This is a genomic window from Klebsiella sp. WP8-S18-ESBL-06 (assembly GCF_014169755.1).
Taxonomy (GTDB): domain Bacteria; phylum Pseudomonadota; class Gammaproteobacteria; order Enterobacterales; family Enterobacteriaceae; genus Kluyvera; species Kluyvera ascorbata_B.
This window is the reverse complement of the sequence record NZ_AP022256.1, coordinates 3,671,424-3,727,165: the sequence shown is the minus strand read 5'-3', so window position 1 is coordinate 3,727,165 and position 55,742 is coordinate 3,671,424. Positions and strand designations below refer to the sequence as shown.

Here is a 55,742-nt window from a genome sequence, read left to right as displayed (position 1 = left end):
TGCTGCACCGTGGTCAGGCGGTAGAGCAGGGGACCCATCAGCAACTACTTGAAGCCAAAGGGCGTTACTGGCAGATGTATCAACTCCAGTTGGCAGGTGAAGAGTTGGCGGCGTCGGGTCAGGATGACGCGCTGACCGCGTGATGCACCAGCGTTAAGCATTTTTCTAACAGAATGCATTTGTGACACGCATCATGCACCCGCATGGTGCGTTTTTCTTTTCAACGCCACCTTATTGCGCCCGTCTCCCCCGATTTTTCCCGCCTGCGCATCATTTTTCATTTCTGGCACGCCCCTTGCTTTATCTCTTCTGTGTTCGCAGCCACTACCGAATTCTGACTGGAGGGGATCTATGAAGCTGGTTACCGTGGTAATCAAACCATTCAAACTCGAAGACGTTCGCGAAGCGCTGTCTTCAATTGGCATTCAGGGCTTAACGGTGACGGAAGTGAAAGGCTTCGGTCGTCAGAAGGGTCATGCAGAGCTTTACCGCGGTGCGGAGTACAGCGTCAACTTCCTGCCCAAAGTAAAGATTGATGTGGCGATCGCCGACGATCAACTTGATGAAGTCGTTGATGTGATCAGCAAAGCCGCTTACACCGGAAAAATTGGCGACGGTAAGATTTTTGTCGCCGAACTGCAGCGCGTGATCCGTATTCGTACCGGCGAAGCCGACGAAGCGGCGCTGTAATTCCCAGCCAGCACAGTGATAGGGATCGAGATGATGAAAAAAACAATGGTAAAAACGGGGTTGAGCGCGCTGGCGCTGTTGCCGGGTCTGGCAATGGCGGCACCGGCGGCGGTAGATAAAGCCGATAACGCCTTTATGATGATTTGTACCGCGCTGGTGCTGTTTATGACCATTCCGGGGATTGCGCTGTTCTACGGCGGCCTGATTCGCGGTAAAAACGTGCTCTCCATGCTGACGCAGGTGGCGGTGACGTTTGCGCTGGTGTGCGTTCTGTGGGTGGTCTACGGCTATTCGCTGGCCTTTGGCACCGGCGGCAGCTTCTTTGGCAGCTTCGACTGGCTGATGCTGAAGAATATCAAAATTACCGATCTGATGGGCTCGTTCTATCAGTACATCCACGTGGCCTTCCAGGGCTCCTTTGCCTGCATTACCGTTGGCCTTATCGTCGGCGCGCTGGCCGAGCGTATCCGCTTCTCTGCGGTGCTGATTTTCGTGGTGATTTGGTTGACGCTTTCTTACATCCCGATTGCCCATATGGTCTGGGGCGGCGGCCTGCTGGCGAGCCACGGCGCGCTCGACTTTGCGGGCGGCACGGTGGTGCACATTAACGCCGCGGTGGCGGGCCTGGTTGGGGCATACCTGATTGGTAAACGCGTGGGCTTCGGCAAAGAAGCGTTTAAACCGCACAACCTGCCGATGGTGTTTATTGGTACGGCGATCCTCTATTTTGGCTGGTTTGGCTTCAACGCGGGCTCCGCGAGCGCAGCCAATGAGATCGCTGGTCTGGCCTTCGTTAACACGGTGGTTGCTACGGCGGCCGCTATCCTCGGCTGGGTCTTCGGCGAATGGGCGCTGCGCGGTAAACCGTCACTGCTGGGTGCCTGCTCCGGTGCCATTGCGGGGCTGGTGGGGATTACCCCAGCTTGCGGCTACATTGGCGTAGGCGGTGCGTTGATTCTGGGTATCATTGCCGGTCTGGCTGGTCTGTGGGGCGTGACCTCGCTGAAACGCTGGCTGCGTGTTGATGACCCGTGTGACGTCTTCGGCGTACATGGTGTGTGCGGCATCGTTGGCTGTATTCTGACCGGTATCTTTGCTTCTACCGCACTGGGCGGTGTGGGCTACGCAGAAGGCGTCACCATGGGCCATCAGGTGCTGGTACAGCTGGAAAGTATCGCCATCACTATCGTCTGGTCGGGTATTGTGGCTTATGTTGGCTATAAAGTGGCGGATCTGACGGTTGGCCTGCGCGTGCCGGAAGATCAGGAACGTGAAGGTCTGGACGTCAACAGCCACGGCGAAAACGCCTACAACGCCTGATCGTGATGACCGCCCGGCCGCGCATGGCAACGCCGGGCGTTGCCGAAACGAAGTTTGCGCCTCGTTCTGGCAGAAAGCGGGTTATCTCCAAAGCCAAAAAAGCCTCCCAATGGGAGGCTTTTTTGTGCCTTGGAACGAGGTCTAGCCGCGGTTACGCATCACGCCTTCCTGCACCGTAGAGGCGACCAGCACGCCGTCCTGGGTGTAGAATTCGCCGCGCACAAAACCACGCGCGCTGGAGGCCGATGTGCTTTCCACGCTGTACAGCAGCCATTCGTTCATATTGAACGGGCGGTGGAACCACATGGAATGATCGATGGTCGCTACCTGCATGCCCGGCTCCAGGAAGCCGACGCCGTGCGGCTGTAGCGCCACCGGCAGGAAATTAAAGTCGGAAGCATAGCCCAACAGGTACTGGTGAATATGCAGCGAGTCTGGCACGGCGCCGTTGGCGCGGATCCAGACCTGGCGGCGCGGTTCGGCGACATGGCCTTTCAGCGGGTTATGGAATTCGACCGGGCGAATTTCTAACGGTTTATCACAGAGAAACTTTTCTTTCGCCTGCGGCGGCAGCAGATGCGCCAGCGAACGGGCGATGTCGGTTTCCGACGGCAGACCTTCCGGCGACGGTGCGGCCGGCATGGTCTTCTGGTGTTCATAGCCCGGCTCAGGTGCCTGGAATGATGCGGTCATGTAGAAGATCGGTTTGCCGTTCTGAATAGCCGCTACGCGGCGCGCGCTAAAGCTGTTGCCGTCGCGCAGCACTTCAACGTCGTAAACAATCGGCTTCTGACTGTCTCCGGGACGCAGGAAGTAGCTGTGGAATGAATGCACCAGACGGTCGCTGGGGACAGTCTCTTTTGCCGCATACAGCGCCTGGCCGACAACCTGTCCGCCAAAGACCTGACGCAGGCCAAGATCTTCGCTCTGTCCGCGGAACAGCCCTTCTTCAATTTTTTCCAGATTTAATAACGTCAGCAGATTCGATAGCGCCTGGCTCATTGATACCCTCTATATTTTACTGTCACAGCGTCAGGTGAATGTTTCCATTATAACGCAGTTTCGCCAGTGGTCCGATGGGTTCAATTGTCTGAATAATGGTTCGTTTGCAGGTATTAATGTGAATTATGTGCCACACTTAAGCGGTAAAATTTGTTAAGGCGTTGTCACTCAAATGAGAAAACAGCCTTAATTTGAGTGAGCGAAAAGGAGAATGCTAATGAAACTCGTGCCGATCTTAAGTGGTTTGGCGGTTGCACTGACCCTCGCGGGCTGTGCCCAGACTCACCAGCAAAGTCAGAATCAGTCACCTGCGCCAGAAGCAGCAGCCCAGGCCGCGGCAATCACGGGGCCGAACGTCTCCGGTACCGTATGGATTCGCCAGAAAGTGGCGCTGCCGCCGGATGCGGTTCTGACGGTCACCTTGTCCGATGCTTCACTGGCTGATGCGCCGTCTCGCGTACTGTCGCAGAAAGTCACGCGTACGGAAGGTAAGCAGGCGCCGTTTAGCTTCGTTCTGCCGTACAACCCGGCCGACATTCAGCCGAACGCGCGCATTCTGTTAAGCGCCGCGGTGACGCAAAACGGCAAGCTGCTGTTTATCACCGATACCATCCAGGAAGTTATCAACCACGGCGGCACTAAAGCCGATGTGACGCTGGTTCCGGTACAGCAAACCGCGGTGCCGGTGCAGGACACCGCCCCGGTTCAGGTCCCGTAACCCTCAATGCCCTCCACGTGAGGGCATTTTTTTGCCCGATGGCTGGCGATAGCCAGCTAGTACCGCCAGCGATATTTCTGCATATCAATCTGCCCACTTCCTGAAACCTGTACGCCTTCAGCCAGCAGCGCCTGACGCTGGCGCTGGAGATCGGGGCCGGTCAGTGAGATTGCACCGTGGCGGTTCACCACCCGATGCCAGGGCAGGGTTGAGCCTTCCGGCAGTCGTCTGAGCACACCGCCCACCTGACGTGCCGCGCGCGGCGAGCCCGCAAGCCTGGCAACGTCACCGTAGGTGGTCACAGAGCCTTGCGGAATAGAGGCGACGATTTGCCAAACGCGGTGGGGAAAAGTATCAAAAGCGTCCATAGTCGGTTCCTGAGGGCAGAACTTTCAGCATAATCAGCTCGATGGCCGCTGTGAAGGGGCAATTGCGCAAGAATCCAGCAGGCAGAAGCAGATAGCTTGCAATTGCCTGCTTCAGCAGGGATAATGCGCCAGCGCGTTGGGTAACAACGCTCTCAATGGGGGCCCTGTTGGTTCTCCCGCAACGCTACTCTGTTTACCAGGTCAGGTCCGGAAGGAAGCAGCCAAGGCAGATGACGCGTGTGCCGGGATGTAGCTGGCAGGGCCTCCACCCATTTGTGCCTCTCTTCTTTTCGCGATCCCCGCTTTTGTACCCCTTAAATAGTCAGGCCTTTTGCGCTTAACGTTCTGATGTTTAAAATAAACTTCATCTAATTGTAATAAACTTGTCATATATGTGTCATAAATTGCATTTAAATTAATATTGGGTGTTTATATTACCTTGTGTGTTAAAAATATATTTGTGGAATGTGTTGTTAACTTGATGTATTAGTTATTACAGAAATAATACAAACAAGCCGCTGTGAAGCGCTAACACACATCCGCGTCCTGGATGACGCGTGGCGAGGATAAACATGACCATTGCAGTGCTGAACGTAAAAATTGATGAAAGCGTAAAAGAGAAACTTCGCCACTACGCGGAGGCTAATGGCCTGACGTTAGGCGCGGCGGCGGAAAAGCTGCTGCTGCTGGGTTTTGCGGCGGAAGAAGAGGCGGGCGTATGTGAAGATGACATCGACAGCCAGCATACGGAAGAAGATGTCGCACCATTTACACCTAAAGAAATCAAAGCGTTACGTAAAATCCTGAAGAAGAGAAAATGAAACAGCCACCGACCATAGCCTGTAATTACAGTGAAGCCTGCGATTTATTACGCTCGGGCTACGTAAAGCATGTTCTTCTCAACTGGAACGTGGGTAGCGATGAATTCTTTCGTATTGCCTCCGACTGGTGCGATACCGGGGCGAAGATTAAAAAAGAGGGAGAATCTTTCGTTATTTCGCTAAAAGGTTTTCCGATCCCTCCGCAGCACTAATATATTCTTTGGTTTCATTTTATTTTTATAAAGAATATATCAGCGCCAGGCCCATTCTGTTATTGCGCGCGGCAATGCATCGCGCGCGATTAAATAATTTTCCGCACTTTATTCCCGCTGTGCTGGCCCGCTAATGCGGTCCATACGGGCTGCAAAGTCATAAACGCTTGCCGCAGGGTGTTATCATCCAGCGTGAAGGGAATACGCAGGTTCCGCTCACCGCCACCGGCCAGGCCAAAGCGCGTTCCGACGCCAATATGAATTCCAACCGCCTCCGCGCGGGCGGCAAAACGCGTGGCCATCATGTCCGGTAGCGTCACCCAGAACGATAGCCCTCCCTCCGGCAGCACAAATTTCCACTGCGGAAAGTACTCTTGCATCAGCGTCGCACACATATCACGACGGGCTTTCAGCAGGCGGCGCTTTTCGGGCAGCAGGGTGCGTTCATTTTCCAGCAGCCAGCAGGTGGCCAGCTGTTCCAGCAGCGGAGAACCTAAATCCAGCGTATCGCGAGTCTGAATGAGCGCGGCGATGGTTGTGGTCGACGCGCGAATCCACCCCAGCCGCAGGCCGCCCCAGAAGCTTTTGCCGGTCGAGCCGACGGTAATAATCGGCGCCTCGTGATTGAAGGCCGCCAGCGGTGGCGGTGGCGGGGCGTTGTACCACAAATCGACCATCGTTTCGTCAACCACCAGCGTCGTGCAGGTTCGCGCCGCCAGATCGGCAATGGTTTGACGCGTCGCGCTGTCCATACATTGGCCGGTCGGATTTTGAAAATCGGGCATCAGATAGGCCAGACGCGGCGCGGTTTGGGCGATGATAGCGGCCAGACCATCGGTGTCCCAGCCTTTTTCCGGCAGCGGCAGGGCCACCGGACGGCAGGAGGCGCCTTCGATGGCGGAAATGGCGAGAGGATAGGTCGGGGTCTCTACAACCACGCGATCGCCCGGTCCTGTCAGGTAGCGCAGGATCAGCGCCAGCCCGCTGACCGCGCCGTTAACCAGCATAATTTCGTCGGCGTGTGTTGGCAGGCCGCGCGCGCAGTAGCGCCGGGCGATGGCATCCCGCAGCGTGGGAAGACCGTGCTGATCGTAGCCGGTATTTGCCAGATGTTCCGGTAGTGCCGCCAACGCGTGGCTGTACGCATGATGAATTTCAGCGCCCGCCGCCAGCGCAGCGGTAGAAAGATCCAGCGTGGGGGCGGCATTGGTACGCGGCGCCCGCGGATGACTATTTCCCGCCAGGGTTACCGTGGAGCCGCTTCCCTGGCGGCTTTGCACATAGCCTTCATCGCGTAGCTGCGCTAGCGCGCTGGCGATAGTGGTACGGCTGACACCCAGCGCGCTGGCAAATTCACGTTCGCCAGGCAGACGGGTCCCCAGCGGCAGCCGGCCATCGAGGATCAACAGCCGCAGTGCATCGGTGAGCTGTCGCCACAGCGGTGTGGATGAGGGGCTCTCCTGCCATTGGCCGAGCAGGCGAACTAACGATTGGGTCGCAGAGCGTCGAATCATAGAGCAGTCCACTTCTTTAAAACTGGTCATTAATCATAATGCCATTTTTATCGATGATGAAAGCCTCACATAACAGGCAGAGGTAGTGATGTTACGCCGACTGATTCAACTTTATATTGGGTTAATACTCTACGGCGTTTCAACTGCCGTATACGTCCGCGCCAACCTGGGTGCCGATCCTTGGAACGTATTTCACCTTGGGGTGGCCGGGCTTGCGTCGCTGGATATTGGCCTGGTGATGATCCTCACCGGCGCGGCGGTGCTGCTGCTGTGGATCCCGCTGCGTCAGCGGCCGGGGTTGGGCACCATCAGCAACGTTATCGTGCTGGGGCTGGCGGCTGATGCGACGCTGTCGATCCTGCCACCGCTGGAATCGCTGTGGCTGCGCAGCGCGCTTTTGCTGCTGGCGGTGGTGCTGAACGCGCTGGCGACCGGGATGTACATCGGCGCAGGATTCGGCGCTGGCCCCCGCGATGGGCTGATGACCGGCATTCATGCCCGAACCGGCTGGCCGATTCGACGCATTCGTACCACGATTGAAATCTCAGTGCTGCTGATTGGCGTACTGCTGGGCGGCGCGTTTGGTATTGGTACGGTGCTGTACGCGCTGGCAATTGGTCCACTGATTCAAATATGCCTGCCGTGGTTCCAGCTACCGCGCGTCGCTCAGCGCAAACCGCTAAAAGCCGAACTGCCGTCCTGATCCCGATGGCATCAGGATAATCCGCTGATGCCGTGCCCCATCATGTAAAGCCCTACCAGAATGATCAGCGCGCCGGAAAACCACGGAGCCCGGCGTGACAGTTCGCCAAAGCCGCGCCAGCGTGTGCTGACGTGTTTAAGGCCAATGGCGGCGATGGCACCGGAAGCGACTAACGTTAGCGCGAGCCCGACGCTAAAGCTCAGCACCAGCGTTGCGCCCAGCGCGACGTGCTTTAGCTGAAGACAGATCAGCAAAATAGTGATGGATGCCGGGCAGGGGATCAGCCCACCGGTCAGGCCAAACATGACGATCTGCCCGGTCGTGACCTTCTGCCCGGTGAAGCGTCGGTTGATCTCTTCGGCATGCGCGCGCTGGTGGGCATCTTGCTCGTCAACGTCCACCAGATGGTCGTGGTGATGGTGATCGTGAGACGGGTGGTCATGTCCATGTGCGTGGTCATGATCATGGTCATGAGAGTGGTGGTGATGATGGTGATGCGCACCGTGCGACTCGCGCCAGGTTCGCCACAACATCCATAGGGCGATAGCAATAATGATGATACCGGACAGCAGTTGAAACCACGGCTCGGCCGTCTGCGCGTTCCAGCCGCGGCCAAACCACATTCCCGCCATGGCGATAATCCAGACTACCGCCGTGTGCGATAGCGTGGCAGCGAGTCCCAGAAACACGGCCTGCTTGAGGGTCCCGCGAATGGCGACGATAAACGCGGCCATCATGGTTTTGGAGTGTCCTGGTTCCAGGCCGTGCAGGGCGCCAAGCGCAATCGCACCGGGGATAAAGAACCAGGCATTGCCCTGTTGTAAGAGCGTGGTGAAGTCGGTCATTGCCGTGAAGATCCTTGTCAGAAAGTGCGCACACTATACTCCTACCCAGTATTTATATACTACCCCCTAGTACAAAAATACGCAGAAAAGGCGGTGCATGGTATGCTTGCGCAGGTGTAGAGAAAGGAACCCGCTATGTCACATACCGTTCGTCACAAGAAGATGTTATTGACCCGCCTGAAGAAAATTCAGGGGCAGAGCGCTGCGCTGGAAAAAATGCTGAACCGCGAGCACGAGTGCGCCGAGGTGCTACAGCAGTTGGCGGCGATTCGCGGTGCGGTTAACGGTATGATGATGCAGGTGATTCAGGGCCATCTCACCGATCACGTGGTGAAAGAGCCCGATGAAACGCAGCGTGAAGCCGACCTGGAGGTGGTCATGCAGGTGATGAAGTCTTACCTGAAGTAGCGTGCGTGCGCAGATTGTTTTCCGACCAGATAATAAAGGCCTCTTTGGGTAAGGCTTTGCTGTAGAGCCAGCCTTGCCCGAACTGCACACCATGTTCGTGTAACCACTTGGCCTGACATGGGGTTTCAATCCCTTCCGCCACCACGTTGAGCTGAAGGGTTTTCGCCATCTCAATGATGTACGGCGTGACCTGCGCATATTCCAGTGCGTCAACGAAAGATTTATCCAGCTTTAAGGTATCAACCTCTAAATCCTGTAGGTAGCTCAGGCTCGAGTAGCCGGTGCCGAAATCGTCGATATAGATGGCGTGCCCGGCCTTACGGTAGGCTTTAATTGCCGGTAGCGTGGTTTTTGGGTCGGCGAAGCCGCGTTCGGTTAGCTCAAGCGCCACCTGCTGCGGCCGCACATTCCAGATACGCAGCTGCTGGTGCAGCAGGGTTTGCAGCACGACCGACTGAAAATCAGCCACCGACAGGTTAATTGAGACGTGCACATCCGGATGCAGGCTTAACCATTTGCCAAGATCGTGGAAGACCGTCTTCACCACGCTTTCCGTCAGGTGCGTAATCAGGCCGGTTTGCTCGGCAAGCGGGATAAAAATTTCCGGCGAGAGGTAGCTCCCGTCGGCTTGCTTCCAGCGGGCCAGCGCTTCGCAGCCCATCACTTTCCCGTCGCTGATTGAGACAATGGGCTGATAGTAAACGGAAATATCGGCGTTGTTCAACGCGTCCAGCATCCGCTGGCGCGGGGACTGCAGGTGTTTCAGAACCCGGATAATCAGCCAGCATGCCAGCAGGCTGAGCAGCACGCCCGCAGGGACCCAGATCATGAGCTGGTGGCGCAAACGCGCCGTCAGGGGCAGCGTGGAGGACCAGGTCATGATCGCCACCTGCAGGTCGGGGAACTGGCGGACGGTATAGACAACGTTGTCGCGGGTCAGGGTCTCGAGATGCTCTTGTTGAATACGCTGCCAGGCTTGCTGATCCAGCGAAGCGCTACTGGCCAGGACGCGGTTGTTATGCGTACTGATTAACGCCACCTGAGTGGTGGAATTGGTAAACGGAATCACGTCGATAAACGAGATAGGGTCGATAATCACCATGTGGTGATCGGAAGCGAAGGCCGCCATATAGCGACGAATACCAAGATCGTTTTGATCGGTGTACCAGGCCCGGTAGCCAGCGGGGATAATGCGGTCGGGTTTCGGGAAGGTAAAATGGGTGCTGTTGCTTTCCAGCGATGAACATTTAACGGTTAAACCGTCGAGGAACAGTACTTCCTGGATATAGCGCCAGGAGTAGGAAAGGCGGCGCATGGCCTGCAGATGCTCCGGGCCGCATCCCGATACCTGCATGGCGTCCATTTCACGCAGCGCGCCTTTCGCCTGGTTCATTACCTGCTCGGTGCGAACAAGCACTCGGGAGGCGTAAGTCTCCTGCTCATCAATAAACTGCTTATGCGCTTCACGCTGGGCGAGCCAGATACTGAGCAGTATGGGTAAAAAAATCGCCATGATAAGCACGCCGGTTATCAGGCCGACCAGATGTCGAGTTGTCACTGCCAGTCCTTATCCAGGGCAAACTACGACAAGTATACCTGACAATCCAGGCGCTTATTATGCGAAATCGCTTTGGCCTACCCGAATTGTCAGGAAACTAGCGCCGGTGTGCCAGCGAACGCACCAGCCGGTCACCGCCCATTTGTACACCTTGTACCATCAGCACCAGAATCAACACCGTTCCTACCATAATTTGATCGTTAAATCGCTGATAGCCATAGCGAATCGCTAAATCCCCCAGTCCGCCGCCGCCGATGACGCCGGCCATTGACGAGAAACCGATCAGCATGACGATGGTCAGCGTGGTGGCGGCCAGCAGCGCGGGCAGGGCCTCCGGTAGCAGCGCTTTGCCGATGACGTGCCAGGCGTTACCGCCCATTGACAGCACGGCCTCGATGCGTCCGTACTCCACTTCATCGAGCGCGCTTTCGGTCAGGCGCGCGAAGAAGGGGATGGCGCCGAGCGTAATCGGCACAATCGCCGCGGTGCTGCCGAGCGTGGTCCCCACCAGTAGCCGGGTAAAGGGGATAAGCGCAATCAGTAGTACGATAAACGGTAGCGAACGGCCGGTGTTAATGACCGCCCCCAGCACGGCGTTAAGATGCGGCATCGGCACCAGCCCCTGACGGCGCGAAATAAACAGCAGTACGCCCAGCGGCAGACCAATGAGTACGGTAAACAGGGCCGCCAGTCCGACCATATACACGGTTTCCAGCGTGCCATCGACCAGCAGCGGCCATAATTCTTCCCAGCTCATGCGACTATGCATAGCGGCCTCCCGTCCAGACCATGACGAGCCAGGAAGCGGCGTTCTTCGTCGCCGTCACCCAGCAAGATATCCCGCAGACGCGACCAGGGCGAGACCAGCAGATCGGCAATTTTACCGCTCTCCTGCAGTTCTCCGCCTTCCAGCAGCGCCACGTGGTCACACAGATTTTTAACGACCTCCAACTGATGGGTGATCAGCACAATCGTCAGCCCCAGTTGGCGGTTAATGCTTTCCAGCAGCGCCAGTACGCTGGCGGTCGTTTCGGCGTCCAGCGCGCTGGTGGCCTCGTCACACAGCAGCACATCCGGCTCGGCGGCCAGCGCGCGGGCAATGCCCACGCGCTGCTTCTGCCCACCGGACAGCTGAGAAGGAAAGGCGTCCGCTTTGTTGCTCAGCCCCACCAGCGCCAGCAGTTCGGCGACGCGTTTTTGCCGCTGCGCCTTGGGTACGCCGGCAATCTCCAGCGGCACCGCCACGTTGTCGGCGACGCTGCGGGCGTGCAGCAGGTTGAAGTGCTGGAAGATCATGCCGGTGCGCAGGCGATGGGCGCGCAGCTGCGCTTTGTCATAGTGCGCAATATCCTCGCCGTTGAACAAGATGCGGCCCGCGCTGGGCCGCTCCAGTAAGTTCAGGCAGCGAATCAGCGTGCTTTTGCCCGCGCCGCTGCGCCCCAGGATGCCGTAAATCGCCCCCTGCGGAACGCTAAACGACACGTTATTCAGCGCCGGTTGGCCTCCTCCGGCATAGTGCTTACTCAGCCCTTCAATGGCGATCATGACTGCGGCGCGCTGACCGGGATGACCGAACCGTTGTAATGCTGGCGAATAAATTCCGCCACCTGAGGTGACGTTAAATCTTTTGCCAGCGCTTTAATCCGTGGGTCATTCGCCAGCTGCGGTTTGGTGACCAGGATATTGGCGTACGGGTTATGCTCGGCGCTCTCCAGCCCCAGCGCATCTTTGGCTGGCGTAAGTCCGGCTTCCAGGGCGTAGTTGCCGTTGATCACCGCCAGGTCGACGTCATCCAGCGAGCGGGGGATTTGCGGTGATTCCACTTCAAGGATCTTCAGCTTGTGCGGGTTCTCGACAATATCTTTTGGCGTCGCCAGCGTGGTTGCCGGGTCGGTAAACTTGGCCGCCAGCTTGATCAGGCCTTTGCTTTGCAGCAGGAACAGGGCGCGGCTCAGGTTGGTGGTGTTATTCGGCACCGCGACGGTCGCCCCTTCCGGCAGCGATTGCAGATCCTTGTGTTTGTGCGAGTAGATGCCCAGCGGCTCAATATGTACTGTGGCGGCCACGGCGAAGGTTTTACCCAGCGCTTTTTCCTGATCTTTCAGGTACGGCACGTGCTGGAAATAGTTGGCGTCGACATCGCCATTCGCCAGCAGCTCATTGGCATTTACGCCGCTGGTCAGCTCGACGATTTTCAGATCGAGCTTTGGATCTTGCTTCTGAATGAACTTCAGAATTTCGGCGTGCGGAACCGGGTCGGCAGCGACGCGCAGCGGCTCGGCGGAAGCGTTCCAGGCCAGAGCGAGAGACAGTGCAACGCCTGCCAGTTTAAAAGCGGCATATTTCATGGTGTGTTTCCTTATTGTTTTAGGTCAGGCAATGAGTTGTTCGCTGCGCGCACGCAGCACGTCACGGTAATAGCGTTCCGCCACGTCTGGATGGGAGCGCAGGCGGCCTTTGAGATAATTCCAACCCACATCCCGCAGCAGCGGATTTTGCGGATCGCTTTGCGGCCCGTTGGCTTCCCGCGCCAGCGCCTCCGGCAGCGAGTACACCGGGACGACGGCATCCAACTGGGCGCCGAGGAAAAAGGCAATCGACAATCGCTGGCTGTTAGCCGGCGGGGTGATCACCCGGTGCACGGTCGCGCGCAGGTAACCGTTGGTCGCCAGCTCAAGCAGTTCGCCGATGTTCACAACAAAGCTGCCTGGCAGGGGCGCGGCGTCGATCCACTGGCCGTCGCTGACCTCGACCTGCAGGCCCTTTTGTTCGTCCTGCAGCAGAAAGCTTAGAAAACCGGAGTCTTTGTGGGCACCGACGCCCTGAGTGCTGTTTTGCGTATCCTGCTGACCCGGATATCGGATCAGCTTGATGTGTTCGTTGGGCTTTTCGCCATACAGGGTGTCAAATGCTTCACGCGGCAGGTGCAGGGCCTCAGCAAAGGCGCGCAGCAGCGTCATGGCCATATCGGTCATCGCATGCTGCCATTGCAGCAACACCGGGCGCAGGGTGGGCAGCGCTTCCGGCCACAGATTGGGCCCTTGTAGCTGCAGCCAGCGCGGATCGTGCTCGCGTAAAGTGATGGCCTGGCGCTCAGCGCCGACATCAAACTGTTCCCGCCAGTCAGGCTGCCCGCGCGTCAGCTCGGCGGCGCTGCGGTTATAGCCGCGAAAGTGCGGGGAGTGGATCATCGCAACCTGCTGTTTTTGTTCGTCGGACAGGGCGAAAAAACGGCGGGACTCTGACTGTAGCGCACGCTGTAGGGCATCGTCGATGCCGTGATCGGTCAGATAGAAAAAGCCGACGTCGCGGGCGGCGTGGCGAAGCTGTTGCAGAAATTCAGCGCGCTCAGACGGTCGGTGGTAGTGCGCCAGGCTGAGGACGGGCAGGGTGGTCAGACTCATTGTGTTCTCCGTATTGCCAATTAATGCCGTGATGTTCAGGTGGTGCGAATGCGGGATGACAACAACAGCGCTGCATGGGATATCTCCTTCGGGTTGATGGAGACAGCCTGCCAGAGGGCAATTCATGCGACCAATAACGTTATTGTCTAATTTATATTCGCGGACGGGTCTGAGCTTTTGCGAAAAATCGCTAAGGCGTGCAGCATCGGGCTCGAGCGCCAGGAGAGAGGTGCTCGGCGGGGAAAACGGTTATACCTGCAAACGGTGGGGTTGCATTACGCTTTCTGACGGCGTATTTTAATTGTTATGTTATAACATATCTATTGAGGTCGAGATGAAAGCGAATATCCATCCCCATTACCGTACCGTGGTATTCCACGACACCAGTGCCAATGAGTACTTTAAAGTGGGTTCTACCATTAAAACGGAGCGCGAGATTACGCTGGAAGGTGTGACATATCCGTATGTCACCATTGATGTGTCGTCCAAATCGCATCCGTACTACACCGGCAAGCAGAGAAGCGTGTCGGCGGAAGGCAGCGTTGCCCGCTTTACCCAGCGCTTTGGCCGCTTTGTTGATATAAAAAGAGGTGAATGATGCAGGTACTGAACTCGCTGCGCAGCGCAAAACAGCGCCACCCTGACTGCCAGATTGTTAAACGCAAGGGGCGTCTGTACGTCATCTGCAAGTCAAACCCCCGCTTTAAAGCCGTGCAGGGGCGTAAGAAACGTCGCTAACGTAAAGACGCCAGGGACCGGCGTTGCTTGCCGTCGGTGGTAAAGTTATCGGCGGCAAGCCAGGCGCGGAAGGCGCTATCCAGCGCTGGCCACTCGCCGTCAATGATGGAAAACCAGTCGGTATCACGGTTGTGCCCTTTAATCACCAGCGCTTGACGAAAGCGCCCTTCAAACTGGAAGCCTAAGCGCAGCGCCGCCTGGCGCGACGGTTCATTCAGGCTGTTGCACTTCCACTCATAGCGACGATAGCCGAGCGTATCAAAGGCGTAGCGCATCAGCAGCCACTGCGCTTCGGTGGCCGCCGGTGTGCGGCTAAGCCGTGGCGAAAAGTGCACATGGCCGACTTCCACCACGCCATTTTTGGGGTCTATGCGCATCAATGCCAGCGAGCCAACGGGCTGCTGGCTGTGCGCATCTATTACCGCAAAATGCATCGGATCCTGCAGCGTTTCAACGCTGGCGATCCACTGACGATAAGCTTCCGGCGAATCATCCGGCTCGCGCAGTAGCCACGTCCAACTGCGGGTATCCGCGGCCTGCTGATGCGCGGCGAAGAGCGCCTCAGCGTGCTGTTGTTGCAACGGCTCCAGACGACAAAAACGCCCCTCAAGTACCGTACGCTGTGGGTGTGCGCGCGGCTGCCAGTCCGGCAGCGCATCGCCAATTAATTGACCAAATTGATTGAGCTGACTCATAACCTCTCCTTCGGGAAAAAAAGCAATGCCCCGAGCGTAGGCGTTTACTGGTTCCATAAAAAGTGCCACCAGGCTATCTTTTGATGGTGCCACAAGGAGCCGTAATGAATATTCCCGACGATCCCTTTTTTGCCCTGCTGTCTACCGCGCTGAGCGCACGCGGCGAGGAAACGCTGCAACGAAGCCTGTACGCTACGCTCAGAGATGCCATTCTGCAGGGGCAGCTGCGCGCAGAGAGCTGGCTGCCCGGATCGCGTACCGTGGCCCTGCGGCTGGGGATTTCACGCAATACCGTCAATGCCGCGCTGGAGCAGCTGGCGATGGAAGGCTACCTGCGCCGCGATCGCCGCGGCTCGCGCGTGGCGCGATTGCCGCAGACGGCGGCCGATGAAGGGCCGGTTGAGGTACCGATCGCGCTCTCGGCACGTCTTTCCGCCCTGCCACAGGTGCTGCCGCGTGATCATCCGCCGCTGTTATTTACGCCCGGTACTCCGGCGATCAACTATTTTCCTTTGCCGCTCTGGCGGCGTCTGCTCGATCGCGTGCTGCGCGAAGAGGGCAGTAGCCTGCTGGGCTATGGTGACTCGGCAGGCGAGTGGCCGCTGCGAACGGCAATTGCCCGCCATCTGGCGCTGTCGCGCGGGATTGACTGCGACGCGCGACAGATAGTCATCACCGAAGGGGCGCTGGAAGGCGTGAATTTGTGCACCCATCTGCTGAGCGAGCCTGGGCAGTCGGCATGGGTTGAAGAGCCTGGCTATTTCGGTGCCAAAAGCGCATTTCTGACCGCCGGGCTAAAGCTGGAGGGGGTGGCGGTGGATCGAGAGGGCATGAAGATTGACGCCGGGTTAGCGCCACCGAGGCTGATTTTTACGTCACCTTCTCACCAGTATCCCACCGGCAGCGTGCTCAGCGCGGCGCGACGTCTGGCGCTGCTGGAATATGCTCGTCAGCACGGTTGCTGGATCGTGGAGGATGATTACGACAGCGAGTTTCGCTTTAGCGGCGAGCCGATTCCCGCGATGCGCGGCATGGCCCCTAACGCGCCGGTGGTCTATCTTGGCACCTTTAGCAAAACCTTATTTCCGTCGCTGCGCCTCGGATTTATGGTGCTACCCTCGATGCTGGTGGAAAGCGCCCAGCCGGCTATCCGTGCGCTGCTGCGCGGCGGTCATCGTGCAGAGCAGCGCGCGCTGGCCTGTTTTATTGAGGAGGGACATTACGCTCGCCATCTGGCGGCGATGCGGCGTTTGTACCGTAAACGGCAGATACAGCTGTGTGAGGTACTGGAACAAGAACTGATCGTGCCGCACGAGTTGATGGCGGGCGAGGGCGGGCTGCATATGACGGTGGCGATTGACGGCATTGATGATGTGACGCTGGTTCGCCAACTGCGCGCGCACCAGATGGCGCCTGGTGCGCTGAGTAGCTTTTACCTTAACCGTCAGCACGCGCGTTCAGGGCTGGTACTGGGCTATGGCAATACGTCCGCATCGCAGTTTGCACCGGCGATACGGACTTTACAGCGGCTTATTGCGCCGCTTCGGCGCGGGCGAGAGTGAAAACGTCGTAGAACGACAGTTCGCCTTTGGTGGTGACCATTTTTTGCAGCTGGGTTTTGTACTGACCGTCGACGCGGCTGGAGTGCAGAATTTTTTCAATCAGCTGCGGTGGGACGAAGCGGGTGTTGTACCACTCGCCGTTGTAGCACACGCGGAAATCCAGGACGTCGATATCTTCGTAGCGGTAGCGCGGGTAGACGTCGAAAAAGAAAAAGCCGTTCAACAGCGCGAACAGCAGCCACAGTAGCCAGACGGAGTCGGCCAGCGTCTCTGAGCGCATCATCACCACCAGGGTGGCGAAGAAGGCAAGGTACATGGCGACAAACAGTCCGGGATGGTTGCGGATAAAGCTGATGCTAAAGCGCGGCCGGTTGTCGCGCTTTTCACGGGCGTTCAGTTCATCAATGGTTTGCGTGAGTAATCGCTGGATCTCTGACATCTTTTGCTCGGCAACGTAGGGCGGAATAGCCTATTGTATGTTGCGTTAATCCATGCAAAAAGTAACAGATCGGTTGCAAAAAACCATAACAGTCTGCCGCTGTTATTTTGATAACATTTTAATGATGCGCGCCGGGTTGCCGCCGACAACGGCGTTAGCCGGGACATCTTTGACGACTACCGCGCCTGAAGCGATGACGGCATTATCACCGATGGTCACACCGGGGTTGACGATCGCTCGTCCGCCGATCCATACGTTGTGGCCGATGGTGACCGGTTTGCCGAACTCCACGCCGCTGTTACGTTCGTCGGCATCCAGCGGATGCGTGGCAGTGTAGATATGCACACCCGGCGCCAGCATACAGTTATCGCCGATGTGAACCGGGCAGACATCCAACATCACACAGTCAAAGTTGGCGTAGAAGTTAGCGCCAAGGTGAATATTGTAGCCATAATCGCAGCGGAAGGTGGGTTCAATATAGGCGCCATCCCCTTTGCCGAGCAGCGCTTTCAGTAACGCTGTGCGTTCGGCTTTTTCATCCGGTGCCGTATGGTTATAACGGTGGATAAGCTGCCTGGCGCGAATCCGGTCCGTTCTTAGCGTTTCATCTCCCGGACGATAGGGTTCGCCGGCAATCATTTTGCGTTTTTCATCACTCATCGGTGCCTCCTGTTAGCGGAGCCACCACCTTAAAAGGTGATACATGATTTGGGAACGTTCCCATGGCATCGCTGTGACGCTATTCACAGAATCTAATCGTATCCAGAGGAGAGTCGCGCACGAAAAAAGAAATTAGCGAATGTACTTCCACACGGTTGAAGGGATCTTATCGTAGAGTTTATTCATGGTCAGTTCAGCCAGACGATGATCGGCCGCTGAGTAAAATACCGCCAGTTCATTGTCGGACAGCTCATATTTATTTTTTTCAATTACGCGTTCGAGCGTGTCAATAGACTGGCAGCGTCGCAGGCGCATCAAATAATCAGTTTTAGTTAGTGGTTTATCAGACATAATTCACCCATTGATTGTAATAATTTTAACAAGAAAGACTGACGGGGTTGGCGCGGCTCGCATTGACAAAACAACGGAAGAGTTTGTTCCCTGACTTCCGCCATTTTTGCAGGTCGACGCTATTAATGCCGTAGTTACTGAATAACATAAAAGTATCATCCAGATATTCGTCAATCTGTGCAATCAGTTTATTATCTTCGTCGTACTTAATTTTATAATTAAGTGCGAACGTTGCTATATGTTCTATCAGCTCATTAAGCTGCAGGTTAACCGCCGAGGTGGGATCGTTCACCCAGCCATGGTTACTCTCTTCGAGCGTGGCAAGACAATCATGATACAGGGTTTCGCAGAGAAACTTAAGCTGTGCGATATCATGTCTTTTTGGTGAGTATTCGTCCATAACGCATCCCCCTGTTCGTAGTACAGACAACGAGTAACAAATACCGGTGCGGGATGGTACTGCTGGCAAACCTGAAACATGCACGTGTTCCCGATCTGTTGTAACTATAATCCACTGCGCAAAAGATTTCATCGCGCTATTACGAAAAATTACAATTAAATCTCAGAGGGTTAAATTTTTTCTGCTCTCACCCATAAGACTGAACATAAAAGCTAACATCTTGTTTCTGCATAGAAACGGCGGGTGAAAAATGCAGGTTTCATAGCTTTGACCGCGGTGATGTGTGGAAAGTTCTTAGGCTTGACTAGGAATAATCCTAAAATCATTGAGTAAATACTCATTAAGAAAATGATGCAAAATAAATTAAAGAAAAATCTTAATTCTAGTATTGGCGTGGTTAAGGCTATTTTTATTATCAAAGGGGAGTAATAGTTTCATTTATTAATAAATGATTAAATAGTAATCAATCGATGGCGGCGGGTGATGGCGATATAAAAAAAAGGGCCGCATGTGCGGCCCTTGAGGTAAGACGTTTTTAGTGATGCTCAACCTTGTGGCTGTGCTCAATGTCTTCGTTCTTACGGCTGAAACGACGACGAACCACGACGAAGAACACCGGGACAAAGAAGATAGCCAGCACGGTCGCTGTTACCATCCCGCCCATTACGCCGGTACCTACGGCGTTCTGCGCACCGGAGCCCGCGCCAGAGCTGATAACCAGCGGCATAACGCCGAGGATAAAGGCCAGCGAGGTCATCAGGATAGGACGCAGACGCATACGTACGGCTTCCAGCGTTGCTTCGATAAGCCCTTTACCTTCTTTATCCATCAGGTCTTTGGCGAACTCGACGATCAAGATGGCGTTTTTCGCCGAGAGACCGATGGTGGTCAACAGGCCTACCTGGAAGTACACGTCGTTGGTCAGACCGCGCAGCGTTGCGGCCAGCAGCGCACCGACAACCCCCAGCGGAACCACCAGCATGACCGAGAACGGAATAGACCAGCTCTCATACAGTGCGGCCAGACACAGGAAGACGACGATCAGCGAAATCGCGTACAGGGCAGGGGCCTGGTTGCCGGAGAGGCGTTCCTGATAGGACATGCCCGTCCAGTCGTAGCCGATACCCGCGGGCAGTTTACCCGCCAGCTCTTCCATCAGGCTCATTGCCTCACCGGTACTCTTACCTTCGGCTGCCTGGCCCAGGATTTCCATGGACGGCAGACCGTTGTAACGTTCCAGACGCGGCGAACCGTATTCCCAGCGCGAGCTGGAGAAGGCCGAGAACGGCACCATCTGACCATCGCTGCCGCGAACGTACCACTTACCAATATCTTCTGGCAGCATACGGTATTTCGCTTCGGACATCAGATACACCTTCTTCACACGACCGCGGTCGATGAAGTCGTTGACGTAGCTACCGCCCCAGGCCGTGCCCAGCGTGGTATTGATGTCACTGATAGAAACACCCAGCGCCTGGGCTTTTTCCTGATCGATGTCGATTTTGAACTGCGGCGTATCTTCCAGACCGTTAGGACGCACGCCGGTCAGCACGTCAGGGTGCTGGGCAATCATGCCGAACAGTTGGTTACGCGCCTGCGTCAGTTTTTCGTGACCCAGACCCGCCTGATCAATCAGCTGGAAGTCAAAGCCGGTTGCCGTACCCAGTTCTACAATCGCCGGCAGGTTAAAGGCGAACACCATCGCATCTTTAATCTGTGAGAAGTAGCCCATTGCACGGCCGGTGATCGCTTCCACTTTGTTCTCGGCGCCCGGACGTTGACTCCAGTCCTTCAGCGAGACGAACGCGATACCGGTGTTCTGGCCGCGACCCGCGAAACCGAAGCCGTTTACGGCGAAGACGGACTCAACGTTGTCTTTCTCTTTGGTGAGATAGTAGTTGGTCATCTCATCCAGCACTTTCTGCGTACGTTCCTGGGTCGCACCGGCAGGCAGCTGCGCCATGCTCAGGAATACGCCCTGGTCTTCGTCCGGCAGGAAGGAGCTTGGCAGACGTACAAACAAAAACGCCATGCCGACGACGATGATCAGATACAGCAGCAAATAACGACCGGTGCTGCGCAGAATATTGCCTACGCTATCGGTGTAGTGGTGCGTGCTCTTCTCAAACATCCGGTTGAACCAGCCGAAGAACCCGGTGGTTGCGCCGTGGCTGCCTTTTTCGATTGGCTTCAGCATGGTGGCGCAGAGCGCCGGCGTCAGGATCAACGCAACCAGTACCGACAGCGCCATCGCGGACACGATAGTGATGGAGAACTGGCGATAGATTGCCCCGGTAGAACCGCCGAAGAAGGCCATCGGGATGAACACCGCGGACAGGACCATCGCGATACCAACCAGCGCCCCCTGAATCTGGCCCATTGATTTACGCGTCGCTTCTTTTGGCGGCAGACCTTCTTCCGCCATGACGCGCTCGACGTTCTCTACGACGACGATGGCGTCATCCACCAACAGGCCGATGGCAAGCACCATCCCGAACATGGTCAGCGTGTTTATCGAGAAGCCGAATGCCGCCAGCACCGCAAAGGTCCCGAGCAGTACCACCGGCACCGCGATCGTTGGGATAAGCGTCGCGCGGAAGTTCTGCAGGAACAGATACATCACCAGGAACACCAGAATGATCGCTTCGACCAGCGTTTTCACCACTTCGTGAATTGAGATCTTAACGAACGGGGTGGTGTCATACGGATAAACGATTTTCATCCCTGACGGGAAGAACGGCTCCATTTTTGCCAGTTCAGCGCGAATGGCGCTCGCGGTGTCCAGGGCGTTGGCGCCGGTCGCCAGTTTAATCCCCAGGCCGGAAGCCGGCTGGCCGTTAAACTTCGCGATAACGTCGTAGCTCTCGCCGCCGAGCTCAATCTTGGCGACGTCGCGCAGGCGAACCTGCGAGCCGTCCTGGTTCACCTTCAGCAGGATGTTGCCAAACTGCTCGGTGTTGGTCAGACGGGTTTGCGCCACGATAGAGGCGTTCAGCTGCTGGCCTTTCACCGGCGGCGTACCGCCTAACTGACCGGCCGCCACCTGGGCGTTCTGTGCTTTCAGCGCGGCGATCACGTCAACCGGCGTCAGCTGGAAGTTGTTCAGTTTGTTCGGGTCCATCCAGATACGCATCGCGTACTGGGAACCAAACAGCTGAACGTCGCCCACGCCGCTGGTACGGCTAATGGCGTCCTTCATGTTCGCTGCCACGTAGTCCGAGATATCGTCCTGGTTCATGGTGCCGTTGGTGTTGATAACACCGACAACCATCAGGAAGCTGCTGGACGCTTTCTCAACGCTAATACCCTGCTGCTGAACTTCTTGCGGCAGCAGTGGAGTGGCCAGCGCGAGTTTGTTCTGCACCTGAACCTGCGCGATATCCGGATCGGTACCGGATTCGAAGGTCAGGGTAATGGTTGCGGTACCGGTGGAGTCGCCGTTGGAGGACATGTACATCAGGTGATCGATACCGTTCATGTTCTGTTCGATAACCTGAGTTACTGTGTTCTGCACCGTTTCGGCGTCAGCACCGGGGTACATGGCCGTGATCGAAATTGCTGGCGGCGCAATCGTCGGATATTGCGCTACCGGCAACTTGAGGATCGATAGCCCCCCTGCCAGCATGATAATGATGGCGATCACCCACGCAAATATGGGGCGATCGATAAAGAAATTAGGCATGTCTTAACGGCTCCTGTTTAAGTTAAGACTTGGTTTGTTCTGACTGAGCAGCGCCCGCTGCGGCTTGCTGTTTGTCGTCAGAAGTGACTTCCTGCGCTTTGACCTGCACGCCCGGTTTCACTTTTTGCAGACCGGTAATAATGACGCGATCGCCATCCTTCAGTCCTTCGGTGACCAGCCATTTGTCGCCAATGGCCTGTGCGGCAACAATCTGGCGGGTTTCGACTTTATCATCAGCGCCAACAACCAGCGCGCTCGCATCGCCGCGCGGCGTACGGGTCACGCCCTGTTGCGGAACCAGCAGCGCGTTCGGGTTGGTCCCTTCTTCCAGACGTGCGCGAACGAACATGCCCGGCAGCAGCGTATGGTCTGGGTTCGGGAAAATAGCGCGCAGCGTGATAGAACCGGTGGTCTGATCAACGGTCACATCAGAGAACTCTAAGGTGCCGCTCTGCGGATATTTGATGCCGTCATTGGTCACAAGATCCACTTTCGCTTTGCCGTTTTCCTGTTTCAGCTTGCCGTCCGCCAGCTCCTGCTTAAGGCGCAGGAAGTCGTTGCTGGACTGGGTAACGTCAACATAGATAGGGTCCAACTGCTGAACGGTTGCCAGCGCGGTAGCTTGCCCGTTCTGCACCAGCGCGCCCTCGGTAACCGAAGATTTGCCAATGCGCCCGCTGATCGGGGAGGTCACTTTGGTATAAGCCAGGTTGATACGTGCGGTTTCTACCGCCGCTTTGGCAGCGACTACCGCAGCGTTAGCCTGCTGCGCATCGGCAACAGCCGTATCGTAATCCTGTTTGCTGATGTACTGCGTACCCAACAGTTTGGAGTAACGATTCACGGTCAGCTTTGCGATGTTGGCCGCGGCCTGCGCTTTGGCTAAATCACCTTTGGCGCTTTCGTAAGATGCCTGATACGTTGCTGGATCAATCTGATAAAGCGACTCACCGGCGGTGATTTCACCCCCTTCCGTAAAGTTGCGCTTCAGAATAATACCGCTGACCTGCGGGCGTACTTCTGCAATGCGGAAGGCGCTGGTGCGGCCCGGCAGTTCCGTCGTGATTACAAGAGGTTCAGATTTGAGCGTCACGACGCCAACTTCTGGTGCGTGTTGTGCTCCTTGCTGAGCTGGTTTGTCGTCACATCCTGTTAGCGCTAAGCTGCCTGAGAGCATCAGAACGACCGCCAGAGGCGTTAACCCTCTGTTTTTGTTCATATGTAAACCTCGAGTGTCCGATTTCAAATTGATCAATGAAGCAAGCGTCACAAACCCATTGCTGCGCTTGTATTATCGTCATACTATGGTACATACATTCATAAATGTATGTAAATCTAACCCCTGCAATTTCACCGACCTATGGCACGAAAAACCAAAGAACAAGCGCAAGCTACGCGTCAGCACATACTGGATGTCGCCCTACGGTTGTTTTCGCAGCAGGGGGTATCATCTACCTCACTTGCCGAGATTGCAAAAGCGGCCGGGGTGACGCGTGGCGCAATCTACTGGCATTTCAAGGATAAGTCGGATCTCTTTAACGAAATCTGGGTGTTATCAGAGTCCAGTATTAGCGATCTTGAGATTGAGTATCGGGCAAAATTCCCAGGTGATCCACTCTCAGTTTTGAGGGAAATACTGGTTTACATTCTGGAAGCGACCGTTATCGAAGAACGCCGACGCCTGATGACGGAAATTATTTATCACAAATGTGAGTTTGTCGGCGAAATGGCCGTTGTGCAACAGGCACAGCGGAGTTTATGTTTGGAAAGTTACGATCGCATTGAACAGACGTTAAATGACTGTGTCATCGCCGGGGTATTACCGACCAATCTGCTCAGCCGTCGGGCGGCCATTTTGACCCGCAGCTATATTTCCGGGCTGATGGAAAACTGGCTATTTGCGCCCGACTCCTTTGACCTGCGCGGCGAAGCGCAGGCTTATGTCGCTATCCTGCTCGAAATGTATCAATTTTGCCCAACGCTGCGCGCCGAAACACAGCCTTAATCACGGGCTTATTACCAGGAATAATCCTGGCGTCTCTGACTGTTCGCCTGTACCCAGAAGTGCTATTCTGCGCGGGCGTTTATCCCCGGTTCTTCACCGGCTTTAACAACCACTCACGTTAACATTATGCTGCATAATATCCGCCCACGGGGCACGATTTCCGCATTTATCATTATTGCTGTCTGCTTTCTGTTTACGATGGCCGCGGCGCAGGCGCGCGCGATTAACGGCAATGATATTCCTGACCGCGCCGATGTCCAGGATCAGCTGACCGCCCTCAATAATAAGAAAGACCTGACGCCGCAAGATAAGCTGGTACAACAGGATCTCACGGAAACCCTGCAACTTCTCGATAAAATCGACGCGGTGAAGGCGGAATCGACAGCACTGCAAAAGCAGATCGATCAGGCGCCGATGAAGCTGCGCCAGGCGACCGATAATCTCAACGCCCTGAGCGACGTCGACAATGACGATGAAACGCGCAAGACGCTGAGCACGCTCTCGCTGCGCCAGCTGGAAGCTCGAGTTTCCCAGTCGGTTGACGATCTGCAAAATGCGCAAAACGATCTCGCGACTTACAACAGCCAACTGGTCTCACTACAAACCCAGCCCGAGCGCGTCCAGAACTCGATGAACGCGGCCTCGCAGCAGCTGCTGCAGGTGCGCAACAGCCTCAACGGCAGCACCGTCGGCGATGCGCTGCGCCCCACGGAGCAGGCCAAACTGCTGGTGCAAAAATCGCTGCTGGATGCCGAAATTGAACTGCAGCGTAAGAGCCTTGCGGGGAACACCGTGCTGCAGGATACGCTGCAAAAGCAGCGCGACTATGTGACCGCCTACAGCAACCGTCTTGAACATCAGCTTCAGCTGTTGCAGGAGGCCGTGAGCAGCAAGCGTCTCACGCTATCGGAAAAAACGGCCGCCGAAACCGCCTCGCCGGAAGAGACCGCCCGTATTCAGGGCAATCCGCTGGTGAAGCAGGAGCTGGAAATTAACCACCAGCTAAGTCAGAAACTGATTACCGCCACTGAAAGCGGCAACCAGCTGGTGCAGCAAAATATTAAGGTGAAAACCTGGCTTGACCGCGCCCTGCAGTCTGAACGTAACGTGAAAGAGCAAATTGCCGTACTGAAGGGGAGCCTGCTGCTGTCGCGTATTCTCTACCAGCAGCAGCAGACGCTACCGTCGGCCGACGAGCTGGAGGATATGACCACCCGCATCGCCGACCTGCGTCTTGAGCAGTTTGAGATCAACCAGCAGCGTGATGCCCTGTTCCAGAGCGACGATTTCGTTGCGAAGCTGGAAGAGGGGCACAGCAGCGAAGTCGACAGCGAAGTGCACGACGCGCTGCTGCAAATTGTTGATGCGCGCCGCGAGATGCTCGACCTGATCAACAAGCAGTTGGGTAGCCAACTGATGATGGCCATCAACCTGCAAATTAACCAACAGCAGTTGATGAGCGTATCGAAAAGCCTGAAATCAATCCTTACCCAGCAAATCTTCTGGGTAAACAGCAACAAACCGATGGACTGGGACTGGATTAAATCGTTCCCGGAAGCGCTGAAAGATCAGTTTAAGTCGATGAAAATCACCGTCAACTGGGAGAAAGCGTGGCCCGCGGTGTTTATCGCCTTCCTTGCGGGGCTGCCGCTGTTGTTGATTGCCGGGCTGATACGCTGGCGGCTACAGTGGCTGCGCAATTACCAGGATAAGCTGGGCGACCAGGTGGGTAATCTGCGTAACGATAGCCAGATGCACACGCCAAAGGCCATCTTCATCGATCTTATTCGCGCGCTGCCTGTGGTGCTGCTGATTCTGGCGGTCGGCCTGATCCTGCTGACCATGCAGCTCAATATCAGCGCACTGCTGTGGGCGTTTTCGAAAAAACTGGCCATGTACTGGCTGGTGTTCGGTCTGTGCTGGAAAGTGCTGGAGAAAAACGGCGTGGCCGTGCGGCACTTTAATATGCCAGAGCAGCTCACCAGCCACTGGCGTCGTCAAATTGTGCGTATCAGCCTGGCGCTGCTGCCGCTGCATTTCTGGTCAGTGGTGTCTGAACTTTCGCCGCTGAACCTGATGGACGATGTGCTGGGGCAGTTTGTTATTCTGCTTAACCTGCTGGTGATTACGGCACTGATGTGGCCAATGTGCCGCGAAAGCTGGCGTGACAAAGAGTCGCATAGCCTGCGTCTGATCACCATGACCGTGCTGGCGCTGGTGCCAGTGGGGCTGATGGTGCTGACCGCCACCGGCTACTTCTATACCACCCTGCGTCTGTCCGGTCGTTGGATTGAAACCGTCTACCTGGTTATTTTCTGGAACCTGCTGTACCAGACGGTCCTGCGCGGATTAAGCGTGGCGGCGCGTCGTATCGCCTATCGCCGCGCGGTCGCCCGTCGTCAGAATCTGGTGAAGGAGGGGGCCGAAGGGGCCGAACCGCAGGAAGAACCCGCGATTGCCCTGGAGCAGATCAACCAGCAGACGCTGCGTATCACCATGCTGGTGATGGTGGCGCTGTTTGGCGTGATGTTCTGGGCCATCTGGTCTGACTTAATCACCGTCTTTAGCTACCTCGACAGCATCACCCTGTGGCACTACAACGGCACCGAGGCCGGGGCCAGCGTGGTGAAAAATGTCACCATGGGCAGTTTGCTGTTTGCCATTATCGCTTCAATGGTCGCCTGGGCGTTGATTCGTAACTTACCGGGTCTGCTGGAAGTGCTGGTGCTCTCACGGCTGAATATGCGTCAGGGGGCGTCGTATGCCATCACCACGATCCTGAACTACGTGATTATCGCCGTGGGCGCAATGACCGTATTCGGCTCGTTGGGGGTATCGTGGGATAAACTGCAATGGCTGGCCGCCGCGCTGTCGGTTGGTTTAGGTTTCGGCCTGCAGGAGATTTTCGGTAACTTTGTGTCCGGCCTGATTATTCTGTTCGAACGCCCGGTACGTATTGGCGATACCGTGACCATTGGCACCTTCTCCGGGACGGTTAGCAAGATCCGTATTCGCGCGACCACCATCACCGACTTTGACCGTAAAGAAGTGATCATCCCGAACAAGGCCTTCGTCACCGAACGGCTGATCAACTGGTCTCTGAGCGATACCATCACCCGCGTGGTGATCCGTCTTGGCGTGGCCTACGGATCGGATCTGACCAAGGTGAAAGAGGTGCTGCTCAAAGCGGCGATGGAACATCCGAAAGTGATGCACGATCCGGAGCCTTTGGTGTTCTTTACCGCCTTCGGCGCCAGCACCCTCGATCACGAACTGCGTCTGTACGTACGTGAACTGCGCGATCGCAGCTACACCGTTGACGAACTGAACCGCACAATCGACCGTCTGTGCCGCGAAAACGACATCAACATTGCCTTTAACCAGCTGGAAGTGCACCTGCACAACGAGAAGGGCGATGAAGTGACGGAAGTGAAGCGCGACAGTAAAAATGACGGCAAAGACTTGATTGCTGATTAATCGGTAGGCCGGATAAGCGCTGCGCCATCAGGCGCGCCGCCGTATATTGCCGCATGGCGGCATCGTCTTATCCGGCCTGCGGATCGGGCTAGCTGTTGTTCCCTTGCTGCCTGGCGTTGGCGCTATGGCGCTTCGTCCGGGCGGCTTTTCAGCTTGTTGATGTAATCTTTGCGCACCATCTCCAGCGCGCTGAGCACAATTTCCGGGGCGATATGGTTGCTCTCCAGCAGTTCGATCAAATCGACCGCTAGCTTGACGTCATCGGGCGCATTTTCCAGCGACATAGCTTCTCCTCTAGCGCGCGATACGCGCCAGTATTCGTTCAATTTCCTCGAGCGCCTGGCGGCAGCGGGTAAGGCGACCGTCAAAGGCAGTGATTTCGCGCGCCAGACGCTGCTGATCCTCAAGCGTTGTAGCCTGCTGATATTGCTGCTGGCGCTGCTGCTTCATCTCCAGCAGACGACGTTCAAACTCCTGCGTTTCCAGCCTTTTACGCTGCCAGCGGCGCAGGCCGGGTGAGGGGCTATCCCACATGCGCAGTGACCAGGCTTCGCTCTCGCGGCTGATGGCCTCAATTTGCGCCGCCAGGCGTTCGGCGAGCCAGGCGACCTGCGGCAGCTGCTGCCGATCAACGGCGTGCTTAAGCTCCTCAAAATGCGCTTGGGCTTCATCGAGGTAGGCCTGCATTCTGGTGCTGCGCGTCTGGAAAAGCTGGCGGTCAAAGCGCGCGCTCAGCATGGCGTGCGCAGCAAGGGGCGCAATGCGCGTCTGAAGCCGCGCAAGCTGTTGTTCCAGCGTTTGTAAAAGCAGGGCCGTTTTCACCGGATTCTCCGTTTTCTTGTTATCGGCTATGCTACAGTAGCAGACTCATTTGATAACGATTCGCATTATGCAGCGTACTATTTTAATCATTATTGGCTGGCTGGCGGTAGCCCTCGGCACCATCGGGGTGGTTCTGCCGCTGCTGCCGACGACGCCATTTATTCTGCTGGCTGCCTGGTGCTTTGCGCGCTCGTCGCCGCGCTTCCATCACTGGCTGCTTTATCGCTCCTGGTTTGGCGGCTACCTGCGCCACTGGCAGCGCTATAAGGCGATGCCGCCGGGGGCCAAACCGCGCGCCATCGCGGTGATTTTGCTGACGTTTGGCGTTTCTCTGTGGCTGGTGGAGATGACGTGGGTGCGCGTGCTGCTGCTGATGATCCTCGCCGGGTTGCTGGTTTTTCTTTGGCGAATCCCGGTGGTTGATGCAGAACAACAAAAGTCATGAAGCGCATTAATGGTGTTGCATTTCTGCGAGCTAGCCAGTAAATTCTGGCGTTTTCGAGCACAGGCGCGCCTGGTTAAAAGTTATCCAATTGTTGCTTTTAACCCATTTTGCTCGCCTTGAGTAACACTGTTTCAATCAGGCACAAACCTATGACCGCAACTGCACAGCAGCTTGAATATCTGAAAAACAGCATCCAGAGCATCCAGGATTATCCGAAACCTGGCATTCTTTTCCGCGATGTCACCAGCTTACTGGAAGACCCGAAAGCCTACGCGCTCAGCATTGAATTGCTGGTTGAGAAATACAAAGACGCCGGTATTACCAAAGTGGTGGGTACCGAAGCGCGTGGTTTCCTGTTTGGTGCACCTGTTGCGCTGGCAATGGGCGTAGGTTTTGTCCCGGTGCGCAAACCGCGCAAGCTGCCGCGCGAAACGATCGCCGAAAGCTATGAACTGGAGTACGGCACCGATCAGCTGGAAATCCACGTTGATGCAATCAAACCGGGCGACAAAGTTCTGGTGGTTGACGATCTGCTGGCTACCGGCGGGACTATCGAAGCGACGGTTAAATTGATCCGCCGTCTGGGTGGCGAAGTGCACGATGCGGCCTTCATCATCAACCTGTTCGATCTGGGCGGCGAACAGCGCCTGGAAAAACAGGGTATCACCAGCTACAGTCTGGTGAATTTCCCGGGTCACTAAGCATTTCCCGATACATGGCCTCGCCGATCCGGCGGGGCTGTGGTAGCATTACCCCCTCGTGAATCCACCTTCCAGCGTTTCAGAGCCTGCCAATGAGTTATCAGGTCTTAGCCCGAAAATGGCGCCCACAAACCTTTGCTGACGTCGTCGGCCAGGAACATGTGCTGACCGCACTGGCGAACGGCTTATCGTTAGGGCGCATTCATCACGCATATCTCTTTTCCGGCACCCGTGGCGTCGGGAAAACCTCTATCGCCCGTTTGCTGGCGAAGGGGCTGAACTGCGAAACCGGCATTACCGCCACGCCGTGCGGCGTGTGTGATAACTGCCGCGAAATTGAACAGGGGCGTTTCGTCGACTTAATTGAGATCGATGCCGCCTCGCGAACCAAAGTTGAAGATACCCGCGACCTGCTGGATAACGTCCAGTACGCGCCCGCGCGCGGCCGCTTTAAGGTGTATCTCATCGATGAAGTGCACATGCTCTCCCGCCACAGCTTCAACGCGCTGTTGAAGACGCTGGAGGAGCCGCCTGCGCACGTCAAATTCCTGCTGGCGACGACCGATCCGCAAAAGCTGCCGGTGACTATTCTGTCGCGCTGCCTGCAGTTCCACCTGAAGGCGCTGGACGTTGAGCAGATTCGTCATCAGCTTGAACATATCCTCGATGAAGAGCATATCGCCCACGAGCCTCGCGCCCTGCAGCTGCTGGCGCGTGCGGCGGATGGCAGCCTGCGTGACGCCTTAAGCCTCACCGATCAGGCGATTGCCAGCGGCGAAGGCCAGCTAACGACCGTCTCCGTCAGTGAGATGCTCGGTACCCTGGACGACGACCAGGCGCTGTCACTCATTGAAGCGCTGGTGGTCGCCGACGGCGAGCGGACGATGGCGCTGGTCAACGAGGCCGCGCTGCGAGGCGTTGACTGGGAGGCGCTGCTGGTTGAAATGCAGAGCCTGCTGCACCGTATCGCGATGGTTCAGCTGTCGCCTGCGGCACTGGGTAGCGATATGGCGGCCATTGAACAGCGGATGCGCAACCTGGCGCGCACCGTGCCGCCGACCGACGTGCAGCTGTACTACCAGACGCTACTGATTGGCCGAAAAGAGCTGCCGTACGCGCCGGACAGGCGTATGGGCATTGAAATGACGCTGCTGCGCGCATTGGCATTTCATCCGAATGCGCCTCTGCCGGAGCCGGAAAGGCCGCAGCAGACGTTTGCGCCTGCCTATGCACCTGTGACGCAACAGCCCGCGCCAATGCCTTCTGCCGCACCGATGACGCCGCCGCCTGCGGCCGCGCCGTTGCCAGATTCCACTAATCAGGTGCTGGCCGCGCGACGTCAGTTGCAGCAGAGCAGTCAGGGAGCAACCACCCCAAAAAAGAGTGAACCGGCAGCCGCTTCCCGCGCGCGGCCGGTGAATAACGCTGCGCTGGAAAGACTGGCTTCGGTGTCCGAACGCGTTCAGGCACGCCCGGCACCGTCCGCGTTGACCCAACCGGCGGCGAAAAAAGAGGCTTATCGCTGGAAAGCGACCACGCCGGTTGCAGAGGTAAAAAAAGAGGAAGTCGCCACCCCGAAGGCGCTGAAAAAAGCGCTGGAGCACGAAAAAACGCCGGAACTGTCGGCGAAGCTGGCGGCGGAATCATTAGCGCGCGACCCCTGGGCAGCGGAAGTCAGCCAGATGGCGCTGCCAAAGCTGGTCGAGCAGGTGGCGCTCAACGCGTGGAAAGAGCAGAACGGTAACGCCGTATGCCTGCATCTTCGCCCCACGCAGCGGCACCTTAATTCACCTGGCGCGAAGCAGAAGCTGGCCGAAGCGATGGCCACTTTATACGGCGAGCCTGTTGAATTGACCATCGTGGAAGATGATAATCCGGCGGTGCGTACGCCGCTGGAGTGGCGACAGGCCATTTATGAAGAGAAGCTCGCGCAGGCGCGCGAGTCGATTATCGCGGATAATAACATCCAGACCCTGCGCCGATTCTTCGACGCGGACCTGGATGAAGAAAGTATCCGCCCCATTTGACCGCAAGCCGCGCTTACGGTCGGTATTTTTTAACGTGACCTACTGAGAGAGAAGCCTATGTTTGGTAAAGGCGGTCTGGGTAACCTGATGAAACAGGCCCAGCAGATGCAAGACAAAATGCAGAAAATGCAGGAAGAAATCGCCCAGCTGGAAGTCACCGGCGAATCTGGCGCAGGTCTGGTCAAAGTGACCATCAACGGCGCGCATAACTGCCGTCGCGTTGAAATCGACCCAAGCCTGCTGGAAGACGACAAAGAGATGCTGGAAGATCTCGTCGCTGCGGCGTTCAATGATGCGGCGCGCCGTATTGATGAAACCCAGAAAGAGAAAATGGCCTCTGTATCCTCCGGTATGCAGCTGCCGCCAGGCTTCAAGATGCCGTTCTGATGCAAACCAGTCCGCTGTTAACTCAGCTGATGGAAGCGCTGCGCTGCCTGCCGGGCGTTGGCCCGAAGTCAGCGCAGCGCATGGCGTTTACCCTGCTGCAGCGCGATCGCAGCGGGGGAATGCGCCTGGCGCAGTCCTTAACGCGTGCGATGTCGGAAATCGGCCACTGCGCTGATTGCCGCACCTTCACCGAACAGGACGTGTGCAATATCTGTGCGAACCCGCGTCGCCAGGAAAACGGCCAAATCTGCGTGGTGGAGAGTCCGGCAGACATTTACGCCATTGAGCAGACCGGGCAGTTCTCCGGCCGCTACTTCGTGCTGATGGGCCACCTGTCGCCGCTCGACGGCATCGGCCCGGACGATATCGGCCTCGATCGTCTGGAGCAACGTCTGGAAACGGAGCAGCTCACGGAAATCATTCTCGCCACCAACCCCACGGTGGAAGGGGAAGCCACGGCCAACTATATTGCCGAGCTGTGCGCGCAGTATGGCGTTGATGCTAGCCGTATCGCCCACGGCGTGCCGGTTGGCGGCGAGCTGGAGATGGTTGACGGCACCACGCTGTCGCACTCTCTGGCCGGGCGCCATAAGATTCGTTTTTAATCAAACGAGAGCAGGATTTTCTGCTCTCGCTTGAAATTCTCGCTACCCATCCCCATTTTCCTCTCATCGCTTTTTTTACCTTGTAATCACCATTGAGGTATTTTGCAATGAAAGGACAAGAAACACGTGGCTTTCAGTCAGAAGTAAAACAGCTTCTGCACCTGATGATCCATTCTCTGTATTCCAATAAAGAAATTTTCCTGCGTGAGCTTATCTCTAACGCTTCAGATGCTGCCGACAAGCTGCGCTTCCGCGCGCTGTCCAACCCGGATCTGTATGAGGGCGACGGCGAACTGCGCGTGCGCGTCTCCTTCGATAAAGATAAGCGTACGTTGACCATCGCCGATAACGGCGTGGGTATGAACCGCGACGAAGTGATTGACCACCTGGGGACTATCGCAAAATCCGGCACCAAAGCCTTCCTCGAGTCCATGGGCTCCGACCAGGCGAAAGACAGCCAGCTTATCGGCCAGTTCGGCGTCGGCTTCTACTCGGCGTTTATCGTCGCGGATAAAGTCACCGTGCGCACCCGTGCGGCGGGCGATAAGCCGGAAAACGGCGTGTTCTGGGAATCTGCCGGTGAAGGTGAATACACCGTCGCGGACATCACCAAAGAAGACCGCGGCACCGAAATTACTCTGCACCTGCGTGAAGACGAAAGCGAGTTCCTCGACGACTGGCGCGTGCGTTCAATTATCAGCAAATATTCCGACCATATCGCGCTGCCGGTAGAAATTGAAAAATCCGAAGAGAAAGACGGTGAAACCGTTGTCTCCTGGGAGAAAATCAACAAAGCGCAGGCGCTGTGGACGCGTAATAAAGCTGAGCTTAACGACGACGAATACAAAGAGTTCTACAAGCATATCGCCCATGACTTTACCGATCCGCTGACCTGGAGCCACAACCGTGTGGAAGGGAAGCAGGAGTACACCAGCCTGCTGTATATCCCGTCGCAGGCGCCGTGGGATATGTGGAACCGCGATCATAAACACGGCCTGAAGCTGTACGTGCAGCGCGTCTTTATCATGGACGATGCCGAACAGTTTATGCCGAACTACCTGCGCTTCGTGCGCGGCCTGATAGACTCCAACGATCTGCCGCTGAACGTTTCACGTGAGATCCTGCAAGACAGCACCGTCACCCGAAATCTGCGCAACGCGCTGACCAAACGCGTGCTGCAAATGCTGGAAAAACTGGCGAAAGACGATGCCGAGAAATACCTGACCTTCTGGAAACAGTTTGGCCTGGTACTGAAAGAAGGCCCGGCGGAAGATCACGGTAATCAGGAAGCGATTGCCAAACTGCTGCGCTTTGCTTCTACCCATACCGACTCTTCCGAGCAGAGCGTGTCGCTGGCCGACTACGTCTCGCGTATGAAAGAAGGGCAGGAGAAAATCTACTACATCACCGCCGACAGCTACGCCGCGGCGAAAAGCAGCCCGCACCTGGAGCTGCTGCGTAAGAAAGGCATCGAAGTGCTGCTGCTTTCTGACCGCATCGATGAGTGGATGATGAACTACCTGACCGAGTTCGACGGCAAACCGTTCCAGTCAGTGGCGAAAGCTGACGAGTCTATCGACAAACTGGCGGATGAAGTCGACGAAAGCGCGAAGGAAGCGGAAAAAGCGCTGACGCCGTTCGTTGAACGCGTGAAAACCCTGCTGGGTGATCGCGTGAAAGAAGTGCGTTTGACCCATCGTCTGACCGACACGCCGGCGATTGTCACTACCGATGCTGACGAAATGAGCACCCAGATGGCGAAACTGTTCGCCGCGGCGGGCCAGGCTGCGCCGGAAGTGAAATACATCTTTGAACTGAACCCGGATCACGTACTGGTGAAACGCACTGCCGATACCCAGGACGACGAGCAGTTTAAAGAGTGGGTTGAGCTGCTGCTTGACCAGGCGCTGTTCGCCGAGCGCGGTACGCTGGAAGATCCTAACCAGTTTATCCGCCGTATGAACCAGCTGCTGGTGTCCTGATAGCCATAATGTAATGCCGGATGGCGCTAACGCTTATCCGGCCTACAGCTTCTCATCGATCGTAGGCCGGATAAGGTGTTTACACCGCCATCCGGCATTTTCTCTCCTTATTATCAATTTTCCCACCGTTAACCGTTTCAGCGTAGCCCGCTTCCTTGAGCCAATGCCGCGTTGGTGGTATCTTTTAGCGCTTTTTAAAAAATATTGACAACCTTTGAGGGGATTTTCGCAATGCGTATCATTCTGCTTGGCGCACCTGGCGCGGGTAAAGGAACTCAGGCACAGTTCATCATGGAGAAATATGGCATTCCGCAAATCTCCACCGGTGATATGCTGCGCGCGGCCGTTAAATCTGGCAGCGAGCTGGGCAAAAAGGCTAAAGACATCATGGATGCCGGTAAGCTGGTGACCGATGAGCTGGTTATCGCGCTGGTGAAAGAGCGCATCGCCCAGGAAGACTGCCGCAACGGTTTCCTGCTGGACGGCTTCCCGCGCACTATTCCGCAGGCTGACGCCATGAAAGAAGCGGGCATCAACGTTGACTACGTGCTGGAATTCGACGTACCGGACGAACTGATCGTTGACCGCATCGTAGGCCGTCGCGTACACGCTGCTTCTGGCCGCGTTTACCACATCAAATTCAACCCGCCTAAGGTTGAAGGTAAAGACGACGTGACCGGCGAAGAGCTGACCACGCGTAAAGACGATCAGGAAGAGACCGTGCGTAAGCGCCTGGTGGAATACCATCAGATGACCGCGCCGCTGATCGGCTACTACTCTAAAGAAGCGCAGGCGGGTAACACCCAGTACGCAAAAGTTGACGGTACTCAGGCCGTGGCTGACGTTCGCGCAGAGCTGGAAAAAATCCTCGGCTAATACCGAGGCGTGCCGGATGGCGGCATAAATGCCTTATCCGGCCTACGATTATTTTGTAGGCCTGATAAGCGCAGCGCCATCAGGCAAAAATTCTCGCCTTACCTCTCACAGCAATTAGTTTTTCTTCCCTGCTTTTCCGCTACAATTATCAACAATTTGAATCGATAAGAGGCGGTAATGCATCATAAAAAACCCGGTATTCTGCTGGTTAACCTCGGGACGCCCGATGCCCCCATGTCTGAAGCCATTAAACGCTATCTGAAACAGTTTTTAAGCGATAAGCGCGTTGTTGATACGCCGCGTTTGCTGTGGTGGCCTTTGCTGCGAGGCGTGATTCTGCCTATTCGCGCGCCCAGGGTAGCAAAGCTGTATCAGTCCGTGTGGATGGAAGACGGCTCGCCGCTAATGGTTTATAGCCGTCGCCAGCAGCGCGCGCTGGCCGCACGCCTGCCGGATGTGCCGGTGGCGCTGGGCATGAGCTACGGCACGCCGTCGCTACAAAGCGCCGTGGATGAACTGCTGGCACAGGGCGTCGATCAGCTTGTCGTGCTGCCGCTTTACCCGCAGTATTCCTGTTCGACCGTGGCCGCCGTATGGGATGAACTCGCCCGTATACTGGCCAGCAAACGCGCCATTCCGAGCGTGTCGTTCATTCGCGACTATGCTACCGATCGCGGCTATATTGAGGCGCTGGCCGCTAGCGCACGCGCATCGTTCGCGCGCCACGGCGAGCCGGATCTGCTGCTGCTTTCCTATCACGGCATTCCGCAGCGCTACGCGCATGAAGGCGACGATTATCCGCAACGCTGTCGCGACACGACCCGCGAGCTGGTTTCCGCGCTGGGTATTTCACCGGACAAGGTGATGATGACCTACCAGTCGCGCTTTGGCCGTGAACCGTGGCTGACGCCGTATACCGATGAGACGCTGAAAATGCTCGGAGAAAAGGGCGTGAAGCATATTCAGGTGATGTGCCCGGGCTTCTCTGCTGATTGCCTGGAAACGCTGGAAGAAATAGCGGTTCAGAACCGTGAAGTGTTCCTGGAGGCGGGTGGGCAACAGTATGAGTATATTCCCGCGCTTAATGATGATGATGCGCATATTGAGATGATGGTGAATCTGACCGCGTCGTATCGCTAATCGCCTGCGGGTAGGGGAATATGCTACTATTCCCCGCCTGTTAACTGCCAGCCAAAAATCACCATGAAATTTCCCGGTAAACGCAAATCTAAACATTACTTCCCGGTGGACGCTCGCGATCCGCTGCTCAAGCAAATTCAGCCCGAAAGTGAAACCAGCGCCGCGTGGGTCGTCGGTATCGACCAGACGCTGGTGGATATTGAGGCGAAAGTCGACGATGCGTTTATTCAGCGCTACGGCTTGAGTGCCGGGCATTCGCTGGTGATTGAAGACGATGTAGCGGAAGCGCTGTATCAGGAACTGGTGCGCGAAAACCTGATTACCCATCAGTTTGCCGGTGGCACTATCGGTAACACCATGCATAACTACTCGGTGCTGGCGGATGACCGCTCGGTGCTGCTCGGCGTGATGTGCAGCAATATCGAAATTGGCGGCTATGCCTACCGCTACCTGTGTAATACCTCCAGCCGCACCGATCTTAACCATTTGCAGGGCGTTGACGGGCCGATTGGCCGCTGCTTTACGCTGATTAGCGACAGCGGCGAGCGGACCTTTGCCATTAGCCCTGGGCACATGAACAAGCTGCGCCCGGAGAGTATTCCTGAGTCGGTTATCGCCGGCGCATCTGCGCTGGTGCTCACCTCCTACCTGGTGCGCTGCAAGCCGGGCGAGCCGATGCCGGATGCCACCATGCAGGCCATCGCCTATGCCAAAAAGCATGATGTACCGGTGGTGCTGACGCTGGGCACGAAGTTTGTTATCGCCGATAGCCCGGAATGGTGGCAGCGTTTTATCAAAGAGCACGTGTCGATTCTGGCGATGAATGAAGAAGAAGCGGAAGCGTTAACCGGCCTCAGCGACCCGCTGCAGGCATCGGATAAAGCGCTGGACTGGGTGGATCTGGTGCTGTGCACCGCCGGGCCGACCGGGCTGTATATGGCAGGCTTTACCGAAAATGAGGCCAAGCGTAAAACCCAGCATCCGCTGCTGCCGGGTGCCATTGCCGAGTTTAACCAGTATGAGTTCAGCCGCGCGGTGCGTTTTAAAGATTGCCGTGAGCCACTGCGTATCTACTCGCACATTGCGCCATTTATGGGCGGGCCAGAAAAAATCATGAACACCAATGGCGCGGGTGACGGTGCGCTGGCGGCGCTGCTGCATGATATTACCGCCAACGCCTATCACCGTAGCAACGTGCCGAACTCCAGCAAGCATCAGCACGCCTGGCTGACCTATTCGTCACTCGCGCAGGTGTGCAAGTATGCTAACCGGGTAAGCTATCAGGTGTTGAACCAGCATTCGCCGCGTCTGACGCGCGGCCTGCCGGAGAAAGAAGATAGCCTTGAAGAGGCGTACTGGGAACGTTAATTCGTTCGAGGCCTACAACGATGACGTGCCGTTGTAGGCCTGATAAACGCAGCGCCATCAGGAAGATGGCGCAGATTTCCGAATGGCGGCTTCGCCTTATCCGGCCGAAGAAAGTTACCCGCTTACCGCCTCACTCAACGGCGGCGAGCTCAGCAGCCCCAGCATGGTTTTGGCAATCTCCCGCTCGCCCATCACCACTTCATTGGCTCCGCGTTCGCTAATGTACGCCACTTCGTCGTCATAATGCGCACGGGCAATGATCTCGAGGTGCGGACACTTCTCGCGAGCGCTGGCAACAATCTCCCCGGCCTCGTAGCCGTTGGGGATGGTCAAAAGCAGCCAGCGGGCGCAGTCGAGGTGCGCCAGATTCATGATCTCTTCGTTAGCGGCGTTGCCCAGTACCGCGCGAATACCGCGTTCACGTAGCTCATCCACGCGGGTTCGCGACGTTTCAATGACCACCAGTGGAATGCCCTGCGCCATCAGCTTCTCACCGAGCAGGCTGCCGACGCGGCCGTAGCCGACCAGCAACGCATGATTGCAAATATCCACCGGGATCTGCGTTTCATCTTCCAGCGCCTCTTCCAGCGTCTGTTCCTCAAGCGTTTCCGTTTTCTCGAGGTATTTCTCCAGCAGGGAGAACAGCACCGGGTTAAGCATAATGGAGAGAATCGCGCCCGCCAGCACCAGGTTTTGCCCGTCCTGCGGCAGTAGCCCCAGCGCCATCCCCAGACCGGCCAGAATAAAGGCAAATTCGCCAATCTGCGCCAGGCTGGTGGCGATGGTCAGTGCGGTACGCTGGGAGTGACCGAACAGGCGCACCAGGCCAAACGCCGCCAGCGATTTACCGAAGATGATAATGGCCAGCGTTGCCAGCACCGCCAGCGGTTGCTCAATCAGAATCAACGGATCGAACAGCATGCCGACGGAGACGAAGAACAGTACCGCAAACGCGTCGCGCAGCGGCAGCGTATCGTGCGCCGCGCGGTGGCTCAGCTCGGATTCGTTCAGCACCATTCCGGCGAAGAATGCGCCCAGCGCGAAGGAGACGTCGAACAATTCGACCGCACCGAAGGCAATGCCCAGCGCCAGCGCCAGTACCGAGAGCGTGAACAGTTCGCGAGACCCGGTGGCGGCGCTGCGTGAGAGGATCCACGGCACCAGACGACGGCCAACCAGCATCATGATGGCGATAAACGCCACAACTTTGCCGATGGTGATGGCCATATCGATAGCCAATGAGGCAAAACCGATATTTTCTTTTTCCATCATTCCGGCGACGGCGGGGAGCAGAACCAGCGTTAATACCATCACCAGGTCTTCAACAATCAGCCAGCCGATGGCAATTTGCCCCCGCTGGCTATCAATAAGCTGCCGTTCCTCCAGCGCGCGTAGCAGCACCACGGTACTGGCGGTAGAAAGACACAGACCAAACACGATACCGGTCATCATTGACCAGCCTAAGAAAGTGGAGAGCAGCATCCCCAGCAGCGTGGCGACGGCTATTTGCGCGATGGCGCCGGGGATGGCGATAGACTTTACCGCCATCAAATCTTTGAGCGAAAAATGGAGACCGACGCCGAACATCAGCAGAATAACGCCGAGTTCTGCAAGCTCAGGCGCCAGTTTGGTATCAGCGACAAATCCTGGAGTAAACGGTCCGGCCAGCACGCCCGCTAATAAATAACCTACCAGTGGTGAAATTCTTAACTTATTGGCAATCATGCCAAGGAAAAAAGCGAGCACAAGGCCACCAACAATGGTGGTGATTAGCGGTGTGGCGTGATGCATTCCGTCTCCTTTCGTCGTGATGCGTGGTCCCATTTTTGGCGCAGAGTGCCGCAACAGCCTGAAAACCAAAAAACCTCGTAATAGTTTATGACAATTTCCGTGATTGTGTTTGTGAATAATTCTTGAATTTAGCTAAAAAATTGAATTTTTGAGAGTAAATGGCACAAAAATGAAAATTGGCTGAGCAAAGCCAGATAAGACGCGCGCTTGCGGGGAGGGGAGCGGCAGCCAAAACAAAGTTTTGGCTGCCGTAAATTCAGTGTTTTTGGCGGTTATCAGGTAAGAATATGGTCAACATCCCAATAAGTGGTAGGAAAGCACATATTTTATAAACCAACTCGATACTGGTATGGTCGGCAATCAGCCCCAGTACCGCAGCCCCAAGGCCACCCATGCCAAAAGCGAAGCCGAAGAATAGCCCGGAAACCATCCCGATACGGCCCGGCAATAGCTCCTGCGCATACACCAGAATGGCAGAAAACGCCGATGCGAGGATAAATCCAATGATCACCGTTAAAATCCCCGTCCACCACAGGCTGGCGTAGGGTAAAAGGAGAGTAAACGGTGCAACGCCGAGGATAGAGCCCCAAATAACATATTTACGGCCAATCTTGTCACCTACAGGCCCGCCAATGACGGTGCCCGCAGCCACTGCAAACAGGAAGGCAAATAAGTGAATCTGCGCGTTTTGTACCGATAATCCGAATTTTTGCATCAGATAAAAGGTGTAGTAGCTGCTGATACTCGCCATATAGAAATATTTCGAGAAAATCAGCATCAGCAGGATGCTCACGGCCAGAATAACCTTGTTTCTCGGCAGCGGATTGATAATCACCGCTTTAGGTTTCCCCTTCGCCAGACGATGCTGCGCGGCGTACCAGCGGCTGACCTGCGCCAGCACGACAATCGCCAGCAGCGCGGCCAGGACGAACCAGGCAACGTTACCCTTACCGTACGGCGCGATAATCACCGCCGCCAGCAGCGGCCCAAGCGAGCTGCCGAAGTTACCGCCGACCTGGAAAATAGACTGCGCCAGCCCGTGGCGACCACCGGAAGCCATGCGCGCCACGCGGGAGGATTCGGGATGGAACACGGATGAGCCGGTACCGACCAGCGCAGCGGCCAGCAGCACCGTCCCGAAGCTACCTGCCAGCGCCAGCAGCACCAGGCCGCTTAGGGTAAAGCACATGCCGACGGGGAGTGACCACGGCATCGAACGCTTATCGGTGATGTAACCGATCACCGGCTGGAACAGCGATGAGGTCAGCTGGAAGGTAAGGGTGATCATCCCTATCTGCACAAAGGTCAGAGAAAACTCGGACTGCAGCAGCGGGTAGATGGCCAGAATCAGCGACTGAATCATGTCGTTGAGCAGGTGGGAGAGGCTTATTGCTCCCAGGATACCGAATGAGGTGCGGCCCTTTTGCGAAGACGCAGTCGGGCCAGGCCGCGTAGGGCTGGTTTCAGAGATTGCCATAGATTCCACTTATATTTGGTAGTGCGATATTGGGGATAAACGCTTTAATAATTATTATCAGACTAAGATACCTGTCTAAGACGTTTGAAGGAAGTCTCAATTCTGAAAACAAATTAGACTAATATTTCATAGCGTTGTAATTTCTGCGGTTGTTATTCACTCAGGGAGAGAATCATGCATTTCGTCAAACGAGGCGTGGCGCTGGCGATGCTGACTGCACTATCTTTAGTCAGCCTGCCCTCACAGGCTTATCAGCAAGATAAAACGTATAAGATAACCATTCTGCATACCAACGATCACCACGGGCACTTCTGGCGCAGTGAATATGGCGAGTATGGCCTGGCGGCGCAAAAAACGCTGGTTGACGGCATTCGTAAAGAAGTGGCAGCAGAAGGCGGCAGCGTGCTGCTGCTCTCGGGCGGCGATATTAACACCGGGGTTCCGGAGTCGGATCTGCAGGATGCCGAGCCGGACTTCCGCGGCATGAATCTGGTGGGCTACGACGCGATGGCCGTCGGCAACCATGAGTTTGATAATCCGCTGAGCGTTCTGCGCCAGCAGGAAAAGTGGGCTAAATTCCCGTTCCTCTCCGCCAATATTTACCAGAAGAGCACCGGCGAGCGCCTGTTTAAACCGTGGGCGATTTTTAAACGTCAGGATCTGAAAATTGCCGTCATTGGTTTAACCACCGACGACACCGCCAAAATCGGTAATCCGGAATACTTTACCGATATTGAATTCCGCAAACCGGCGGAAGAGGCGAAGCTGGTGATTCAGGAGCTACAGCAGAAAGAGAAGCCTGACCTGATTCTGGCGACGACCCATATGGGGCACTACGATAACGGCGAACACGGCTCCAATGCGCCGGGTGATGTTGAAATGGCGCGCAGCCTGCCGGCCGGCGCGCTGGCGATGATTGTAGGCGGTCACTCGCAGGACCCGGTTTGCATGGCGTCGGAAAATAAAAAGCAGGTTGATTACGTACCGGGTACGCCCTGCGCGCCGGACAAACAGAACGGTATCTGGATAGTTCAGGCCCACGAGTGGGGGAAATATGTCGGCCGCGCGGACTTCGAATTCCGCAATGGTGAGCTTAAGCTGGTGCACTACCAGCTGATCCCGGTCAACCTGAAGAAGAAAGTCACTTACGATAACGGGCAGAGCGAGCGCGTGCTTTACACGCCGCAGATCCCGGAAAACCCGCAGATGCTCTCGCTGCTGACGCCGTTCCAGAGTAAAGGCAAAGCGCAGTTAGAGGTAAAAGTTGGCAGCGTGAATGGGCATCTGGAAGGCGATCGCAGCAAGGTTCGCTTCGTGCAGACCAACATGGGGCACCTGATTCTGGCGGCGCAGATGGCGCGCACCGGCGCCGATTTTGGCGTCATGAGCGGCGGCGGCATTCGCGACTCCATCGAGGCGGGTAATATCACCTATAAGAGCGTGCTGAAGGTGCAGCCGTTTGGCAACGTGGTGGTGTATGCCGATATGAGCGGGAAAGAGGTGATTGAGTATCTGACCGCTGTAGCGCAGATGAAGCCGGACTCCGGGGCCTATCCGCAGTTTGCCAACGTCAGCTTTGTGGCGAAGGGCGGGCAGCTTCAGGATCTGAAAATCAAAGGTGAACCGGTCGATCCGGCGAAAACCTATCGTCTGGCGACGCTGAGCTTTAACGCTACCGGCGGCGACGGCTATCCGAAGATTGATAACAAACCGGGCTATGTGAATACCGGCTTTATCGATGCCGAGGTGCTTAAACAGTATATTGAGCAGAACTCACCGCTGGATGTGAATGCTTACGAGCCGAAAGGGGAAGTGAGCTGGCAGTAAGCTCGGCGCAGCGCCATCAGGCAGTTGGGTGCACATTGCCGGATGGCGGCGTAAACGCCTTATCCGGCCTACCCTTCCGTAGGCCTGATAAGCGCAGCGCCATCAGGCGGTTCAGCGCACATTGTCGGATGGCGGCGTACGAGGCTATCAGAGGGGTAACCGAAAATCGCGTTATTAATCCCGGCGCGCAATGTTCGCAAACGTCGCGCCAAGAATTTTCGCTAAATCCACCGCCGCCAGCTCAATATCCAGCCCGCGCTTGCCGCCGGAAACATAGATAGAGGCAAACTCCTGCGACGGCGCGTCAATCACCGTTGGCAGGCGCTTCTTCTGCCCCAGCGGGCTGATGCCGCCGACCAGATAACCGGTGACGCGCTGTGCCACCATCGGATCGGCCATATCGACCTTTTTCGCGCCCAACGCCTTGGCGACTTTTTTCAAATCCAACTGCCCGGCGACCGGCGTGACCGCCACTGCCAGCTGTTTCATATCGCCATTCATCGCGACCAGCAGCGTTTTGTAAACCTGATCGGCGTTTAGCCCTAATTTGCGCACGACCTCATCGCCAAAGTTCGTTTCGTTCGGATCGTGATCGTAGGTATGAATGCTAAATGGGATCTTGTTCTTTTCGAGTAACTTAACTGCGGGAGTCATAACGTTCCTTCTTACTACAGACAGGGTATACCGTCAGCATACGCCCTAAAACGGACTAAAAAATAGTATAATCTTGCGCAATAGGTATTGGCAGTTGTAGCAACTTTGAGCGACAATCGGAGGATCCGGAGTGAAAACTTCGGGATAATAATAATGATGAAATTCCTCTTTGACGGGCCAATAGCGATATTGGCCATTTTTTTATTTCAGCATCTGTGGCAGGTTGCCCTCTCCGTACAAATGCAGCGCGCCTACCGCGACCACATAGCGTCCCGGCGGTAGCGCCAGCAGCGCATCTCGCCAGGCAATATTGCGTTTCACCATCAGCACATCATAGAGCGACTGGCTAAACGTATTGGGCAGCGATGTTCCACCGCGGGTCGGGGGCTGATCCAACCACCAGCCGATCATGACCTGCAGCAGCCGTGCGTTGGTGTGCCAGTGCGTCAGGGTATCATCAAGTAGCGCCATGCCGCCGTCGGGCAGATGGCATAACAGGTCAATCTGGCTATCTGCCCCTTCCAGCTCCTGCACCGGCAGCGCGGCATCGTGTGCGGCCGCGAGCAGCTGATAATCAATACCGTAGTCCGGACGCAGGCCTAAACGTTGAGCCTGAGTGGCCTGTAGCACCATCGCGATTTGCCACAGCGGCTGGTTATCCACGCGGGCGAGCGACATTCCCTGCTCATCAAGCCGTTTTTGTAACGCGCTAAGCTGCTCTGCGCTCAGCCGTTCGGCCAACGGCGGGTATTCGGGAAGATCGCTGAACGGGGTTTCGCTGCCGGAAATATCGGCTTCAACAATCAGCGCATCGGCCTGACGTAGCTTCTTTAGCAGCTTTGGCGGCAGGGGGGACATATCGCGTGTGCCCATATGAATGCTGCCGACCAGGTGCAGATGGCGACCGCCGGGAAGGGTGACATCCAGCGCCGGCCAGCTGTACGGCGAGCCGCGCAGGGTCCGCCACAGGCGTTGTAGTTGATGTAACAGGCTCATCCGCGCTCCCTGGAAGGAAAATGTCATGCTAGCGCGCCGGAAGGAAAGGTGCAAACGCGCCCCGTCCGAAAACGGGCGGGGCGCGAGGATCAGGCTTTAGGTTTAAATCGCAGCAACCGGTTAGCGTTGCTGACCACCGTAATGGATGAGAGCGCCATCGCCGCCCCGGCGACCACCGGGTTAAGCAGCGTGCCGGTCAGCGGCCAAAGGATCCCTGCGGCAATCGGAATACCGAGCGAGTTATAGACAAAGGCGCCAAGCAGGTTCTGCTTCATGTTGCGTAGGGTGGCGCGGGAAATGGCCAGCGCATCGGCAACGCCCACCAGGCTGTGGCGCATCAGCGTGATAGCCGCCGTTTCAATCGCCACGTCGCTGCCGCCGCCCATCGCGATGCCCACATCGGCCTGCGCCAGCGCCGGGGCATCGTTGATGCCGTCGCCGACCATCGCCACTTTTTGCCCTTGCGCCTGCAGATCTTTAATGGCCTGAGCTTTACCGTCCGGCAGCACGCCGGCAATCACCTCATCGATACCGGCTTCTTTGGCGATAGCGTTCGCAGTCACCGGATTATCGCCCGTTAACATCACCAGACGATAGCCTTCCTGATGCAGACGCTGTAGCGCGGCGACGCTGTCGCTGCGCAGCGGATCGCGAATGGCAAACCCCGCGGCGGCTTTACCGTCAATGGCCAGCAGTACCGGCGTTGCGCCCTGAGCCGCCTGGCGGGCCAGTTCGTCGTCCAGTTCACGGGTATCGATCTGCTGTTCATGCATCAGCGCCTGGTTGCCGAGCAGCAGGCGATGCCCTTCGGCTTCACCGCTAACCCCCAGGCCGCGCAGCGTGCGGAAGGCGTTAACCTGCGGGAGCGTGTTGTTGGCGGCTTTCTCCAGAATAGCGCGTGCCAGCGGGTGATTTGAACCTTGCTCCAGCGCAGCGGCCAGGCGCAGCGCGACGGCCTCATCAATATCACGTTGCGTGACGATCGCGACAACCTGCGGTTTGCCTTCGGTCAGCGTGCCGGTTTTATCAAATACCAGCGTGGTCAGTTCGCTGGCACGCTGTAAGGCATCGGCATCGCGAACCAGCACGCCGTATTCGGCAGCGCGGCCTACGCCCGCAATAATCGACATCGGCGTCGCGAGGCCGAGGGCGCACGGGCAGGCGATGATAAGCACCGTGGTCGCGATCACCAGCGTATAAACAATTTGCGGCGCCGGTCCGAAGACGTACCAGATGGCCGCGCTGAATAGCGCAATCGCCACCACGACCGGTACAAACACCGCCGAAATTTTATCCGCCAGCTGGCCAATTTCCGGTTTACTGCTTTGTGCCTGGCGGACCATTTTAATAATGCGTGACAGCGTGGTATGGCTGCCGACGGCGCTGGCGCGGAATAAGACAGAACCATCCTGCACTACCGTACCGGCGTGAATGCTGTCGCCATCGCCTTTCTGCTGCGGAATGGGCTCGCCGGTAAGCATGGCTTCGTCAAACCAGGCTTCGCCCTGGCTGATTTCCCCATCGACCGGTACCCGGTCACCGGTGGTCAGGCGCAGGATCATGCCCGGCTGCACGTCGGCCAGCGGCACGGTTTTTTCACCGTCCTCGGTGACTACCCGCGCGGTGGGCGGCGTCAGGTCGAGGAGTTTTTCCAGCGCGCGCGACGAACGTTGACGCGCTCGTGCTTCCAGCATATGGCCGAGGTTAATCAGACCAATAATCATGGCGCTGGCTTCATAATAAAGGTGGCGTGCTTCCATCGGGAACCACTGCGGCCACAGGTTAACGCTCATTGAATACAGCCAGGCTACGCCGGTCCCCAGCGCCACGAGCGTATCCATTGTGGCGGTACGATTCTTCAGGCTTTTCCATGCGCTGCTATAGAAATGGCCGCCCGCAAATACCATGACCGCCAGGGTGACAAGGCCAATAGCCAGCCACAGCGAGCGGTTATCGTCGGTGACCATCATGTTGTCGCCAATCATCCCCCAGACCATCACCGGCACGCCGACCAGCAGGGCGACAATGGCCTGCCAGCGAAAACGTTTCATGGTGGCCAGCGCGGTTTGCTGCTGACGTTCGCGACGTTTAAGGTCGTCTTCAATGGCCTCCGCACCGTAGCCCGCTTTCTCTACGGCATGGACTAAATCACCGGCGGAGGCGCTGCCCATGACCAGGGCCGTGCGCTCCGCCAGATTTACCCGTGCCTGTACCACGCCCGGCACCGCCTGGAGGGCGTTTTGTACTCGGGAAACGCAGCTGGCGCAGCTCATACCGTTGATCAGCAGCTGTTGGCTGTCATCCAGTTCCTGTGCTGCCGGAAGCTCAGGGGCGGCCGCTGTCAGTGCTTCCGACGGGAGTGATGACTCTGCCAGCGGTTTAGCCTTTGGGTGGCTGAGCTCCGCGCCGTAACCGGCTTGTTTAATGGTTTCAATCAGCGCATCGGCGCTGGCGCTGCCGGTGACGTGCGCCGCTTCGATGGTGACTTCCGCATGATCAACGTCCGGGCGCTGTTCCAGGCTCTCTTTAACGCGTTTGACGCAGTGGCCGCAGGACAAACCGTCCAGCGCCAGATCGATGGTATGAGACATATTCCTCTCCTCAATTGATGGGTGACCAAATTCACCTTTTGGTCTACAGTGAGAAAGGTTAAACCTTCCAGCAAGGGGAAGGTCAAGGGGGAAATGTGAATATCAGTGATGTGGCCAAAAAAACCGGCCTGACCAGCAAAGCCATTCGCTTTTATGAAGAGAAGGGGCTGGTAACGCCGCCGCTGCGTAGCGAGAACGGCTACCGCAGCTATACGCAAAAACACCTGGATGAGTTTACGCTGCTGCGCCAGGCGCGGCAGGTGGGATTTAATCTTGAAGAGTGTGGCGAGCTGGTCAATCTGTTTAACGATCCGCAGCGTCACAGCGCCGATGTGAAGGCCTACACGCTACAGAAGGTGGCGGACATTGAGCGCCACATCAGCGATTTACAGGCGATGCGCGATCAGCTGCTGTCGCTTGCCGCCTCCTGCCCGGGGGATGACAGCGCCGATTGTCCGATTATTGATAACCTTTCCGGCTGCTGCCATCGTAAGACCCTGGCGTGAGGGTTAGCGAGGCGGGGTAAGCCTGATACGCAGGACGATCCCTTCCACCGCAATGACTTCAACTTTGCTGCCGGCCGGCAGGTCATCATCGGCCAGCACGGGCCAGGAACTGTCGCCAACGCGCATATGGCCGCGGCCGTTGACCAACGCGTTATCCAGGGTAAAACGCTGGCCCAAAAGCTGCTGACCGCGCTGGTTGAGCTGACCTTGCGCCGGGCGCTGTCTGTCACCCCGACGCGAGAGCCATTTCCACCACAGCCAGGCCGCCAGCAGGGTCAGCGCCGCGAACAGCGCACCTTGCCACGCCCACGACAGCGGCAGCGCCCAGGTTATCAGCCCCGTTGCCGCTGCTGCCACACCGCTCCACAACAAATAGCCGCTGCCGCCGAGCATTTCTGCAGCCAGCAGCAGGCCGCCGAGGCTCAGCCAGAAAAAATGCGGGTGCGCCAGCACCAGGGCAATCATGACGGTTTCCGATCGCGGCTGCTGTCTTTAATCAGCTCAGCAACCCCGGCAATAGAACCCATCAGGCTGCTGGCATCCAGCGGCATCATCACCACTTTGCTGTTATTGGCCGCGCCAATTTGTTGCAGCGCGTCAGTGTATTTCTGGGCGACAAAGTAGTTAATGGCCTGAATATCACCGGCGGCGATCGCTTCCGACACCATTTTAGTGGCGCGGGCTTCCGCCTCTGCCGAACGTTCACGCGCTTCTGCCTGGAGGAACGCCGACTGACGTTCGCCCTCGGCGGTAAGAATTTGCGCCTGCTTTTCACCTTCGGCTTTTACGATCTGCGCCTGGCGGATCCCTTCAGCCTCCAGAATGTAGGCGCGCTTGGTTCGTTCCGCTTTCATCTGAGCATTCATCGCGTCGATAAGTTCTGCCGGTGGGCGCACATCGCGAATTTCGATACGGGTGATTTTAATCCCCCACGGGTTGGTGGCTTCGTCGACAATATGCAGCAGTCGGGTATTGATGTTATCGCGCTGAGAGAGCATCTCATCAAGCTCCATCGACCCGAGTACGGTACGAATGTTGGTCATCGTCAGGTTGATAATGGCCAGCTCGAGGTTGCTGACTTCATATGCCGCTTTTGGCGCATCAATGACCTGAATGAAACAGACGGCGTCGATGGCGACGTTGGCGTTGTCTTTTGAGATCACTTCCTGAGAGGGAATGTCGAGAACCTGCTCCATCATATTGATTTTGCGCCCGATCCGGTCCATGAACGGCACAACGAGACTTAGCCCTGGATGCAGCGTTTTGGTGTAGCGGCCGAAGCGCTCTACCGTCCACTGATAGCCCTGCGGCACAATTTTGACCCCGGCGGCAACCACCACCAGCGCGACAAAGATAAGAATGGGGATAAATACCAGCATAAAACCTCCTGTTTTACTCTCCGTAACCTCAACAAGTATATCGGCTCTGCACGGGAAATTCGCCCCCTGAAATTAATTGGCGTTACACTTAGAGGGGCAAAACGAAAAAACAGGATAAAGAAAGGCAATGACGGAAAATAGCGCGATTTTACAGCTTAAGCAGGTGAGCTTTCATATTGGCGAGAAGACGATCCTTGAGAATATAAACCTGAACGTGGCCCCCGGCGAATTCAAGCTGATTACCGGCCCGTCCGGCTGTGGAAAAAGCACCTTATTAAAAATTATCGCTTCGCTGCTCTCTCCGAGCGCAGGGCAGATATTGTTTGGCGGCCAGGATATTAACACCCTAACGCCGGAAGCCTATCGCCAGCAGGTGTCCTACTGCGCGCAGACTCCGGCGCTGTTTGGTGACACGGTGTACGACAACTTTATTTTCCCCTGGCAAATTCGCGGCCAACAGCCGGACCCGGATCGTTTCCTGGGGCAGCTAACGCGCTTTGGTCTGGCCGAAGATACCCTGTCTAAATCAATCAACGAGCTGTCGGGAGGCGAAAAACAGCGGGTATCGTTAATTCGCAATTTGCAATTTTTACCCAAGGTGCTGCTACTCGATGAAATAACCAGCGCGCTGGATGAGCAGAATAAAGGGAACGTGAATGAAATTATTCATCAGTACGTACGCGATGAGCAGGTTGCCGTGCTGTGGGTGACCCACGACAAAGATGAAATTAGCCATGCCGATGAGGTGATTATGCTGCCTTCGCACCCACAGAGCGTCAGGGAGTCAGATCATGAATAACGAACACATCATCACTAACGAGTCGCTGGCGCTGTCGATGGTGCTGGTATTGATTGCCATTGTGGTGAGTTACCGGGAAAAGCTGGCGCTGGAAAAAGACATTATCTGGAGCATTTGCCGCGCGGTGGTGCAGCTGGTTATCGTTGGCTATGTACTGAAGTATATTTTCAACGTCAACCATGCGGTGCTGACGCTACTGATGGTTCTGTTTATCTGCTTCAACGCCGCCTATAACGCGCAAAAGCGCAGTAAATATATCGACAAAGCGTTCGTGTCATCGTTTATCGCCATTACCGCCGGAGCCGGTCTAACGCTTGCGGTACTGGTCTTTTCCGGTTCGATCGCTTTTGTGCCGATGCAGGTCATTCCTATTTCCGGGATGATTGCCGGTAACGCGATGATTGCGGTTGGGCTGTGCTACAACAACCTGGGCCAGCGCTTTAGCGCTGAACAGCAGCAGATTCAGGAGAAGCTGAGCCTGGGGGCAACGCCGAAAATGGCCTCCGCTCGTCTTATTCGCGAAAGCATTCGCGCGTCGTTGATTCCGACCGTCGACTCGGCGAAAACCGTGGGGCTGGTGAGTTTACCGGGGATGATGTCAGGGCTGATTTTTGCCGGTATTGACCCGGTAAAGGCAATTAAATATCAGATAATGGTGACCTTTATGCTGCTTTCTACCGCCAGCCTGTCAACCATTATTGCCTGCTATCTGACCTATCGGAAGTTTTACAACGCGCGCCACCAGCTGGTGGTGACGCAACTGAAAAAACGCGATTGACGCTGCCGCATGTCGCAGAAGGCCTGATAAGCGCAGCGCCATCAGGCACGTTCGTTGCACATTGTCGGATGGCGGCGTAAACGCCTTATCCGGCCTACCTGTCTGGCTACCGCTTCGGGCAGTAGGCCTGATAAGCGTTGTGCCAATCAGTACAGCAATGAATACAGCTGGCGGCGGTATTTCGATGCCAGCGCATCGCCGGTGCCGAGCGCTGCCAGGATTTCCTGCAACATTTTGCGCGCCTGGCCGTCAGCCGCGCCCAGGTCTTTGCGCAGGTGGCTGAACAACAGCTCCAGCGCTTCTTCATTACGCCCGACCTGATGCAGCTGAAGTGCCAGCTTTGAGGCCAGCGCCGCGTCGTCCGGGTTTTGCTCAACCTGCTGCTGCAGCTGCTGGATTTCCGGCGTATCTGCCGCCTGCTTAAGCAGCTCAATCTGTGCCACCAGCCCCTGGTAGCGGGTATCCTGATCCTGCAACGGGATGGTTTGCAACACCGCTTCCGCCTCTTCAGAACGGCCGAGCGCAATGTAGGTTTCTGCCAGCAGCAGGCCAATCTGGCTGTCCTGCCCGGAGAGCTGCCAGGCATCTTTCAGCAGCGGCAGGGCCTCGGCGTGCTTACCTTCCTGAATCAGCGCCAGCGCCTCTTGCGCCTTCAGCTCTTCTTCACGCGGTAGAACTTTATCCAGCAGCGCGCGAATAGCCTCTTCCGGCTGCGGGCCCTGGAAGCCGTCGACCGGCTGACCATTCTGGAACAGATAAACGGTTGGAATAGCGCGCAGGCCAAACTGAGAGGCCACCATCTGTTCGGCATCGCAGTCGACCTTCGCCAGAATAAACTGGCCGTTATACTGCGCAGCCAGGTTTTCCAGCACCGGCGTCAGCTCCAGGCAGTGCTGGCTACGCTCGGACCAGAAGTAGAACAGCACCGGCGTGGCGACGGATTGCTCCAGCGTCTGGTGTAGGTTCGCTTCAGTAATGTTTACAATATTCTGTACGGACATGAGTCATTCTCTGTAGTCGGTTTGTATTCGAGATGGGGGCAAAAGCGTGCGCTTCAACTTAGCCCTGCAGAATTTTGTCCATCGCACGCCCCGGCAGTAGCCGCTTCAGCCAGCCGACGGCATAGGTCACCAGCGTCACCGGGTAGCGTAATTTGGGCTTATCGCTGATAAACGCATGACGCACCTTCTCGACCACCGCGTCCGGGCCGAGGGTGAAGCGCGCGGCGATACCTGGGTTTTCTACCGGCTTATCGCTGGTCTGGTTGACGTTGTCGGTAAAGCGCGTGCGGATCGGGCCAGGTTCAATCAGGCTCACCTTCACGCCGGAATGACGCAGCTCCATACGCAGCGCGTCGGACCACGCTTCCAGCGCGTACTTGCTGGCAGCATAGGCGCCGCGGCCCGGGGTAGAGATAAGCCCCATGACCGATGATGTCATCACAATTCGCCCTTCGCCGTGCGGTACCATGGCCGGCAGCAGGCGCATCGTCAGCTGATGGGCACCAAAAAAGTTGGCGGAAAACTGCTGCTCCATCTGCTCACGGCTGATGCTGGTTAGCGGGCCGTAGACGCCATAACCCGCGTTATTGAACAGGCCAAACAGGCGATTGCCGGTAAGGGCGATGACTTCTTCGGCGGCACGGTCGATGCTTTCCGGGCTGTCGAGATCGAGCAGAATGCCGGTGAACCCCATACCGTCCATGCGTTTCACATCATCGGGTTTACGGCAGGCGGCAAGTACGCGAAACCCCTGGCGTTTCAGCTCAAGCGCGCTTTCCAGACCAATTCCGCTGGAACATCCTGTAATTAAGACCGATTTTTGCATAACTTTACCTGAAGACGCCGCTTTACTTTGCGACGTCGTGATTAACTAATGGGGCCAGACGTGTCGCCATCCAGTCGGCAATATACGGCTGGGCGTCACGGTTGGGATGAATGCCATCATCCTGCATCCACTGCGGCTTAAGGTAGACCTCTTCCATAAAGAAGGGCAGCAGTGGAACATTGAATTCGCTGGCGAGCTTCGGATAGACCGCGCTAAACGCCTCATTATAGCGGCGTCCGTAGTTTGCGGGCAGGCGAATTTGCATTAACAGCGGCTGAACGTTCGCGTCTTTCACCTGTTGCAGTACGGCGCGCAGCGTTTGCTCGATTTGTGGGGGCGCAAAACCGCGCAGGCCGTCGTTGCCGCCCAGTTCAACCAGTACCCAGCGTGGCTGGTGCTGTTTAAGCAGCGCGGGCAGGCGTGCCAGCCCTTGCTGCGCGGTATCGCCGCTAATACTGCCGTTGATAACCGTGATTTTCGGCTGCCACTTATCGTTCAGCAAGGCAGGCCAGGCGGCGGTGCCCGCCATGCGATAGCCCGCGCTCAGGCTGTCGCCCAGCACTAACAGTGTGTCCGCCGCCGCGGCGCGCAGGCTTAACAGCAACAACAACAGGAAAGGCAAATGCCAGCGGAAAACGTACTTGAAGTGCATCATCTGAAGAAATCCGTCGGTCAGGGTGAGCATGAGCTTTCCATCCTTACCGGAGTTAACCTGATTGTCAAACCGGCGCAAACCCTTGCTTTAATTGGTGAGTCGGGTTCCGGCAAGTCGACGCTGTTGGCGATTCTCGCCGGGCTTGACGACGGCAGCAGCGGTGAAGTGAAGCTGCTCGGCCATCCGCTGGACAAGCTGGACGAAGAAGCGCGCGCGCGGCTGCGCGCTCAGCACATTGGCTTCGTGTTTCAATCCTTTATGTTGATTCCTACCCTTAATGCGTTAGAAAACGTCGAACTGCCGGCGCTGCTGCGCGGCGAAAGCGACGCCCAGAGCCGTCAGGGCGCGAAAGCGCTGCTGGAACAGCTGGGGCTTGGGAAGCGTCTGCATCATCTTCCGGCGCAGCTTTCCGGGGGGGAACAGCAGCGCGTGGCGCTGGCCCGCGCGTTTAACGGCCGTCCTGATTTGCTGTTTGCCGATGAACCGACCGGTAACCTCGATCGTCAGACCGGCGATAAAATTGCCGATCTGCTGTTCTCCCTTAACCGCGAGCACGGCACTACGCTGATTCTGGTGACCCACGACGCGCAGCTGGCGGCTCGCTGCGATCGCCGTCTGCGGCTGGTGGACGGGCAGCTACGGGAGGAAGCATGATTTTACGCTGGTTCTGGCGCGAGTGGCGTTCGCCTTCGTTGCTGATTGTCTGGCTGGCGTTAAGCCTGGCGGTGGCCTGCGTGCTAGCACTGGGCAGCATCAGCGACCGCATGGACAAAGGGCTCAATCAGCAAAGCCGTGAATATATGGCCGGCGACCGGGTGCTGCGCAGCTCGCGGGAGGTGCCGCTCGCGTGGCTGGAGAAAGCTCGCGCGCTCGGCCTGACGGTGGGTGAACAGATCCATTTCTCCACCATGACCTGGGCGGGGGATACGCCACAGCTGGCCGATGTGAAGGCGGTTGACGATCGCTATCCGCTGTACGGCGCGCTGGAAACGGCCCCTGCGGGCCTGAAACCTGCGGCTGGCACGGTGCTGCTGGCACCGCGTTTGCTGGCGCTGCTGAATCTGAAAATGGGTGACAGCCTCGATGTGGGCGATGCCACGCTGCGCATTGCCGGAGAAGTCGTGCAGGAGCCGGATAGCGGCTTTAATCCGTTCCAGATGGCGCCGCGCCTGATGATGAATCTGGCCGACGTCGCGAAAACCGGCGCAGTGCAGCCCGGTAGTCGGGTGAGCTGGCGCTACATGTTTGCCGGCACCGCCGAGCAGTTAGGGAGCTATGAAAGCTGGCTGCTGCCGCAGTTGAAGCCCGAGCACCGATGGCTGGGGCCAAATCAGGACGACGGCGCGCTGGGTAAGTCACTCCAGCGGTCCCAGCAGTTTTTGCTGCTGTCGGCGCTGCTAACGCTGCTGCTGGCGGTAGCCGCCGTGGCGGTGGCGATGGGGCACTACTGCCGCAGCCGCTACGATCTGGTGGCCATCCTTAAAACGCTGGGGGCCGGGCGCGCACAGCTACGCCGGTTGATTATCGGTCAGTGGCTGCTGCTGCTGATGCTCTCCGCGCTGGCCGGTGGGGCAATGGGGCTGTTATTTGAGTCCATACTGCTCACGCTACTCAAACCGGTGCTGCCGGCGGCGCTGCCCGCTGCCAGCGCCTGGCCGTGGCTGTGGGCGGTGGGGTCAATGACGGTCATTTCGCTGCTGGTCGGGCTGCGACCATACCGGTTGCTGCTGGCGACCCAGCCGCTGCGCGTATTACGCCAGGATATTGTCGCCAACGTCTGGCCGCTGAAGATTTATCTGCCGTTGGTCACCGCGGTGACCGTGCTGCTGCTGGCCTGGCTGATGGGCGGAAGCCCACTCCTGTGGTCGGTGCTGGCCGGTGCGGTGGTGCTGGCGGCGCTGTGCGGCGTGGTGGGCTGGCTGCTGCTGAAGGTGCTTAAGCGCCTGACGCTACGCGCGCTGCCGCTGCGCCTGGCGGTCAACCGTCTGCTGCGCCAGCCGTGGTCTACGCTGAGTCAACTGGCGGCGTTCTCGCTGTCGTTCATGCTGCTGGCGCTACTGCTGGTGCTGCGCGGCGATCTGCTCGATCGCTGGCAGCAGCAGCTACCGCCGGAAAGCCCGAACTATTTTCTGATCAATATCGCGCCTGAGCAGGTGAGTGAGGTGAAAACCTTCCTTGCCGAACATCAGGTGATTCCGGCGGCCTTCTACCCGATTGTTCGCGCGCGGCTCACGCAGATCAACGGCCAAAGCACCGAGGGCAACAAGGAGGAGTCGCTCAACCGCGAGCTGAACCTGACCTGGCAAAACCAGCGCCCGGCGCACAATCCGCTGGTCGCAGGAAGCTGGCCGCCAAAAGCGGGGGAAGTGTCAATTGAAGAAGGGCTGGCGCAGCGATTGAATATCCGCCTCGGCGATAGCGTAACCTTTACCGGTGATACTCAGGACTTTACCGCGAAGGTGAGCAGTATCCGCAAGGTTGATTGGGAGAGTCTGCGACCGAACTTCTTCTTTATCTTCCCCGACGGCGCCCTCGAT

56 protein-coding genes, 1 other RNA gene and 1 other annotated feature (2 of these 58 cut by a window edge) are annotated in these 55,742 nt (G+C 56.8%); of the genes, 29 read left to right on the top strand and 28 right to left on the bottom strand.

The window, feature by feature from the left end; all coding sequences use genetic code 11:
- The 3 genes from H7R76_RS17850 to amtB form a co-directional block, all read left to right on the top strand.
- A protein-coding gene (locus tag H7R76_RS17850; RefSeq protein ID WP_182929381.1) for a SmdB family multidrug efflux ABC transporter permease/ATP-binding protein crosses the window boundary here: on the top strand, positions 1–143 show its final stretch. Its footprint begins 1,636 nt before the window's first position; only the last 143 of its 1,779 coding nucleotides appear in the window; its start codon lies beyond the left edge, outside the window; the stop codon is at positions 141–143.
- A 208-nt stretch (positions 144–351) separates the two neighbouring features.
- Entirely contained in the window at positions 352–690 is a 339-nt protein-coding gene (gene glnK, locus H7R76_RS17845) for a P-II family nitrogen regulator (protein ID WP_004858743.1), read from the top strand.
- Positions 691–723: 33 nt separating this feature from the next.
- Positions 724–2,010: an ammonium transporter AmtB gene (amtB, locus tag H7R76_RS17840; protein ID WP_106928191.1), complete on the top strand. Its 1,287-nt coding sequence runs from the start codon at positions 724–726 to the stop codon at positions 2,008–2,010.
- 141 nt (positions 2,011–2,151) lie between these two features.
- Here amtB and tesB read toward each other — a convergent pair whose 3' ends face one another.
- Positions 2,152–3,012, bottom strand: coding sequence for an acyl-CoA thioesterase II (tesB, locus tag H7R76_RS17835; RefSeq protein ID WP_106927955.1), 861 nt, complete (start codon positions 3,010–3,012; stop codon positions 2,152–2,154).
- A gap of 217 nt (positions 3,013–3,229) precedes the next feature.
- Here tesB and H7R76_RS17830 point away from each other — a divergent pair, with 217 nt between their 5' ends.
- Positions 3,230–3,730, top strand: coding sequence for a YbaY family lipoprotein (locus H7R76_RS17830; RefSeq protein ID WP_106927953.1), 501 nt, complete (start codon positions 3,230–3,232; stop codon positions 3,728–3,730).
- 56 nt (positions 3,731–3,786) lie between these two features.
- Here the strand turns inward: H7R76_RS17830 and H7R76_RS17825 are convergent, their stop codons facing one another.
- Complete coding sequence (locus tag H7R76_RS17825; RefSeq protein WP_106927951.1) at positions 3,787–4,098, bottom strand: MGMT family protein; 312 nt, start codon at positions 4,096–4,098, stop codon at positions 3,787–3,789.
- Positions 4,099–4,263: 165 nt separating this feature from the next.
- Here H7R76_RS17825 and ffs point away from each other — a divergent pair.
- The 3 genes from ffs to H7R76_RS17810 all read left to right on the top strand — a co-directional run bounded on the left by ffs (position 4,264) and on the right by H7R76_RS17810 (position 5,131).
- Positions 4,264–4,360: signal recognition particle sRNA small type (ffs, locus tag H7R76_RS17820), an RNA gene on the top strand.
- A gap of 310 nt (positions 4,361–4,670) precedes the next feature.
- Positions 4,671–4,919: a hypothetical protein gene (locus tag H7R76_RS17815; RefSeq protein WP_106927950.1), complete on the top strand. Its 249-nt coding sequence runs from the start codon at positions 4,671–4,673 to the stop codon at positions 4,917–4,919.
- Entirely contained in the window at positions 4,916–5,131 is a 216-nt protein-coding gene (locus H7R76_RS17810) for a hypothetical protein (RefSeq protein WP_106927948.1), read from the top strand. Before H7R76_RS17815 ends, H7R76_RS17810 begins: the two co-directional genes overlap by 4 nt.
- An 89-nt stretch (positions 5,132–5,220) precedes the next feature.
- Here the strand turns inward: H7R76_RS17810 and yczR are convergent, their stop codons facing one another.
- On the bottom strand, positions 5,221–6,645 hold the full coding sequence (yczR, locus tag H7R76_RS17805; RefSeq protein ID WP_182965984.1) for a MocR-like transcription factor YczR: 1,425 nt from the start codon (positions 6,643–6,645) through the stop codon (positions 5,221–5,223).
- A gap of 88 nt (positions 6,646–6,733) precedes the next feature.
- On the opposite strand from yczR, the gene yczE reads away from it, so the two are divergent.
- Positions 6,734–7,348 carry a membrane protein YczE gene (gene yczE, locus H7R76_RS17800; protein WP_106927946.1) on the top strand — a complete coding sequence of 205 codons (615 nt, stop codon included), beginning with the start codon at positions 6,734–6,736 and terminating at the stop codon, positions 7,346–7,348.
- 11 nt (positions 7,349–7,359) lie between these two features.
- Here the strand turns inward: yczE and H7R76_RS17795 are convergent, their stop codons facing one another.
- Positions 7,360–8,193 (bottom strand): nickel/cobalt efflux protein RcnA, encoded by an 834-nt coding sequence (locus H7R76_RS17795; RefSeq protein WP_106927944.1) that lies wholly within the window; start codon positions 8,191–8,193, stop codon positions 7,360–7,362.
- A 135-nt stretch (positions 8,194–8,328) separates the two neighbouring features.
- Between H7R76_RS17795 and H7R76_RS17790 the strand changes: the two genes are divergently transcribed.
- Positions 8,329–8,601 carry a metal/formaldehyde-sensitive transcriptional repressor gene (locus H7R76_RS17790; protein ID WP_106927942.1) on the top strand — a complete coding sequence of 91 codons (273 nt, stop codon included), beginning with the start codon at positions 8,329–8,331 and terminating at the stop codon, positions 8,599–8,601.
- Here H7R76_RS17790 and pdeB read toward each other — a convergent pair.
- The 5 genes from pdeB to H7R76_RS17765 all read right to left on the bottom strand — a co-directional run bounded on the left by pdeB (position 8,570) and on the right by H7R76_RS17765 (position 13,563).
- Positions 8,570–10,159 (bottom strand): cyclic di-3',5'-guanosine monophosphate phosphodiesterase PdeB, encoded by a 1,590-nt coding sequence (gene pdeB, locus H7R76_RS17785; RefSeq protein ID WP_106927940.1) that lies wholly within the window; start codon positions 10,157–10,159, stop codon positions 8,570–8,572. The genes H7R76_RS17790 and pdeB overlap by 32 nt on opposite strands.
- Before the next feature lie 97 nt (positions 10,160–10,256).
- On the bottom strand, positions 10,257–10,916 hold the full coding sequence (locus H7R76_RS17780; protein WP_181358018.1) for a methionine ABC transporter permease: 660 nt from the start codon (positions 10,914–10,916) through the stop codon (positions 10,257–10,259).
- Positions 10,913–11,704 carry a methionine ABC transporter ATP-binding protein gene (locus H7R76_RS17775; RefSeq protein WP_182965982.1) on the bottom strand — a complete coding sequence of 264 codons (792 nt, stop codon included), beginning with the start codon at positions 11,702–11,704 and terminating at the stop codon, positions 10,913–10,915. The genes H7R76_RS17780 and H7R76_RS17775 overlap by 4 nt, the downstream gene beginning before the upstream one ends.
- Complete coding sequence (locus tag H7R76_RS17770; RefSeq protein WP_182965980.1) at positions 11,701–12,507, bottom strand: MetQ/NlpA family ABC transporter substrate-binding protein; 807 nt, start codon at positions 12,505–12,507, stop codon at positions 11,701–11,703. Before H7R76_RS17770 ends, H7R76_RS17775 begins: the two co-directional genes overlap by 4 nt.
- A gap of 24 nt (positions 12,508–12,531) precedes the next feature.
- Complete coding sequence (locus H7R76_RS17765) at positions 12,532–13,563, bottom strand: isopenicillin N synthase family dioxygenase (protein WP_106927934.1); 1,032 nt, start codon at positions 13,561–13,563, stop codon at positions 12,532–12,534.
- Positions 13,564–13,897: 334 nt separating this feature from the next.
- On the opposite strand from H7R76_RS17765, the gene H7R76_RS17760 reads away from it, so the two are divergent.
- Together H7R76_RS17760 and ykgO are read left to right on the top strand one after the other, a co-directional pair.
- The gene (locus tag H7R76_RS17760; protein WP_106927932.1) at positions 13,898–14,161 is read left to right on the top strand and encodes a type B 50S ribosomal protein L31; all 264 of its coding nucleotides are present in this window, start codon (positions 13,898–13,900) and stop codon (positions 14,159–14,161) included.
- Positions 14,161–14,301 carry a type B 50S ribosomal protein L36 gene (gene ykgO, locus H7R76_RS17755; protein WP_003859006.1) on the top strand — a complete coding sequence of 47 codons (141 nt, stop codon included), beginning with the start codon at positions 14,161–14,163 and terminating at the stop codon, positions 14,299–14,301. Before H7R76_RS17760 ends, ykgO begins: the two co-directional genes overlap by 1 nt.
- Here the strand turns inward: ykgO and H7R76_RS17750 are convergent.
- The gene (locus tag H7R76_RS17750; RefSeq protein ID WP_106927930.1) at positions 14,298–14,996 is read right to left on the bottom strand and encodes a GNAT family N-acetyltransferase; all 699 of its coding nucleotides are present in this window, start codon (positions 14,994–14,996) and stop codon (positions 14,298–14,300) included. The two genes, ykgO and H7R76_RS17750, sit on opposite strands and share 4 nt — an antisense overlap.
- Before the next feature lie 104 nt (positions 14,997–15,100).
- On the opposite strand from H7R76_RS17750, the gene pdxR reads away from it, so the two are divergent.
- On the top strand, positions 15,101–16,558 hold the full coding sequence (gene pdxR, locus H7R76_RS17745; RefSeq protein WP_106927928.1) for a MocR-like pyridoxine biosynthesis transcription factor PdxR: 1,458 nt from the start codon (positions 15,101–15,103) through the stop codon (positions 16,556–16,558).
- Here pdxR and H7R76_RS17740 read toward each other — a convergent pair.
- The 6 genes from H7R76_RS17740 to acrA form a co-directional block, all read right to left on the bottom strand.
- The gene (locus tag H7R76_RS17740) at positions 16,527–16,997 is read right to left on the bottom strand and encodes a YlaC family protein (RefSeq protein ID WP_106927926.1); all 471 of its coding nucleotides are present in this window, start codon (positions 16,995–16,997) and stop codon (positions 16,527–16,529) included. The two genes, pdxR and H7R76_RS17740, sit on opposite strands and share 32 nt — an antisense overlap.
- Positions 16,998–17,099: 102 nt before the next feature.
- Positions 17,100–17,657 (bottom strand): maltose O-acetyltransferase, encoded by a 558-nt coding sequence (maa, locus tag H7R76_RS17735; RefSeq protein ID WP_182965978.1) that lies wholly within the window; start codon positions 17,655–17,657, stop codon positions 17,100–17,102.
- 132 nt (positions 17,658–17,789) lie between these two features.
- Complete coding sequence (gene hha / locus H7R76_RS17730; RefSeq protein WP_064547995.1) at positions 17,790–18,008, bottom strand: hemolysin expression-modulating protein Hha; 219 nt, start codon at positions 18,006–18,008, stop codon at positions 17,790–17,792.
- Positions 18,009–18,033: 25 nt separating this feature from the next.
- On the bottom strand, positions 18,034–18,408 hold the full coding sequence (tomB, locus tag H7R76_RS17725; RefSeq protein ID WP_106927922.1) for an Hha toxicity modulator TomB: 375 nt from the start codon (positions 18,406–18,408) through the stop codon (positions 18,034–18,036).
- Positions 18,409–18,943: 535 nt separating this feature from the next.
- A complete protein-coding gene (gene acrB, locus H7R76_RS17720; RefSeq protein WP_182929375.1) occupies positions 18,944–22,090 on the bottom strand; it encodes a multidrug efflux RND transporter permease subunit AcrB in 3,147 nt (1,048 codons plus the stop codon).
- Between the two features lie 22 nt (positions 22,091–22,112).
- Entirely contained in the window at positions 22,113–23,309 is a 1,197-nt protein-coding gene (gene acrA / locus H7R76_RS17715) for a multidrug efflux RND transporter periplasmic adaptor subunit AcrA (RefSeq protein ID WP_106930570.1), read from the bottom strand.
- A 141-nt stretch (positions 23,310–23,450) separates the two neighbouring features.
- Here acrA and acrR point away from each other — a divergent pair, with 141 nt between their 5' ends.
- Together acrR and mscK are read left to right on the top strand one after the other, a co-directional pair.
- Positions 23,451–24,095 carry a multidrug efflux transporter transcriptional repressor AcrR gene (acrR, locus tag H7R76_RS17710; RefSeq protein ID WP_106930568.1) on the top strand — a complete coding sequence of 215 codons (645 nt, stop codon included), beginning with the start codon at positions 23,451–23,453 and terminating at the stop codon, positions 24,093–24,095.
- A 126-nt stretch (positions 24,096–24,221) separates the two neighbouring features.
- On the top strand, positions 24,222–27,572 hold the full coding sequence (mscK, locus tag H7R76_RS17705) for a mechanosensitive channel MscK (protein ID WP_182965976.1): 3,351 nt from the start codon (positions 24,222–24,224) through the stop codon (positions 27,570–27,572).
- A gap of 122 nt (positions 27,573–27,694) precedes the next feature.
- Here mscK and rsmS read toward each other — a convergent pair whose 3' ends face one another.
- Both rsmS and priC read right to left on the bottom strand, forming a co-directional pair.
- Positions 27,695–27,856 carry a pleiotropic regulatory protein RsmS gene (gene rsmS / locus H7R76_RS17700; RefSeq protein WP_106930564.1) on the bottom strand — a complete coding sequence of 54 codons (162 nt, stop codon included), beginning with the start codon at positions 27,854–27,856 and terminating at the stop codon, positions 27,695–27,697.
- Between the two features lie 10 nt (positions 27,857–27,866).
- Positions 27,867–28,394 carry a primosomal replication protein N'' gene (gene priC / locus H7R76_RS17695; protein ID WP_182965974.1) on the bottom strand — a complete coding sequence of 176 codons (528 nt, stop codon included), beginning with the start codon at positions 28,392–28,394 and terminating at the stop codon, positions 27,867–27,869.
- Positions 28,395–28,461: 67 nt separating this feature from the next.
- On the opposite strand from priC, the gene H7R76_RS17690 reads away from it, so the two are divergent.
- The 9 genes from H7R76_RS17690 (at position 28,462) to H7R76_RS17650 (ending at position 37,925) form a co-directional block, all read left to right on the top strand.
- Positions 28,462–28,839, top strand: coding sequence for a DUF454 family protein (locus H7R76_RS17690; RefSeq protein WP_106930560.1), 378 nt, complete (start codon positions 28,462–28,464; stop codon positions 28,837–28,839).
- Between the two features lie 149 nt (positions 28,840–28,988).
- Positions 28,989–29,540, top strand: a complete 552-nt coding sequence (apt, locus tag H7R76_RS17685; protein WP_052283817.1) for an adenine phosphoribosyltransferase — start codon at positions 28,989–28,991, stop codon at positions 29,538–29,540.
- A 92-nt stretch (positions 29,541–29,632) separates the two neighbouring features.
- A complete protein-coding gene (dnaX, locus tag H7R76_RS17680; RefSeq protein WP_182965972.1) occupies positions 29,633–31,567 on the top strand; it encodes a DNA polymerase III subunit gamma/tau in 1,935 nt (644 codons plus the stop codon).
- Positions 30,897–30,961, top strand: a sequence feature (DnaX frameshifting element). It overlaps the preceding gene by 65 nt.
- Positions 31,568–31,624: 57 nt before the next feature.
- Positions 31,625–31,954: a YbaB/EbfC family nucleoid-associated protein gene (locus H7R76_RS17675; protein WP_064548013.1), complete on the top strand. Its 330-nt coding sequence runs from the start codon at positions 31,625–31,627 to the stop codon at positions 31,952–31,954.
- On the top strand, positions 31,954–32,559 hold the full coding sequence (gene recR / locus H7R76_RS17670) for a recombination mediator RecR (protein ID WP_106930556.1): 606 nt from the start codon (positions 31,954–31,956) through the stop codon (positions 32,557–32,559). The genes H7R76_RS17675 and recR overlap by 1 nt, the downstream gene beginning before the upstream one ends.
- 107 nt (positions 32,560–32,666) lie before the next feature.
- Positions 32,667–34,541 carry a molecular chaperone HtpG gene (gene htpG, locus H7R76_RS17665; protein WP_182929371.1) on the top strand — a complete coding sequence of 625 codons (1,875 nt, stop codon included), beginning with the start codon at positions 32,667–32,669 and terminating at the stop codon, positions 34,539–34,541.
- Positions 34,542–34,772: 231 nt separating this feature from the next.
- Positions 34,773–35,417: an adenylate kinase gene (adk, locus tag H7R76_RS17660; RefSeq protein ID WP_182965970.1), complete on the top strand. Its 645-nt coding sequence runs from the start codon at positions 34,773–34,775 to the stop codon at positions 35,415–35,417.
- 177 nt (positions 35,418–35,594) lie between these two features.
- A complete protein-coding gene (gene hemH / locus H7R76_RS17655; RefSeq protein ID WP_182965968.1) occupies positions 35,595–36,557 on the top strand; it encodes a ferrochelatase in 963 nt (320 codons plus the stop codon).
- A 63-nt stretch (positions 36,558–36,620) separates the two neighbouring features.
- Complete coding sequence (locus tag H7R76_RS17650) at positions 36,621–37,925, top strand: inosine/guanosine kinase (RefSeq protein ID WP_106930546.1); 1,305 nt, start codon at positions 36,621–36,623, stop codon at positions 37,923–37,925.
- A gap of 114 nt (positions 37,926–38,039) precedes the next feature.
- On the opposite strand, the gene ybaL is transcribed toward H7R76_RS17650, so the two are convergent.
- Both ybaL and H7R76_RS17640 read right to left on the bottom strand, forming a co-directional pair.
- Positions 38,040–39,716: a YbaL family putative K(+) efflux transporter gene (ybaL, locus tag H7R76_RS17645; protein ID WP_182965966.1), complete on the bottom strand. Its 1,677-nt coding sequence runs from the start codon at positions 39,714–39,716 to the stop codon at positions 38,040–38,042.
- 256 nt (positions 39,717–39,972) lie between these two features.
- Positions 39,973–41,193: an MFS transporter gene (locus tag H7R76_RS17640; protein WP_182929369.1), complete on the bottom strand. Its 1,221-nt coding sequence runs from the start codon at positions 41,191–41,193 to the stop codon at positions 39,973–39,975.
- Between the two features lie 174 nt (positions 41,194–41,367).
- Between H7R76_RS17640 and ushA the strand changes: the two genes are divergently transcribed.
- Positions 41,368–43,020: a bifunctional UDP-sugar hydrolase/5'-nucleotidase UshA gene (gene ushA / locus H7R76_RS17635; protein ID WP_182965964.1), complete on the top strand. Its 1,653-nt coding sequence runs from the start codon at positions 41,368–41,370 to the stop codon at positions 43,018–43,020.
- A 174-nt stretch (positions 43,021–43,194) separates the two neighbouring features.
- Here ushA and ybaK read toward each other — a convergent pair whose 3' ends face one another.
- From ybaK to copA, 3 genes are all read right to left on the bottom strand, one after another.
- On the bottom strand, positions 43,195–43,674 hold the full coding sequence (gene ybaK / locus H7R76_RS17630) for a Cys-tRNA(Pro)/Cys-tRNA(Cys) deacylase YbaK (protein WP_182965962.1): 480 nt from the start codon (positions 43,672–43,674) through the stop codon (positions 43,195–43,197).
- 201 nt (positions 43,675–43,875) lie between these two features.
- Positions 43,876–44,670: a TraB/GumN family protein gene (locus H7R76_RS17625; protein WP_182929368.1), complete on the bottom strand. Its 795-nt coding sequence runs from the start codon at positions 44,668–44,670 to the stop codon at positions 43,876–43,878.
- A gap of 89 nt (positions 44,671–44,759) precedes the next feature.
- Positions 44,760–47,261 (bottom strand): copper-exporting P-type ATPase CopA, encoded by a 2,502-nt coding sequence (copA, locus tag H7R76_RS17620; RefSeq protein WP_182965960.1) that lies wholly within the window; start codon positions 47,259–47,261, stop codon positions 44,760–44,762.
- Between the two features lie 95 nt (positions 47,262–47,356).
- Between copA and cueR the strand changes: the two genes are divergently transcribed.
- Positions 47,357–47,767, top strand: coding sequence for a Cu(I)-responsive transcriptional regulator (gene cueR, locus H7R76_RS17615; protein WP_106930531.1), 411 nt, complete (start codon positions 47,357–47,359; stop codon positions 47,765–47,767).
- Positions 47,768–47,770: 3 nt separating this feature from the next.
- On the opposite strand, the gene H7R76_RS17610 is transcribed toward cueR, so the two are convergent.
- Together H7R76_RS17610 and H7R76_RS17605 are read right to left on the bottom strand one after the other, a co-directional pair.
- The gene (locus H7R76_RS17610; RefSeq protein WP_106930529.1) at positions 47,771–48,232 is read right to left on the bottom strand and encodes an NfeD family protein; all 462 of its coding nucleotides are present in this window, start codon (positions 48,230–48,232) and stop codon (positions 47,771–47,773) included.
- The gene (locus H7R76_RS17605; RefSeq protein ID WP_106930527.1) at positions 48,229–49,146 is read right to left on the bottom strand and encodes an SPFH domain-containing protein; all 918 of its coding nucleotides are present in this window, start codon (positions 49,144–49,146) and stop codon (positions 48,229–48,231) included. The genes H7R76_RS17610 and H7R76_RS17605 overlap by 4 nt, the downstream gene beginning before the upstream one ends.
- A 127-nt stretch (positions 49,147–49,273) precedes the next feature.
- Here H7R76_RS17605 and fetA point away from each other — a divergent pair, with 127 nt between their 5' ends.
- Positions 49,274–49,945, top strand: coding sequence for an iron efflux ABC transporter ATP-binding subunit FetA (fetA, locus tag H7R76_RS17600; protein WP_106930525.1), 672 nt, complete (start codon positions 49,274–49,276; stop codon positions 49,943–49,945).
- Complete coding sequence (gene fetB / locus H7R76_RS17595; RefSeq protein WP_106930523.1) at positions 49,938–50,723, top strand: iron efflux ABC transporter permease subunit FetB; 786 nt, start codon at positions 49,938–49,940, stop codon at positions 50,721–50,723. Before fetA ends, fetB begins: the two co-directional genes overlap by 8 nt.
- A gap of 146 nt (positions 50,724–50,869) precedes the next feature.
- Here the strand turns inward: fetB and H7R76_RS17590 are convergent, their stop codons facing one another.
- Genes H7R76_RS17590 through tesA form a run of 3 tightly spaced genes read right to left on the bottom strand, consistent with a single transcriptional unit; the run spans position 50,870 to position 53,202 of the window.
- Positions 50,870–51,724 (bottom strand): co-chaperone YbbN, encoded by an 855-nt coding sequence (locus H7R76_RS17590; RefSeq protein ID WP_106930521.1) that lies wholly within the window; start codon positions 51,722–51,724, stop codon positions 50,870–50,872.
- A 58-nt stretch (positions 51,725–51,782) separates the two neighbouring features.
- The gene (locus tag H7R76_RS17585; RefSeq protein WP_106930519.1) at positions 51,783–52,550 is read right to left on the bottom strand and encodes an SDR family oxidoreductase; all 768 of its coding nucleotides are present in this window, start codon (positions 52,548–52,550) and stop codon (positions 51,783–51,785) included.
- Positions 52,551–52,572: 22 nt separating this feature from the next.
- A complete protein-coding gene (gene tesA, locus H7R76_RS17580; RefSeq protein WP_106930578.1) occupies positions 52,573–53,202 on the bottom strand; it encodes a multifunctional acyl-CoA thioesterase I/protease I/lysophospholipase L1 in 630 nt (209 codons plus the stop codon).
- Here tesA and ybbA point away from each other — a divergent pair.
- Together ybbA and ybbP are read left to right on the top strand one after the other, a co-directional pair.
- A complete protein-coding gene (gene ybbA, locus H7R76_RS17575) occupies positions 53,173–53,859 on the top strand; it encodes a putative ABC transporter ATP-binding protein YbbA (RefSeq protein WP_106930517.1) in 687 nt (228 codons plus the stop codon). The two genes, tesA and ybbA, sit on opposite strands and share 30 nt — an antisense overlap.
- A protein-coding gene (ybbP, locus tag H7R76_RS17570; protein ID WP_182965958.1) for a putative ABC transporter permease subunit YbbP crosses the window boundary here: on the top strand, positions 53,856–55,742 show its 5' portion. 528 nt of this gene lie beyond the right edge of the window; the window shows 1,887 of its 2,415 coding nt (coding positions 1–1,887); the start codon lies at positions 53,856–53,858; the stop codon falls past the right edge of the window. The genes ybbA and ybbP overlap by 4 nt, the downstream gene beginning before the upstream one ends.

Bases quoted from the DNA above. Each gene is read 5' to 3' on its own strand.
- acrR (WP_106930568.1), top strand. From the start codon at position 23,451: ATGGCACGAAAAACCAAAGAACAAGCGCAAGCTACGCGTCAGCACATA.
- fetB (WP_106930523.1), top strand. From the start codon at position 49,938: ATGAATAACGAACACATCATCACTAACGAGTCGCTGGCGCTGTCGATG.
- pdxR (WP_106927928.1), top strand. From the start codon at position 15,101: ATGAATATTCCCGACGATCCCTTTTTTGCCCTGCTGTCTACCGCGCTG.
- H7R76_RS17810 (WP_106927948.1), top strand. From the start codon at position 4,916: ATGAAACAGCCACCGACCATAGCCTGTAATTACAGTGAAGCCTGCGAT.
- fetA (WP_106930525.1), top strand. From the start codon at position 49,274: ATGACGGAAAATAGCGCGATTTTACAGCTTAAGCAGGTGAGCTTTCAT.
- acrB (WP_182929375.1), bottom strand. From the start codon at position 22,090: ATGCCTAATTTCTTTATCGATCGCCCCATATTTGCGTGGGTGATCGCC.
- H7R76_RS17830 (WP_106927953.1), top strand. From the start codon at position 3,230: ATGAAACTCGTGCCGATCTTAAGTGGTTTGGCGGTTGCACTGACCCTC.
- tesB (WP_106927955.1), bottom strand. From the start codon at position 3,012: ATGAGCCAGGCGCTATCGAATCTGCTGACGTTATTAAATCTGGAAAAA.
- H7R76_RS17690 (WP_106930560.1), top strand. From the start codon at position 28,462: ATGCAGCGTACTATTTTAATCATTATTGGCTGGCTGGCGGTAGCCCTC.
- hha (WP_064547995.1), bottom strand. From the start codon at position 18,008: ATGTCTGATAAACCACTAACTAAAACTGATTATTTGATGCGCCTGCGA.
- maa (WP_182965978.1), bottom strand. From the start codon at position 17,657: ATGAGTGATGAAAAACGCAAAATGATTGCCGGCGAACCCTATCGTCCG.
- ybaK (WP_182965962.1), bottom strand. From the start codon at position 43,674: ATGACTCCCGCAGTTAAGTTACTCGAAAAGAACAAGATCCCATTTAGC.
- H7R76_RS17585 (WP_106930519.1), bottom strand. From the start codon at position 52,550: ATGCAAAAATCGGTCTTAATTACAGGATGTTCCAGCGGAATTGGTCTG.
- H7R76_RS17605 (WP_106930527.1), bottom strand. From the start codon at position 49,146: ATGCTGGTATTTATCCCCATTCTTATCTTTGTCGCGCTGGTGGTGGTT.
- rsmS (WP_106930564.1), bottom strand. From the start codon at position 27,856: ATGTCGCTGGAAAATGCGCCCGATGACGTCAAGCTAGCGGTCGATTTG.
- recR (WP_106930556.1), top strand. From the start codon at position 31,954: ATGCAAACCAGTCCGCTGTTAACTCAGCTGATGGAAGCGCTGCGCTGC.
- ybaL (WP_182965966.1), bottom strand. From the start codon at position 39,716: ATGCATCACGCCACACCGCTAATCACCACCATTGTTGGTGGCCTTGTG.
- adk (WP_182965970.1), top strand. From the start codon at position 34,773: ATGCGTATCATTCTGCTTGGCGCACCTGGCGCGGGTAAAGGAACTCAG.
- H7R76_RS17765 (WP_106927934.1), bottom strand. From the start codon at position 13,563: ATGAGTCTGACCACCCTGCCCGTCCTCAGCCTGGCGCACTACCACCGA.
- htpG (WP_182929371.1), top strand. From the start codon at position 32,667: ATGAAAGGACAAGAAACACGTGGCTTTCAGTCAGAAGTAAAACAGCTT.
- H7R76_RS17780 (WP_181358018.1), bottom strand. From the start codon at position 10,916: ATGAGCTGGGAAGAATTATGGCCGCTGCTGGTCGATGGCACGCTGGAA.
- H7R76_RS17775 (WP_182965982.1), bottom strand. From the start codon at position 11,704: ATGATCGCCATTGAAGGGCTGAGTAAGCACTATGCCGGAGGAGGCCAA.
- yczE (WP_106927946.1), top strand. From the start codon at position 6,734: ATGTTACGCCGACTGATTCAACTTTATATTGGGTTAATACTCTACGGC.
- ybbA (WP_106930517.1), top strand. From the start codon at position 53,173: ATGCCAGCGGAAAACGTACTTGAAGTGCATCATCTGAAGAAATCCGTC.
- glnK (WP_004858743.1), top strand. From the start codon at position 352: ATGAAGCTGGTTACCGTGGTAATCAAACCATTCAAACTCGAAGACGTT.
- acrA (WP_106930570.1), bottom strand. From the start codon at position 23,309: ATGAACAAAAACAGAGGGTTAACGCCTCTGGCGGTCGTTCTGATGCTC.
- mscK (WP_182965976.1), top strand. From the start codon at position 24,222: ATGCTGCATAATATCCGCCCACGGGGCACGATTTCCGCATTTATCATT.
- H7R76_RS17795 (WP_106927944.1), bottom strand. From the start codon at position 8,193: ATGACCGACTTCACCACGCTCTTACAACAGGGCAATGCCTGGTTCTTT.
- H7R76_RS17825 (WP_106927951.1), bottom strand. From the start codon at position 4,098: ATGGACGCTTTTGATACTTTTCCCCACCGCGTTTGGCAAATCGTCGCC.
- dnaX (WP_182965972.1), top strand. From the start codon at position 29,633: ATGAGTTATCAGGTCTTAGCCCGAAAATGGCGCCCACAAACCTTTGCT.
- H7R76_RS17750 (WP_106927930.1), bottom strand. From the start codon at position 14,996: ATGAGTCAGCTCAATCAATTTGGTCAATTAATTGGCGATGCGCTGCCG.
- H7R76_RS17675 (WP_064548013.1), top strand. From the start codon at position 31,625: ATGTTTGGTAAAGGCGGTCTGGGTAACCTGATGAAACAGGCCCAGCAG.
- H7R76_RS17790 (WP_106927942.1), top strand. From the start codon at position 8,329: ATGTCACATACCGTTCGTCACAAGAAGATGTTATTGACCCGCCTGAAG.
- tomB (WP_106927922.1), bottom strand. From the start codon at position 18,408: ATGGACGAATACTCACCAAAAAGACATGATATCGCACAGCTTAAGTTT.
- H7R76_RS17625 (WP_182929368.1), bottom strand. From the start codon at position 44,670: ATGAGCCTGTTACATCAACTACAACGCCTGTGGCGGACCCTGCGCGGC.
- H7R76_RS17610 (WP_106930529.1), bottom strand. From the start codon at position 48,232: ATGATTGCCCTGGTGCTGGCGCACCCGCATTTTTTCTGGCTGAGCCTC.
- H7R76_RS17760 (WP_106927932.1), top strand. From the start codon at position 13,898: ATGAAAGCGAATATCCATCCCCATTACCGTACCGTGGTATTCCACGAC.
- amtB (WP_106928191.1), top strand. From the start codon at position 724: ATGAAAAAAACAATGGTAAAAACGGGGTTGAGCGCGCTGGCGCTGTTG.
- H7R76_RS17590 (WP_106930521.1), bottom strand. From the start codon at position 51,724: ATGTCCGTACAGAATATTGTAAACATTACTGAAGCGAACCTACACCAG.
- apt (WP_052283817.1), top strand. From the start codon at position 28,989: ATGACCGCAACTGCACAGCAGCTTGAATATCTGAAAAACAGCATCCAG.
- ykgO (WP_003859006.1), top strand. From the start codon at position 14,161: ATGCAGGTACTGAACTCGCTGCGCAGCGCAAAACAGCGCCACCCTGAC.
- copA (WP_182965960.1), bottom strand. From the start codon at position 47,261: ATGTCTCATACCATCGATCTGGCGCTGGACGGTTTGTCCTGCGGCCAC.
- H7R76_RS17770 (WP_182965980.1), bottom strand. From the start codon at position 12,507: ATGAAATATGCCGCTTTTAAACTGGCAGGCGTTGCACTGTCTCTCGCT.
- H7R76_RS17650 (WP_106930546.1), top strand. From the start codon at position 36,621: ATGAAATTTCCCGGTAAACGCAAATCTAAACATTACTTCCCGGTGGAC.
- yczR (WP_182965984.1), bottom strand. From the start codon at position 6,645: ATGATTCGACGCTCTGCGACCCAATCGTTAGTTCGCCTGCTCGGCCAA.
- hemH (WP_182965968.1), top strand. From the start codon at position 35,595: ATGCATCATAAAAAACCCGGTATTCTGCTGGTTAACCTCGGGACGCCC.
- H7R76_RS17740 (WP_106927926.1), bottom strand. From the start codon at position 16,997: ATGTCAGAGATCCAGCGATTACTCACGCAAACCATTGATGAACTGAAC.
- H7R76_RS17815 (WP_106927950.1), top strand. From the start codon at position 4,671: ATGACCATTGCAGTGCTGAACGTAAAAATTGATGAAAGCGTAAAAGAG.
- tesA (WP_106930578.1), bottom strand. From the start codon at position 53,202: ATGCACTTCAAGTACGTTTTCCGCTGGCATTTGCCTTTCCTGTTGTTG.
- H7R76_RS17640 (WP_182929369.1), bottom strand. From the start codon at position 41,193: ATGGCAATCTCTGAAACCAGCCCTACGCGGCCTGGCCCGACTGCGTCT.
- ushA (WP_182965964.1), top strand. From the start codon at position 41,368: ATGCATTTCGTCAAACGAGGCGTGGCGCTGGCGATGCTGACTGCACTA.